This window comes from Actinokineospora baliensis, from assembly GCF_016907695.1.
Classification (GTDB): Bacteria; Actinomycetota; Actinomycetes; order Mycobacteriales; family Pseudonocardiaceae; genus Actinokineospora; species Actinokineospora baliensis.
Map to the genome: position 1 here is coordinate 4,771,297 of NZ_JAFBCK010000001.1, position 57,671 is coordinate 4,828,967.

Genomic DNA, 57,671 nt, shown 5'->3' on the forward strand with positions numbered 1-57,671 from the left:
ACGACACCCCCATGGAGGTCACGGCCTACGTCGCGCGGCAGGACTAGGCGTTGACCGATCCCTTGCCGCGGGAGGACTTCCTCGCTGCCCTGCGAGCCCTCTCCAGCCGCTACTGGGGAACGCACCCCTTCCACGAGCGCATGCACGCCGGGCACCTCACCCGCGACGAGTTGGGCACGTGGGCGGCGAACCGCTGGTACTACCAGAGCGTTCTACCGCGCAAGGACGCCGCGATCGTCAGCAACTGCCCCGTTCCCGAGGTCCGCAGGCTATGGCTGGAGCGGATCGTCTACCACGATGGCGCGGTCGAAGGCGAAGGCGGCCGAGAGGACTGGCTGCGGCTGTGTGAGGCCCTTGGCCTTACTCGCGAAGAGGTGCTCGACGAGCGGCACGTCGTACCCGGCGTGCGGTTCGCGGTCGACGCCTATGTGTGGTTCGCGCAGACGCAGCCCTGGGTCATGGCGGTCGCCGCGGGGCTCACGGAGATGTTCTCCGGGCACCTGATGCGCCGCCGGGTAACCGACGTCTTAGCGCACTACCCCTGGATCGAACCCGCGGCTCTCACCTACTTCACCACCCGGGTCGACGCCGTGTCCTCCGAGGGTAAGCAAGCGGTCGACCTGGTGCTCGCGCACTGCGAGACGCGGGCGGACCAAGACTCCGCCGTGGCCGCGCTGGCGTTCAAGTGCGATGTGCTCTGGTCCATGCTCAGTGCCATCGACCACGCCTGCCACGGAGCAGGGAAGCGGTGAGCGGGTGGGCGCCGCGGCTGCGGCGGGGAGCACGGCTGGGGTTCGACCCGGTACGGCGGGCCCCGGTCGTGCTCCACCCCGAAGACGTGCTGCTGCTCAACCCCACCGCCGCTGCCGTGATCGCCGCCTGCGACGGGGTGGCCACCGTGCCCGACATCCTGGCCCGGCTCGACGAGCGCTACACCGGCGTGCGCCCGGACGACGTGCTGACCCTGCTGCGCGGGCTGGTCACGCGCGGCGTGCTGCACCCCGAGGAGACCCGATGACCGCCCCACTGGGGATGCTGGCCGAGCTCACACACCGGTGCCCACTGCATTGCCCGTACTGCTCGAACCCGCTGGAGATGGTCCACCGCGACCGCGAACTGACCACCGGCCAATGGCGATCGATCCTCTCCCAAGCCCGCGAGCTCGGCGTACTCCAGGTGCATCTCTCCGGCGGCGAGCCTCTTGCCCGAAGAGACCTGTCCGAGCTCGTGAGCCACGCCTCAAGTCTGGGCTGCTACGTCAACCTCGTGACGAGCGGCCTAGGCCTGACCGAAGCGCGTATGGCCGACCTCGCCGCCCGCGGGATCGAGCACGTGCAGCTGTCCATCCAAGCCGCTGACCCGCAGCGCGCTGACATCATCGCCGGTACTCGCGCCGCCAAGCACAAGAAGGCCGCGGCCGCCGCTGTGCGCTCGGCAGGGCTACCGCTGACCGTCAACGCCGTCCTGCACCGGCGCAACCACGACCAGGTGGCGGCGATCATCGACTTGGCCGAAGAGTGGGGCGCGGACCGCCTTGAGCTCGCGAACACGCAGTTCTACGGGTGGGCACTGCGCAACCGGGCCGCACTCATGCCCACCCGCGCCCAACTCGATGCCGCCGAGCCGGTCGTACGGGCCGCTCGGCAGCGGCTCGCGGGGCGCATGGAGGTGATCTACGTGCTCGCCGACTACCAGGACCGCCTGCCGAAGCCATGCATGCACGGCTGGGGCGCCCGCCAGTTCACCGTCGCGCCCGATGGCACGGTGCTGCCGTGCCCGTCAGCGCACGTGATCTCCAGCCTGACCTTCGAGAACGCCACGCGGCGACCTCTCGCGGCCATTTGGTACGACTCGCCGTCGTTCAACGCCTATAGGGGCGAGGACTGGATGCGCGACCCGTGCCGCACCTGTGTTCGTCGCGAGGTCGACTTCGGCGGATGCCGCTGCCAGGCGTTCTTGCTGACCGGCGCGGCGGAGAACACTGACCCCGTGTGCTCGCTGTCGCCCCACCACGACGTCGTAGTAGGCGCGGTAGTTGAAGACCTTCCGTTCGTGATGCGCCGGTGAAGGTCATCGTCCTGGGCACCGCCGCGGGCGGCGGCCTACCCCAGTGGAACTGCGCCTGCGCCCAATGCTCCCGTGCCCGCTCAGGCGACCCCGCCGTGTCACCCCGCCGCCAGGACTGCCTCGCCATCAGCGCGACCGGCGAGAACTGGTTCCTGCTCAACGCATCCCCGGACCTGCGCGAACAGATCGCCGCCACCCCCGAACTCGCCCCAGGCCCAGGGCGACGCGAAACCCCCATCCGCGGCGCCCTGCTCACCGACGCCGAACTCGACCACACCCTCGGCCTCACCCTCCTCCGCGAAGGCCAACTGACCGTCTGGGCACCCCCACCAGTCCTGTCACACGCCGCAGTCCGGGGTCTCCTCGCCCACTACCACCACTGGACCTGGCACCCCGCCGAAACCACCTTCACCCTCGACGGCCTCACCTGCACCGTGTTCCCCCTGTCCGGCAAACGCCCCCGCTACGCCCAAACCGCCACCCCCGCCCCCAACTGGGTCGTGGCCTACCGCATCACCGACCCCACCACCGGCGGCACCCTCGTCTACGCCCCCTGCCTGGCCCACTGGCCCACCCCCTTCACCGAGTTCCTCGCTGGCGCCACCCACGCCCTCCTAGACGGCACCTTCCACTCACCCGACGAGATGGCCACCACCACCGCCCAAACCGACCAACGAGCCATGGGCCACCTCCCCATCGTGGAGTCGCTCCCGCTCCTGCCACCTGGGCCCACGCGCTGGTACTACACGCACCTGAACAACACCAACCCCGCCGTCGCCCACGACTCCTTGGCCCGAACCCAAATAGAGGCGTGTGGTGCTTCTGTTGCCGAGGACGGCACCCGCTTCGACCTGTGACCCCACGTGGCTGGCGTGTCCACACGCGGTATCGCCGCCTGTGTCCGCCGGTGATTCCGCACCATCGCTGTGGGCACGTGGAGAAAGTCCTCACCCGATGGCGCTCAGGCCAGTGGAGTGGACCATTTGAGAACGGTCGCACCGGGGCAGACCTTCACCGCGACCTCCACGATCCGCCCGTCTGCGAGCCAGACAGTCCGAGTCACCTGGGTGACGACGGTCGAACTCGAACCGGTCAAGCCAAGCGCAAGCTTCTCGCCGTCGGTGGCCAAGCGCGAGGTCACTTCCTCCAGTACCCGTTCCTGCGCCGACCCCAGCCGCTCTGCCGCTAGTTCGCGGGAGCCGCCGGTAGAAGTGGGGACCTTCAGTTCCGGCGTGGCCTCGACCACCTCGGCGGGGTAGTAGGAGCTGGTCAGATGCACTGGCGCGGCGTCACGGCTGACTACCCGCCTCCGGACAAAGACAGGACTGCCCGGCTCGACTTCTAGGCGGGCGGCAACGGCCTCATCCGCACTGACGGTGCCGAGTTCGACTATCTCGGAGGACTCGTTGTTGGACAGCGCTCGCCCGGTCGTCGCCCAGTTTCGGACCCTGGCGCTGGTCGCTGTGCTCGGGTCGGCGACCACGGTTCCACCACCGGTGGTGGCGCTGGTCAGCCCCTCTGCTTTGAGCGCCTTGTACGCCCGGCTCGCCGTCTGCTGGGCAACTCCGAACTCGGCCGTAACCTCCCGCAGGGTCGGTAGCCGCTGCCCCGGGGCCAGCTCACCCGACAGGATCTGACTGCGGAAATGAGCTGCGATGTCCGTATATCCCACCATGTCGTCTTCTCACGTCCCGTGTCTTGTTGTCGACGCCCCTCAGGGTAGACCAAGAACAACTTGCATCACTAGGGCATGTAGTCCAAACTGACTTTGGGTCACCTAAGGGTAGCTTACGGTGGAGCGTGAACTACGGATGCGTAGCTCACGCTCGCACTTCAGTGGAGTGGAGCCGAGATGAGCAGGGCGACGGGGTTGTCGGCGGGACCAGGCCAGCGTGTGTACGTGGTGCCGGAGGGGTTTCGGTTCTCGGATGAGGGCGACCGTCCTGCCCATCTTGAAGACGATGTACGGAGGGCAATCAGCATGACCGCAACAATGGAACCCGTCACTGTTCCGTGGGAGCAGATTGACCAGGCGGCCGCGTCGATTCGCGCGCACTCGCACAAGTATCCGAGTCTGGTGGTGGGCAGCTTGGGCGTCCACGCTGCTGGGGAGGGCCCGGGGCGGGTCGAGGTGTTCGTCCCGGCGCCGGATCAGCCGCAGGCGTGTGCGGAGCTGTTGGGGTGGTTGGACACGCTCGACCACGCGACGCTGGTGTTGTGCTACAGCGAGGACGACCCGCAGGCGCGGGCGTACGCGCATCTGTCGGACGGCACGGCGATCACGGTGATCGCTCCGTTGGACCCGATGCGGCTGCACGGAGTGGGTTCGGACCGGACCGGTGAGTGGGTGTTGCACTGGCTCCGCTGGCAAGCCGCAGAGACCGCGTGAAGTGGGGACGGGGAGCCTACGCGAAGGGGCGGTGCGAAGTCAGGGGCGGAAGAGGGTTGCTGTGGCGCCGGGGAGGCGATTGACTTCGGGGCTTGGGAAGGTTTCACCGGCCATTCCCCGGCTGCGGTAGAGAGCAACACCCGGTGTCCTGCTGCGCGCGTCCCTCCCAGGTCGTGTCCCGACGCCGATTCAGGGGTAGTGAGAATGCAGGTCAACGTGCTCGGACCGCTCCTCGTCACCTGCGACACCGCGAGCGCTGCGCCCAGTGCCACCAAACCGAAGCAGGTGTTGGCGTTGCTGGCGTTGCGGGCGAACACCGTCGTGTCGACCGGGAGGTTGATCGAGGAGCTGTGGGGCGGGCGGCCGCCTGCCAGCGCGGTTGTCACCGTGCAGACCTACGTTTTGCGTCTACGTCGGTTGCTTACACCCCTCTCGGACACTCCCATCCGCTCGATACTCACGACAGCGTCCGGCGGATATTCGTTGCGGCTGGAACATCTCGACCACGAGCGGTTCCGTCAACGTGCCGCGCTCGGGTCCGACGCGTTGGCCGAAGGTGACGCGGCCCGTGCCGCTTCCCTGTTGCACGGCGCACTAGCTCTGTGGCGCGGGCCAGCGCTGGCGGATGTCCGAGTTGGACGGTTGCTGGAGGGGCACGTCGCGACCCTGGAGCAAGAGCGGCTGAGCGTGGTTGAGCAGCGCATCGACGCGGATCTGCGGCTGGGGCGGCACCTGGGGATACTCGGCGAGCTGTCCAGCCTCACGAGAGACCTGCCGCTGCACGAGAACCTGCATGGCCAGTACATGCTCGCGCTCTACCGGGCCGGACGGCGCTACCAGGCGTTGGAAGTGTTCCACCGCCTCCGGCAAGCGTTGGTGGAGGAACTGGGCTTGTCGCCCACCGGGTGGGTTGAGCAGGTGCACCAGGCGATCTTGGCCTCAGACGAGGTGGGGCCGCCGGTGTTGGAGATCAACCGACGCTGAGTACGGCTTCCAGCAACAGGTCGTCGTCGGCCTCGGCGATGGTGCGCAGGTCGAGCAGGCAACGCCCGTGGTCGATCCTTCCGACTACGGGCGTTGACCCAATGCGGAGCAGGTGTGCGTAGGACTCCGGCAGGCTCACTGCGGCACTGGGAAGTTCTACACCTGGAGCGCCACCACCGCCGACCACCGCGGCGGAGTCCACCACAACAGCGTCAACACCTTGTCCGCGCAGCGAGTGCGCCAACCGCTCGGCTCGTCGCGTCAAACCGGACAGTTCGGCCTCCAACGCCGCCACCACCGGCGGGCGAGGGCCGCGCAATGTTGCGCCCAACGCGGCCAACGTGAGCTTGTCGACCCGAACCGCGCGCGCCGCTGGGTGTCTGCGCAACCGGTCGACCAGCGCGGCATCGCCGAGCAACAACCCGGCTTGCGGGCCACCGAGCAGCTTGTCCGCGCTCGCCGTCACGAGGTTCGCACCGGACCGCAACGCGCTCGCCGCGTCCGGCTCGTCCGGCAGCACCGGGTGCGGACCGAGCAGGCCCGACCCGATGTCCACCACCAACGGCGCCCCCAACCCCGCCAACTCGGCGACCGACGGCGCGCTGGTGAACCCCGTGACCTGGAAGTTCGACGGGTGGACCTTGAGCACGAAACCGGTGTCCCCGGTGATCGCCTCGGCGTAGTCGCGCACCGTGGTGCGATTCGTCGTGCCCACCCCGTGCAGCCGAGCCCCGGTGGCGCGCAGCAGGTCCGGGATGCGGAACCCGTCCCCGATCTCCACCAACTCGCCCCGGCTGACCACGATGTCGCGGCTGCCCGCCAACACGATCGCGCACAGCAGCAGCGCGGCCGCGTTGTTGTTCACCACGTGCACGTCCTGCGCATCGGGCACCGCCGCCCGCAACGAGTCAAGGGTGTCGAGCCCGCGCCGACGCCGAGCGCCTGTCGCCAGGTCGAACTCGACGTCCGTCGTGCCTGCGGCGGCCTGCACCGCGACTCGCGCGGCTGCCGACAGCGGGGCGCGGCCGAGGTTCGTGTGCACGATGACCCCGGTCGCGTTGAGGATCGGCCGCGGCCCCACCCGCAGGGCAGCCCGAGCGCGGTCGACGACGTCCTCCGGGGCGATGACCCCGTCCCGAACCTGTTGCTGCGCGGTGTGAACAGCCACCTTGACCGTGTCGCGGCCGAGTTCGGCGACCTCGGCACCCAACTCGGCGAGGACGGCGTCGGTGCGCGGCACTCGCCTGCGCGGGTCGGTCACGGCTCGACCCGGCGGAGGCGGACGGGAATCGAACCCGCCAGCGGCAGCACCTGCCGCTCGCCGGTGTTGAAGACCGAGCCGGCCACCAGGCCGGAGACGCCTCCCCGGGACACGACATGATCATGACACACCGTGACCGTGTCACACTCCTGGGTGTGACACACCGGCTGACGCAGTACGCGCACGGTGGCGGGTGCGCCTGCAAGATCCCCCCTGGCGAGCTGGAACGGGTCGTCGCCGGTCTGCACCGCACCCCGGTCGACCCGCACGGCGACCTGATCGTCGGCCTCGACACCGGTGACGACGCCGCCGTCGTCGGGATCGGCGCTGACCTGGCGCTGGTCGCGACCACGGACTTCTTCACCCCGGTCGTCGACGATCCCTACGACTGGGGGCGGATCGCGGCCGCCAACGCGCTCTCCGACGTCTACGCGATGGGCGGGCGGCCCGTCGTCGCCCTGAACCTGCTCGGCTGGCCGCGCGATGTGCTGCCGATGGAGTTGGCCGCCGAGGTCCTGCGGGGTGGCGTCGACGTGGCGGCCTCCGCAGGGTGCCATGTCGCGGGTGGGCACAGCGTCGACGACCCCGAACCCAAGTACGGGCTCGCCGTCACCGGTCTCGTCGACCCGCAACGCATCATGCGGAACTCCTCGGGCCGCGCAGGACTGCCTCTATCGCTGACCAAGCCTCTAGGCGTCGGCGTGCTCAACAACCGCCACAAGGCCACTGGCGAAGTGTTCCCGCACGCGATAGAGGTGATGACGACCCTCAACCGCGACGCAGCCACCGCGGCGCTCAACGCAGGCATTACGTGCGCGACCGACGTCACGGGATTCGGACTTCTAGGGCACCTACACAAGCTCGCTCGCGCTAGCGGCGTCACCGCCATCATCGACTCCGCCGCCGTCCCTTACCTCGACGGCGCCCGCGAGGCCTTACGCGACGGCTACGTCAGCGGCGGTACACAGCGCAATCTGGACTGGGTGGCCCCGCACGTCTCACTCGGTCCAGACTCCCTCTTACTCGCAGACGCGCAGACTTCCGGAGGATTGCTATTCGCAGGTGAGGTACCCGGTGCGACCGTGATCGGGGAGCTCGTCCCTCGCGATTGTCATACCGTCGTGGTGCGATAGGCGCTCCCGACAGAGGAGGACCCTGTGAGCCGACCCGACGTCGTGTCCGCCCAGGAGTGGCAGGACGCGCGCGACGCATTGATGGTGAAAGAGAAAGCGCTCACCCGCGAACTGGACGCGCTCGCCGCCGAACGCCGCCGCCTGCCCATGGTGAGGCTCGAGCAGGACTACCGCTTCACCGCGCCCGACGGCTCCACCGTCGACCTGCCCGGCCTGTTCGACGGCTACCGCCAGTTGGTCATCTACCACTTCATGCTCGCGGCCGGGAACGACCACATCTGCGGCGGCTGCGCGACCTTCACCGACAACATCCCCAGCCAGGTCCACCTCAACGCCCGCGACACCCGGCTCATCCTGATGTCCCCGGCGCCCCGCGACGAGATCGACGCCGTCCGCGACCGGTTCGGCTGGTCCACCCCCTGGTACTCCTGCCACGGCACGACCCTCACCGACGACTTCGGCATCGGCGGCGGCTTCGCCCTCTCGGTGCTGCTGCGCGACGGCGACGAGGTGTTCCGCACGTACGAGACCACCTCCCGCGGCGTCGACCGCCTCCGGCAGGACTTCAGCCTGCTCGACCTGACCCCCTACGGGCGCCAGGAGCAGTGGGAGGACTCCCCGGAGGGTTGGCCGCAGGACCCGACGATGTCCTGGCTGCGGCTCAAGGACGAGTACCGCTGAGCCGCCCGTGCACGTGATCGCGACAGCCGGACACGTCGACCACGGCAAGTCGACACTGGTCCGGCTGATCACGGGCATGGAACCCGACCGCTGGGAGGCCGAACGGCGCCGCGGCCTCACCATCGACCTCGGCTTCGCTTGGACGGACCTCCCACGCGTCGGCGAGGTCGCCTTCGTCGACGTCCCTGGGCATGAGCGGTTCGTGCCCAACATGCTCGCCGGGATCGGCTCGGTGCCCGCTGTGCTGTTCGTGGTGGCGGCGGATGCGCCCTGGATGCCGCAGGCCGAGGAACACCTGGCGGCGTTGGACGCGCTGCGGGTCTCGCACGGCCTGCTCGTGATCACCCGAGCCGACCTGGCGGACCCGGAGCCGATCCGGCGGACCGCGTTGGCCCGGATCGCGCGGACGTCGCTGGGCGTGGTGCCGTCGGTGGTGGCCAATGACGGGGTCGCGGGGGTGAAGTCCGCGATCGAGGATCTGGTGGCCGGGCTGCCGGAGCCTGATCCGGGCGGGGATGTGCGGCTGTGGGTCGATCGGTCGTTCACGGTCGCGGGAGCGGGCACGGTCGTCACCGGGACGCTGCAGGCGGGCACTGTGCGGCCTGGTGACGAGCTGCTGCTGCGCGGGTCGCCTGTGCGTGTTCGTGGGGTGCACGCGCTGGGGCGGTCGCGGGACCAGGTGTCGGCCGTGGCGCGGATCGGGGTCAACCTCCGCAGCGTGGACCGCTTTGAGGTTGAGCGGGGAGATGCCCTTCTTACGCCGGATGCGTGGTGGGCCGCGCACGTCGTGGACGTGGATGCGGCGGTCTTAGCCCGGCAAGTCGTCTTACACATCGGGTCCGCTGCCGTTCCTGCTCGTGCCCACGCCTTACGTGACGGCAGCAGGCTCTTTGTGTCGCGGCCCGTTCCCTTACGCGTGGGGGACCGCGTTCTGCTGCGCAACGGCCACGACATCGTGGGCGCGACGGTCTTGGACTTGGATCGCCTAGGCCGATCCCCGGTCTTCACTGGCGCACAACGCAAGGCCCTAGGGCGTCCCGCTCGCTTGATCGCGGGGGACTGCTACACCGACCAATGGGATTCGCTCGCCGCTCAAGCCAACGCCGCCCTGACCCAATGGCGCGCCGCCCACCCACTAGAACCAGGCCTACCGACCGAGACCCTGCGCCTCGCCTTACGACTCCCCAGCCCTGACCTAGTGGCGCCACTCATCACACCCCCAACGACCCTGCCCACCGCCGTAGTCGCCGTCCTAGAGGCCTTAGCCGAAGACTTCGCCACCAACCCCTTCGCCGCCCCAGACTCCGCCCGGCAACAGCAACTGGGAACCCGCGCCCTCGCAGCCGCCGTCCGGGCCGGCCACCTCCTCAAACTCCCCGACGGCATCCTCCTCCCGCCAGACGCCCCCCAACGCGCCGCCGAGATCCTGGCCCACCTCCCACAACCCTTCACCACCAGCCAAGCCCGCCAAGCCCTCAACACCAGCCGCCGAGTAGCCCTCCCACTACTGGCCTACCTCGACCACACCGGCACAACCCGCCGCCTCCCCGACAACACCCGCCAACTGCGGCAGTAGCCCAACCGACGCAACTACATCGGGCAAATACTGCCGCTTCAACGAAGTCGCTCCACGCGCCAGCGAAGTCCCGCTGTCAGACCGCCTCGCGCTCTATCGCGCGCACGCCGAGCTGCGCGCAGCCCATGCCTCGCTGGGGGCGTCCGTATGTGGTTGTTGAGCTGCGGTGGTAGCGGGTTTGGGTGTCGGTAGTGGGTGCCGCGGCGCGGCGTTGCGTGGAGGCGTCACAGCGTCGGCGGGCCAGGCAGATCGGTGCGGCGTTGTGGGTCTTGCCCTCAGCGCGTTTGCGGTCGTGGTAGGCCTGCTGGTCGGGTCGGCAAGGGTCGCGAACGAGGCCAGGAAGAGACGCTGGCGTAGGCGGCCAAGTGTCCGGAGCTGGCGACGTTCAAGACGTCACCGACCTCGAGCCAGGACGGCCGGGTGGCTGACCCGCGACCCGATGGCGTGTTCAGGGGCCAGGTGGATGCCGGTGAGTAGGCCGAGGATCCGGTTGGCTATACGGGTCTCGTTCGCCGCTGCGTGGGTCACCGGGTCGGGCATCGAGCGCAGGTACCCACGTTGCGACGAGACCGGTGCCTGTGTCTCTATCAGCGGTCCCTCGATGCCACCAGGTCCGGTGAGACCACCCCTGGATCGTGGGTTCGACAGGGGCGTGGTCATGCCGGGGCCTGGCGACCACACCTCCCTGGTCGGGCGCTGAAGATCCACATGTGGATAACTTCTGTCGCTGGGACGGGTGAAGTGCGGGAAGGGGAACTGGTTGATCAAGGGTGGTGGCTGCTCTAGCGTCAAGGTGCGTGACCACCGCACAGAGGCTGGACCTGTTGGCGCCCAGTGGGGCCAGAGTTGCCGTGACGTTGCCTGGGGTGGGGGCGGTGTCGGGGGTGGCGGCGGCGGTTCGGTTCGCTGGGGGGTCGTATGGGACTGGGTTCCAGATCGGGCCTCGGGGGTATCGGGCGTTCGCTGGGGAGTTCGTGGCGCCTGCTGACGTGACCGATCGGGTTGTGGTGCATGGGCGGGAGGTTGTGGTCGCCGAGGCGCGGGATGGGCAGTCGTCGGTGGCGGCGTTGGTGGGGGAGCACCACGAGCTGTTGACGGTGTATGCGGGGCCTGCGCCGGGGCGGGATCGGATCGTGGGGTTGTTCAGCTCGTTGCGGGTGACCGACTCCGCCGCGGGGATGGTGGTCACGCCGCGGCGGATGACGTTGTTGGACACCATGAGTGAGCACATCGTGTTGGCGGTTCGGGGGTTCGGGCAGGTGTCGATCCCGGGGCCCGCGCAGGTGCGCAACCACATCCCGGCGCACGCGGGGGCCAAGACCCGGCACGGGGAAGTGTGGAAGGTGCCGCTGGCGGGGGAGGGGCACATGTTCGTGATGGGGTTCCCGGCCGGGGTCGCGGAGGTCCAGTTGGCCGATGGGGCGACGCAGGAGCAGTTGGACTGGATGGATGGGATTGACGTGGCTTGGAGTGCGCGGTGAGCCCGATGACGGCGTTCCTGGTGATTACCTGGGTCGCGATCGTGCTGCTGTTCCTTGGGTTGGCCGCGGTGTTGCGCGAGGTTCGGTTGCTGCGCGCGATCGTCGGCCGCGACCAAGGCGGGTACGAGGCGCAGGCCGACATCGTGCTGGGCGAGAAGTTCGCGGGCCGGGTCGTACTCGCGGCCGACACAGGCTGCTCCCTGTGCCACGCGGTCGCCGACCGGTTGACCGACGCCGTGGTGCTGACGCACGAAGTGGCTTCGACGTGGGACATCGGGCTTGAAGTGGTGACCGACCGCGAAGCCTGGCGGGCGGTGTCGCACCTCGCGCCGCCGGTGCTGATGTTGGTGGGGTCGGACGGGCGGGTACAGCGGATCTCGCTGCCGGTGCGCGCCGAGCAGGTGGACGAGGTCCTCGACGAATGGGGGGTGCGCGGTGGCGCTCACGCTGGATCGGATACCTGACCACGAATCGGGCACCGGGCGCACGCGGGCGCTCAGCGGCCTCAAGACCACAGGCAGACGCCGCACGGTGCTGCGCGCCTTCGCCTTGGGCGCGCTGACCCTCGGCTCCGGCGTCCTGACCTTCCCACGCCGCGCCCGCGCCGAGGTCGGCCCCAACGCCCTCACCGGCTGGGACCGGACCGACTGCCGCGACGCCTACCCCGTCGGCTACGACGAGGACCCCGACACCAGCGGCGACCACGTCAACGCCTATGCCGCCTGCGTTGGCGGTGCCTGGCGCAGCAGCGACTTCTGCGAGGCGGGCTGGCACAAGTACGGCACCCACACCGAAGGCGACGTCCAGGTCGACCACACCGCGGTCTCCACCACGTGCGGCACCACCACGATGAAGAACGCGTGGCGCTGGACCACCCCCGACGGCAAGACCTACCGGTGCTCGGACGGCTTCAGCACCTACTGGGGTCCCGACCAGGCCGGGTACACCTACCTGACCATCTGCCGCACCCGGGTCTGACGTGCTCCGCTGGCACCCGGTCGTCCTGGCCCTCACCCTCACCGCCGCCACCGTGATCAGCATCCTGGTCACCGGCGACCACCGGGTGCCGTGGGTCTTTCTCGGCGCGACCGCGGGACTGGCCACCTCCGGCTCCACTTGAAGCCGCAACTCAGCCCACGTGCTGAGCTCGCCGGTCTGGCGAGGTTCTCCCGCGCTCGCGTTCCGTGTCGGCCTCCTACTCGGCGGCGCGGTCACCGCGACGGTCCTGGTTGTGGTCGGGTCACTGGTCCGGGCGCCGCTGCCCTGGTGGGCCCGCTGGGTGCTCGTCGGTGCGGTCCTGGTGCTGGTCGCCCTCAAGGAGTTGCGGGTGATCGACGTCCGGCTGCCGGAGAACCGACGGCTCGTTCCCGAAGGCGTGTTCCGGCTCGGCCGCCACCTCGGCCCCCTGCAGTTCGGCATCGAGATGGGCACCGGCGCCCGCACCTACCTCCCCAGCGGCCTGCCCTACATCGCTGCTACAGCCGTCCTGCTGACCGCATCCGTCCCCCAAGCCTTATTCGCCGGAGCTGCCTTCGGCTTTGGCCGAGCCCTCATGACCACAGCCACCCTCAACCACCCCGGCGACTGGGACGCCTTGTGGAGCAGGCACGCCCGCCTCACCGCCACCCTCCTCAGCGGCGCATTCCTCCTGGCTCTCGGCACCGCGCTGATCGCAACCGCCTGACCCGACACTGGCTCCCAGCATGCGGCCTGGACGGTGCCGAGCGGGCGCGATGAACGCGTTCAGGGAACAGGGTGCCGGGCAGAGCCCGCGTGACCGAGGCCGAGAAGACCTGCTGCGTTAAGTCGTGCCGTGATGAGGCCCGGTGCTTCGCACCGGATGGGCGGCGGTCGCTTCGCGCAGCCCGGTCGACCGCGTGCGGTCGGAGGTGTCGCGCGAGCGCTGTGAAGACGACAACCTAGCCGCCATCTGCAGCGCGGAGGTTAAGACCAGCACAGGCAGCCCGATCGCCTCGCGATCGGGCTGCCTTCGGTGATGCGTGCGGGCTGCTGATCACCCGACCCGGTAGGCGCGGATGACGGTTTGCTCGACCGAGTTCCCGTTGGCGTCCCGGGCGGTGATCCGCAATGACACGAAACCGGTGGTCGAAGGGTTCTTCACCAGGGCTAACCCTTCCCCGGTGCCGATGTGCAGGGTGGGGGCTTGCCGCCAGGTTCGGCCGTCGTCGGTGGAGTAGTCGGTGTGAAGGGTGGTCAGGCGCGATGTGGGCGCGCCTGGTGGGCGTTGGGTGGACAACCGGATCGGCAGGAACGTTCCGCGTCGGGCGGCGCCTTGGTCGTCGACCTCGGCGGCGGTTCGCACTACCAACACCGGTGGGGGAGTGGCCGATCCGGCGCCGGCCTCCTGGAAGGTCCAGGTGATGTCGGCGTGCGTTCCGAGGGTGGACCACGGGACGGCGCGGTCGACTGTGGTGCGGAGGGTGTAGCGGCCGGGGGTGTCGGGGATGGGGAACAACCCGACCCCGGGTTGGCCGCTGGTGCCTAAGACAGCGCCGTCCCTGGTCAGGACTGTGTCGCCGGTGGCTGCGGCTGCCAGGACGGTGGACTGGTCGGGGTCGCCGCCGGAGAGGGGGGCGGTTACTACCAGCAGACGACCGCCGAGCCGTGATATTCCGAATCCGACCTCTGGAGCGCCCAGGGACGGGCTCAGGGGTGCGCGATTCCAGTGCGACGCCGATCTACCCGGCTGGTAGATCTTGTAGGACACCGAGGACTCGCTGTCGGAGGTGTCCTCGGGGAACACCGCGAACACGTGCTGCCAGGTCGGTCCTGCCGTGTAGTACTCGGTTCGAGCACTCGGCACTGCCAGTTCGCGAACCTGCAGCGCGCCGGTGTTGGTCCCTGGCGCGTCCAGCAGTGCGTAGTCAGCCCGCAGCGACTTGGCGGGCGCACTCTGCGCGTAGTACCGAGCGTCCACCCGCGCGAGGTCTCGGGGACGTGCGGTGAATCTGCCGTCGGGGATCTTGCCCTGCTCGAGGAACGCCAGGTTGTAGCTGGAGCCTGGTGCGTCGAGGATCGTGCGGTAGGACAAGAGGAAGGTGTGGTCGGTGACCTTGCCCTGGGTCGGTACGACATAGACCTTCTGGCCCGGCCGGTAGAACCACACCAATGCCGACGTCCGCTCACCGGTCGGAGAACCGGACACCAGTGACAACTCGCCGCTCACCAGCGTGGTCTGAGTACCGTCAACGGTCGTTGACACCAGCCGACCGCCGGTGGCGTCCAGTGCGACTGACGACTCCCGATCCACGCCGATCCCGGTCCGGGCAAGCAGCGTCACGTCACCACTGTTCGCGACCTCCACCGCTTGGAAGTCGTACCGGCCCTTCGGCAGTCGGGCCACACCCGCACCGTTGACCACCCGAACACCGACAGCGGCGCCCGAGTCCACGTTCACGGCCTTCGCGACCACCGACGCCGATGTGCCCGTTCTCCCCTTGAGCGTCACCGCCACGGTGTAGCTCTCCGCCTCCAGCACCGCGGTCAGGGCTGTCCGCACCACAACGCCGCCCGCGGTACCGGTCAGTCGGCCACTTTGCCGTCCGGTCGCGCCAGCAGGGTCAGCGTGGACGGTTACCGCTGCCGTGCCGTGCGCGGGCACGACGACCTGCTGAGCTCCTGCGGTGAACACCGGGTTGTCGGTGCTCAGTGCCAAGGTGACGGCAGCATCGCCGTCATTGCGGTAGGTCACCGTCTTGCTCAACCGGCCGGATCCCCAAGGAACGAACCCGTACCCGATTCCGCCACCGACCACGTTGACCTGCTGCGCCACTGCGCGCGCCGCGTCCACCCGACCCGCGCCTTGCTCGAACGCGTCCGCCGTAGGCTTCGCGCTGCTCACCAGCGCCGACTTCAACCGGTCCGCCGCCCACCCGGGCTGCTTCTGCACCAACAACGCCGCAGTGCCCGCTACATGCGGTGCGGCCATAGAGGTCCCGGACAGGGCCGCGTAGTGCTCGTCCACCGGCGCCCAGTCGCCCGCCGGAGTGCCGACCACCCTCGCTGACACGATGTCACTACCGGGCGCCGCGATGTCCGGTTTCACCGCGTAGTCCCGTTTTCTCGGCTGCCGCGGCGAGAACGGGCTCGTAGTGTCGTCCTTGGTGACGCTACCGACCGCAAGAGCAGCGTCGGCAGCAGCGGGCGACGTGACTGAAGCCAGCGGATCGGGGTTGTCCAGGGCCCGGTCGTTGCCTGCGGCCGCTACGAAGAGAGTGCCGTGCTGTGCGGACAACGAGTTCACCGCACGCGACACCGGGTCCGTTCCGTCGGTGTAGGCGCCGCCGAAGCTCAGGTTCGCGACCCGGACTTTCGGCGCGATCCACTCAAGGCCCGCGATCACCGCGGAGTCCGAGCAACCTATCGCCGTGCACACCTTGCCGCTGACCAACTTCGCGTCCGGCGCCACACCCCTATAGCGCCCACTGGACGCCGCACCGGTTCCCGCGATGATCCCGGACACATGGGTACCGTGCCCGACCTGGTCGGCAGGTCCCGTGCCGGTGAAGTCACTTGCCTCCAGCACCTTGCCCGCCAAATCCGGATGGCTGCCGTCGATGCCGGTGTCCAACACGCCGACGGTCACACCCGCACCGGTGTACCCGCTCTCCCACGCTGTGGGCGCCCCGATTTGAGGCACACTCACGTCCAGCGTCGGTTTGGAGACTCCGTCCAACCAGACTGACGCGCGCGAGGAGGTGAACCACGCCCAGAAGCCCGGCGTGGGCGTAAGAGCAGCTCCGTCGACGCTAGGCAACGCACGCGTATCCGTCCCCGGTAGCGCAACCCGGGTAAGAGGGCCGGTATCGGTGACGATCACGGGAGCCGGTCTATCGCGCGGTAGGACTGTCAGGTCGAACAGACGCGGGTCTAGTCGACCGGCGTCGACCAAAGGCTGCGCGTCCGACGGCACGATTGTGTTGCCGTCGCGCAAGAACCCGACGTTCTCCCGTCCTGGTGTTGGTACTACCTGGACGATGAGCTCCCCGCGTGGTCCTGGCAGAACGCGGAACTGGTCACCGGTGACGAGGGTGAGCGTGTCACCCAGCGGTCGCGGTGTGGCGGCCCCGGCCCCGACTCCGGTGGTCGCCGATCCCAGCAGTGCTCCCGTAACCAGCCAGACCAGTACCCCGAACCGGCCCCTGTGACGCATGACGATCTCCATTCCCCTGGTTTGCGCCACAAGTGGTACCAGGGGGCGGCCGAACCGCGCGCGGATTCATCCACAGCCCCACCCAGACGGCCGTTTCCCGCCTGCGGGGCGGAGCTCTACGGGTAGTCGGTGCCGTCCTCGGCCATGTGCGCGTCACCCTCGCCGAGGATGCCCTCGTCCTGCGGCTGCGGCCGCTTGCTGATCAGCAGCTTGATCAGCTTGTTCAGGGTGCTCGAGCGCAGCAGCTGCAGGGAGCGGGAGACCGAGGGGCGCAGGGAGTCGGTGGCGGCGGTCGCGGTGGCGGAGGTGGTGACGACGGTGGTGGTCAGCAGGGCGAGCAGCAGGGTGGTGACGGTGACGACGGTGGCGACTGGGCGAGCCATGACGGTCCTTCCCGGGTGAGCGGCGCTTCGGTGCGAAGTGGTTGTGAACAGGTGATGACCGGGGTGCGGATCGGTGACGCCGCTTCGCCGCCGACCACTCGAACGAGATCGCGATCACTGCCGGTGCCCGGTGTGGGTGGCGCGCCGCGTGCATCAGATCTGACCGCCGAGCTGGGCGCGAGCTGCTCGTCAAGATCACGGCGAAGATCGCCGAGCACCGTGCGGGCAGGGGAGAATCCGCGGCGTCCGTCGATCTAGTGAGTCGATGCGGCAGCGGCGGGCACGCACTGTCGAGCGCGGACGCGGGAATGTCGGCCGCAAGGTCCGATCAGGTCAGGCGGTTCACCAGTTCGGTGAGCGCGGGACCCAGCGGGCGGTCGACGCGGACCGTGGCGTGCGGGTCGCCCCTGGTCTCGCCGAGGGTGATGATCACGACCGGCACGCCCCGACCGGCGGCCCGGCGGACGAACCGCAAACCGGACATCACCGTCAACGACGACCCCAGCACCAGCACAGCGGCCGCGGCATCGACCAGGTCGTTGCACTCCCGGACCCGACCGGGCGGGACGTTCTCGCCGAAGAACACGACGTCCGGCTTGAGCACGCCCCCGCAGGACCCGCAGTCGACCACGGTGAACTCGAGGATGGCCGCGTCGGCCAACTCGACGTCGCCGTCCGGGTGGATCACGTCCGAGGTCGCCACGAAGTCCGGGTTGGCCACCCGCAGTCGCTCGTCGAGCTCCACGCGCGGGGACTGCTCGCGGCACCGCAGGCAGATGACCCGGTCCAGGTTGCCGTGCAGGTCGATCACGCCTGGTGTGCCCGCGGCCTGGTGCAGGCCGTCGACGTTCTGGGTGATGACGCCGGTGACTAGCCCGGCCTGGTGCAGGGCGGTGACCGCGCGGTGCCCGTCGTTGGGGGCGGCCGCGGCGATGGTGTGCCAGCCGACGTGGCTGCGCGCCCAGTAGCGCTGCCTGGCGTAGGGGGCGCTGGTGAACTCGCCGAAGGTCATCGGGACGTGCTCACGCAGGGTTCCCGCGGCGCCCCGGTAGTCCGGGATGCCTGATTCGGTCGAGAGGCCCGCGCCGCTCAGGACCACGACCTGGCCGCGGCCGACGACGTCGGCGACCTCGTCGAGGCTGCTGGTGCGGGGGAGCGGGGCGCCGGTGGCCGTCCAGGTGAGGGTGGGACGGGTACGCAGCCTCGACATACCGGCAGTTTCCTGGGCGCCCATGCCGTGAGTCTACGGAGTTTCCCAGCCCAGAGCCGCAGCCTTAATCAGCATCCCGACAGCCGAAGTTTTAGATTAACTATGTGCTATCAAGATAATGGCTAGTGGGGTTGGAGGGGCGGGAAGCGGAGCGAAGGGTGGGGTGACGGCTGGGTGGGTGGTGAAGAGCGCCTAGGCGAGGGAGGGGAGGCCGGGGAGGAGTTTGTCGAGGGTCAGGGGGAGGTCGCGGACACGGACGCCGGTGGCGTGGTGGGCGGCGTTGACGATGGCCGCCGCGGTGCCGACGATGCCGATCTCGCCGATGCCCTTGACGCCGAGGGGGTTGACGTGGGGGTCGTGTTCGTCGATCCAGTGGGCTTCGACGTTGGTGGCGTCGGCGCAGGTGGCGATGTGGTACTCGGCGAAGTCGTGGTTGATGACGTGGCCGAAGCGGGGGTCCAGGGAGCTTGCCTCGTGTAGGGCCATGGACAGGCCCATGGTCATGCCGCCGACGAGTTGGGAGCGGGCTGTGCGGGGGTTGACGATGCGGCCCGCGGCGAAGACGCCGAGTAGGCGGGGGACGCGGATCTCCGCGCTATAGGCGTGCACGCGCACCTCAGCGAACTGGGCGCCGAACGCGTAGGTGGCGTAGTCCTCGTGAAACGGCGGCTTGGTGATGGACCCCTCTATCTCGTCGCCCTCCGCGGGGTCGGTGCCGAACTTCTCGCGGAACGCCTCCGCGGCGGTCAGGATCGCCGAGCCCCAGGTGGCTGTACCGGTGGAGCCGCCTGCCACGGACGCGCGCGGGTAGGCGGTGTCACCGATGCCTATGTCGATCTGGTCGAGCGGCACCTCTAGAGCATCGGCGGCGATCTGGGGCAGCACGGTCCACGCGCCCGTACCCAGGTCCGCGGCGGCTATCTCGACGACGTAGCGGCCTTGTGCGTAGCGGATGGCCGCGGTGGCTTGCATGGTGAAGGCCGGGAACACCGATGCCGCGACACCTGTGCCGACCAGCCAGTCACCGTCGCGGCGGGGTGCGCGGTCGGCCCAGCCGAACCGGTCGGCGCCGTGGCGCAGGCAGGCGACGAGGTTGCGGCTGGAGTACGGCTTGCCGCTGGCGGGGTCGACGTCGGGTTCGTTGTGGATGCGCAGGTCGATGGGGTCGACGCCGAGGGCCTCGGCGAGTTCGTCGATGGCGACCTCGGGGCCGAACATGCCGGGGCACTCGCCGGGGGCGCGCATCCAGGTCGGCACGGCGACGTCCAGGGCGACGACCCGGTGGCTGGTGGCGCGGTGCGCGGCCGCGTACATGGTTCGCGTGGGTGAGGCCGCGTTCTCGGTGAACTCGGTGATCTTGGCGGTTTGGTTGACGGCTGCCACTGCGATGCCGGTGAGGGTGCCGTGCTGGTCGGCGGCGAGGCGGGTGTGCTGGATGGTGGGTGGGCGGTAGCCGACGAGGGCGAACATCTGGGCGCGGGTGAGCGAGAGGCGGATGGGCCTGCCGGGGAGGGCGCGGGCGGCCAGCGCGGCCACGATGGCGGGCGGGTGTGGGTCGCCCTTGGCGCCGAACCCGCCGCCGACGTAGGGGCAGATGACGCGGACACTGTCGGGGTCCAGCCCGAAGACCTCGGCGATGGTGGTGCGCACGGCGTGGACGCCTTGGGTGGATTCCCAGAGGATCAGGGCGTCGCCTTGCCAGAGGGCGGTGGTGGCGTGCGGTTCCATCGGGTTGTTGTGGTTGGTGGCTGTTGTGTAGGTCTGGTCGATGGTGTGCGCCGCCTTGCGCATGGCGGAGTCGACATCGCCTGTCTTGGTGTCGGTGGGTTCACCAGTGCCGAGCCGGTCCGGCTTGTGCAGGTCGTGGCGGTCGGGTGTGAACGAGCTGTCGTGCTCATCCACGTGGTAGCTGAAGTGGACGAGGGATGCCGCGTGGTGGGCGATCTCGGAGGTCTCAGCGATGACCGCCCCGATGACCTGCCCGCGGTAGGCGACTTCGCCGTCTTGCAGCACGAACAGTTCGGCGTCGTCAACGCGGTTGAGCTTCTCCACCTGGCCCGGCGTGAGGACTGTGAGGACGCCGGGTAGCGCCAACGCCTCGGTGATGTCTATTTCGGTCACTTGACCACGCGCGATCGTGGCCTGCAGCAGAACGCAATACGCGGCGTTGTCCACGTCCGCCTCGGCGGCGTAGGTGGCGGTTCCGGTGACCTTGGCATACCCGTCGCGGCGGGGGATGTCCTGTCCTATAGAGCTCACTGCGACTCCTCGGCCAGCCTGCGCAGGATCGACACAACGGTGCGGATCAGCAGTGGGATCTTGAAGGCGTTGCCACCGTCGAGTCCGTCGAGGGCGCGAGCGTGGGTCAGCTCTTGTTCGGCCGCCAGGTGGTAGGTGGCATTGGTCGCGGGTTCGCCGATGAGGACCTGTTCGGCGTGGTGGGCCCGCCAGGGTTTGTGCGCGACCCCGCCGAAGGCGAGCCGGGCGTCGCTGATGATGCCGTCGGTGACGGTAAGAGCCGCAGCGACGGACACGAGGGCGAAGGCGAAGGATGCCCGGTCCCGGACCTTGTAGTAGCCGGATCGCTGAGCCACGGGGGAGTAGGGGAGTTCGATGAGCGTGATGAGGTCACCCTGCTCGAGGACGGTATCCCTAGTGGGGTCGTCTCCGGGGAGGCGGTGGAGGTCAGCGAAGGGGATGGTTCGTTCGCCCTGGGGGTTGAGGACGTGCACAGTGGCGTCGAGCGCCGTAAGAGCCACCGCCATGTCCGAGGGGTGGGTGGCGACGCAGTGGTCGGAGGCGCCGAGGATGGCGTGACCCCGGGTGAAGCCGCCTATAGCTGCGCAGCCCGAGCCTGGGCGTCGCTTGTTACACGGCGTGGTGGGGTCTTGGAAGTAGGCGCAGCGCGTGCGCTGGAGGGCGTTTCCCGCCGCAGTGGCCATGTTGCGCAGTTGGCCTGAGGCGCCGGACAGGAGCGCCTCGGCGAGCATGGGGTAGCGGGTCCGGACGCGGTAGTCGGCTGCGATGTCGCTGTTGCGGGCGGCGGCGCCGATGAGCAGGCCCATCTGGGAGTCCGTGATGTCGGCTGAGGTGACCCCGGTGACGTCGACGAGCAGGTCGGGGTGGGTGATGCCGAGCTTGAGGTGGTCGACGAGGTTGGTGCCGCCGCCGAGGAACGCGGCTGTAGGGCGCTCGGCGACCGTCTTGACCGCGGTGACGGCGTTGGCCGGGGTGCTGTACTCGAAGGGCCTCATGCGCGCGCCGCCTGCTCGACAGCGCTGATGATGGCGGTGTAGGCGCCGCACCGGCAGAGGTTCCCGCTCATTCGCTCCGCGATCTCCGCCCGCGTCAGCTCGGGCTCGGCCGCGACGTCGCCCGCGTAGCTGGGCCTGCCGTCGGCGAACTCGTCCAGCGCGCCCACAGCGGAGCAGATCTGGCCGGGTGTGCAGTAGCCGCACTGCAGGGCGTCGTTGTCGAGGAACGCCTGCTGGACCGGGTGCAGCCCATCCGCGGCGAGCCCTTGGGCGGTGACGATGTCCTTGCCGCCAACGGTGACGGCGAGGGTAAGACAGGACAAAACGCGCTTACCGTCGATCAGTACCGTGCAGGCGCCGCACTGGCCGTGGTCGCAGCCCTTCTTGGGGCTGGTGTTGCCCAGCGTTTCCCGCAGCAGGTCGAGCACGGTGGATCGGGTGTCGACCGCGAGGGCGTGCTCTTGGCCGTCGACGCGCAAGCCGACCTCGGCTCGATATCCGGACAACCCCACGGTGTACCCCTCTCGATCGCGACCACCCGCACCTACCGGTTTACCGCACCCGGTGCCGATCCACCTGGTATCACGATGCGTGAACGCCCTTCCCCCGATCGACCAGGCCATCAGGGTTGGTCAGTCACGGTAGGTATGTGCTCGGCCCGGGAAACTTTAGTTTCCTGTGGTAACTTCGGGGCCGAAGGAGGTGCGCCGTGCTCTTGGACACCAGCCTGCCGACGGGCCTGCGCGACGCGGGGATCTCTGTCGAAGCCCCGTGGTGGACGAATCGCCCGTTGCTCACCGGTGCCGGTCGGGCCGCGTTGCGCGCGGTGCACGAGAACAACATCGCCGCGGGGGCCGAGGTGATCACTGCGGCGACGTACCGGTGCGCGGAAGCCGATCTGCTCGGTCTCGGGCTGGCCCCGGGGTCGGGGACGGCGTGGATGGTGCACGCCGCCGTCGGTGTCGCGCGGGCCTCCGCGGGTACCTCGGTCCTGGTGGCGGGGTCTGTAGGCCCCGCGGATCCGGCGGGGCACGGCTGGTTGGTGACGGAGTTGGTCCGGTGTGGAGTGGACGTGGTGTTCGCCGAGTCCATGCCGTCCCGGGCTGAGGCGAGCGTTGTCTTGGAGCACGCGGTGAACGCCGGTGTTCCCACCTGGGTGAGTTTCCACTGCGAGGACAACGGAAGACTCCCGTCGGGTGAGTCCGTTGTGGACGCGGTGGTGGGCGCGTGGGAAGGCGGCGCCGCTCTGGTCGCGCTGAACTGCGGAACGCCTAAGACGGTCGAAGACGCGCTAAAGGCAGTGCGGGAGCGGTATGAAGGCCCTCTAGGTGCCTACCCGGACGTCGACGGTGACGGCCTGATGGACACGCTACTGCGGTGGCGTCTTGACTACGACCTGGCTCTCGTCGGGGGCTGCTGCGGTAGCACTACGGCGCACCTCAAGGCGCCAGCCACGCATTCGTAAGATCCCCGTTGAGCACCGGGTAGGGCTCCCAACCGCGGACAGCGGCGGAGTGGAACCAGTACTGGTGCGCGAAGAGCACCGGTATGACAGCCATGTCCCGTAGTACTTCCGCCTCGACGGCCCGGTATGCGGCGTTGGCCGTTGCCCGGTCGTCGGCGTCGCGGCCTTCGGCGAGTAGCCGGTCGACCCGGGGGCTGGCGTAGAAGCCCAGGTTCCAGCTGCCCTCGGGGCGGCTCTCGAACAGCGGCTGCAGGTAGGTGCGCGCGTTGTCGCCGTGCCAGTCCGGCTCCCATCCGGTGAACGCCAGGTCCCAGTCGCCGCGCACGGCAGGTTCGGCGGACGCGAAGTAGGTGGTGAACAGCTCGTTGATCGACACCGGCACTGGTTTCAAGGTGATCCCTGCGCGGGCGAGGGCCTCACGCATCTCGTGCACCGATTCCGGGTGGATGTCGCGATCGCGGTGCACCATCCGCAGCGTTAGGCCGTCGGGGTAGCCCGCGTCGGCCAGCAGCGACCGGGCGAGGTCAGGATCGCCGGTCGGTGCGCCCTCTGGCAGGGGCGCTATAGGCGTGTGCGCCGAGCACAGCGGCGGCAGGATCCGCCACGCGAGATCGCTGAGCCTAGGCCCGCCCCACACCCGCGACACGGCTTCGCGGTCCAACGCCGCCGACACCGCCCGCCTTACTCCCACCTTGCTCGTGGCGCGGTTCTCGTTGGGGCTCAGCATGTTCACGGCGAGGTAAGGGCTGAACAACCCGGCCGGGTGGATTTCCAGGCGCGGGTCACCGAACAGGCGTGGTAGCTCCACCGTCATCGGCTGGATGTCCCACAACATGTCTACCTCGCCGGAGTCGACCAGTCGGAACGACTCCTCCTCCGAGACCCCCATCCGCACCGAGATCCCGTCCAGGTAGGCCGCGCGCACCGGGTCGGTCGCCGGGTCCCAGGCCGGGTTGCGGCGGAGTTGGATCTCCTTGCCGGGGACGTAGGTCTCCACACGGTAGGGCCCGTTGGACCGCAGTCGGCGCACTACGTCGTCGCTGCCGGGTAGGAACCCGCAGTAGTCGATGGGTGCTGGTGTCGCGCTCGGCAGAGCCAGGATGTTGAGGAAGTCCACCGAGTGCCCCAGGGTGCGTAGGACAACGGTGTCGGTACCGATGACCTCTATGCCCTCCAGCGTTGTGCACTCGATGACCTTCGCGACCTCTGTGGGGTCCACCGACGCCAACCGGTCGCGCAGCTCTGCCAGGCCGCGGATGGTGCGGGCGAAGTAGGTCAACGACGGACTGGGCGCGTCGGGATGCGCCAAGCGCTTAAGGCCACGGGCGATGTCAGTGGCGGTCACGGGCCTGTGGTCGTCCCACCGCACCCCGGGCCGGATCGTGAACACATACTCCTGCCCGCTAGCGTCAAGACGGCCGTTCTCCCGCGTAGGCAACTCTGTCGCCATATCGGCCACGACGACGCCCGCGGCCTCTTGGTCTCGCCCGGCGCGGTAGGTCACCAACTGGCGGGTGTAAGCGCGCAGGATCCCCCTCGTCGCGGTGTGCACGGACAACGCGGGGTCGAGGTTGTCGGCGTCACCGGCGCCGACGAGGGTGAGCGTGCCGCCATAGCGCATCCAGGGGTCCTCTCGGGATCAACTCGAGCGCCGGGCACCGAACAGGCCCCGGTTGAGCACGGGCTTGGCCGTCTCCTGGAAGTCGATGTCCGGGTCCAGGTCGCGGATGGTGCCCTCGATGACCAGCAGCGACAGCAGCGGGAAGATCAACTCTGGGGCGGCGTGCACGCCGTGGCGGCGTTGCAGGTCGAACATCTCGGTGGCGAAGGCGATCAGGCTGAACTCACGGGCGGGTTGCCCGTGGCTGCGCACCACCAGGTCGGCCATCCTGGTGAGGAACCCGGGCAGATCGGCGTCCGGCCGGACCCCGGTGGAGCTGTCGACCACGATCTCGGCGCACCGGTCGCCCCGGCCGACGGCCATGTTGAGGAAGAACTCCGCGAACAGCCGCCGCAACCGGGGCGACAGCTGCACGCTGAACCCGGCGTCGAGCACCACGACCTCGCCGCCGCGGGTGAAGTACAGGTTGCCCGGGTGCAGGTCGCAGTGCACGAACCCGTCCACGAACAGCATGTGGTAGATCGCCCCCAGCGCCGACTCGGCGAACCGGCGCCGCAACGCGGGCGGGCACCCCTGCGCGGTACGCACGTCGAGGTCGGGGATGAACTCCATCGCCACGCACGCTGGCCCCGACAGCTCCGGGTACACCGCAGGCACCCAGACCCGCCGCACCGCGCCCAAGTCGTGGCGCAGCCGCACGAGGTTGTCGGCCTCACGGGGGAAGTCGAGCTGCGCGAGCACGGCCGAGCACATCTCGCCCACGACCTCGGTCACCGGCACACCGCGCAGCACCGGCAGCCGCGCCGCGAGCCCCGAGGCCCGCAGCATGATCCGCAGGTCTGCCTCGAGCACGGGACGGATCTCCGGGCGCAGCACTTTAAGCGCCACTTGGCGGCCTTGGCGGTCGGTGGCCCGGTAGACGCAGGCGACGCTGCCACCCGCGATGGGTTTGTAGTCGATGTCGGGCAGCAGCTCCGGCAGGTGCGGGCCATAGATCTCGTCCAGCAGTTGGCGGCTGCGCGCGGGGTCCAATGGCGGAACGGAGTCTTGCAGTACTTCGAGTTCCGCACACAAGGCCGGTGGGAGGACGTCCCGGCGCGTTCCGAGTACCTGGCCCGCCTTGATGAACGCGGGACCCAGCACCATCAGCAGACGGCTGACCTGCCGGTACAGGTACGGAGTACCTCGATCCCTGCCCCGGACAAGCAGACCAACGCAAGCAGGGACGAGCATGACGACCGCGGTGGCCAGTACCCGCAGCGCTCGGAGGACGTCGCGCATCAGCTCTCCCCGGGGTTAGAAGTGCTGGAATCCAGGTAGCTCCACCGCGCGCAGCTGCAGGGTGGCGTGGTCGCAGTACCAGATGAGGCTGCCGTCCCAGGTCAGGCCGGTCGGGTTGCCCCACACCCGCACCGACACCTGTTCTCGGCGCGCGGAGGTGTCGACGAGCGTGATCATGGAACCCTTGTGGTCGGAGTAGACGACGTAGCCGTCCGAGACCGCGACCCCCGACGGCGGGCGCCGCACCGGGACGCAGTCGATGAGGTGCAGGTCCGTCGGATCGCGCAGGTCGAGCACCTTGAGGTCCTGGTAGCCCAGCCACAGGCCGTCGCGGCACGCCTCCAGCCCGGTCAGCGCGTGCCCGGGGCGCGGGTTGGCCAGCTCACCGAGCACCGCGCCGGTCTCGGGGTCGAGCATCCGCAGGTCCCGGCGGTCGCCCACGACCTGCAGCAGGCACCCGTCGAGGGTGGTCAGGTCGGCGCGGATGTCGGTGCAGTCGATCTGCCCGGACGGCTCGCCGGTCACCGAGTCGATCGCGGTGATGCGGCCGGTGAACGACTCCGAGTACCACAGGTACTCCCCGCTCCAGGTCACCCCGCACAGCTCCAGCGCCTGCAGCGGCAGGTCCCGCACGATCCCGGCGAGGATGGTCACGACGACTCCCGGCGGCTGATCCCGCACTCGAGCTGCCAGTCGGTAGCGACCCTGACGCCCTCCGGGAGCACCACCTTGGCCTGCAGCACGTCCCCGTCGACCACGGGGGTGTGGCGCACCGGCCAGATCCACACACCCCAGTTGCAGCCGGGGTACGAGGGGAAGTTCGACAAGGTGACCCCGGGTGCCAAGGTCGCGGTGAACGACCCCATCACCGCGTGCAGGGTGCCCGGCCGGGTGATGCGCAGCTTGCGGGCCGTGGTGGACACCGCGTTCTCGGTGGACCCCAGGACGCTGTCGCCGATCGGGACCGCCGCGCTGAGCCGTGTTGGGAGGCGTTGGAAGAAGTGCAGGTGCGCGGCCGGTTCGACGTACTGCTGCACTGCGTCGAGCCGGTAGCCCAGGGAGTCGCCGCTCCACACGCCCCAGCCCTCGTCGTCGAACTCGATCGCGGTCAGTGTCGTAGTCAGTCGTTGAGGCACTACGCGCCCGCCTGGCGCCAACGCTCTCTTGGCGACCGCGGCGATGATTTCCGGCATCTCCTCTTCGGGACCGATGTTGCCCATCAGCTCCGAGACGATGACGTCGGCCTTGTGCGGTAGGTCGACGGTCCGGGCATCGCCATGGATGACGGTGAGCTTGCCGCTGAGGCCGTTGTCCTCCGCGATGCTCGCCGCGACCGCCGCGGTCACCGGATCGCCCTCTATGGCATAGACGTGCGACGCGCCGTGCTTGAGTGCCAGCATCCCCAACACGAGCAGCCCGGCACCGACGTCGATGACCACGTCACCGGGTCGCACCGCCCACGCGAGGGCGTCGTCGTAGGCGCGCAACCGGGTCCGGTCGCCGAGCATCGCCTGGTGCATCACCAGCGTGCGGGTGTCCATCCTGGCCTCCATCCCGGCCCACACACGCCTGAACCTCGCCCGGCCCAGGGGAGGGCCGGACGAGGTCAGGGGTGGGATCGGCTCAGACGTTGACGGCGGCGTGCTCGCCGACGATGGACTCGCGCATCACCAGCGACAGGCCGGTGATCCTGGCCTTCTCCACGTCACCGGTGGTCACCAGCGGCGTGCCCTGACCCGACAGGGCCAGGTTCGTGCCCGCGGGCTCCAGGTCGGCCAGGCGGCCGGACAGGTGCACCGGGTTGGTCGAGTACAGCACCTCGTTTGGCGTCACCAGGTCGAACTCGGCGTCGAAGTGCAGCTCCGCCGGGAACCGCACCCGCGACAGCGCCTCCTCGGTGCCCTCGCCGAGCGTGCCGCCGGATGGCTTGGGCCAGCTCGCCCGCAGCATGACCCGGCCACCGAGCTCCGCGCACTCGCCGACCAGCGCCACCCTGGCGATCTGGGCCAGCACGCCGCGGCCCTCGTCGTGCTTCTCCGGGCCGAACAGCAGGATCTCCATGCCCGCCGCCAGCGCGTGGCTGCCCTGCAGGTCCACCCGCACCGTGCGGCCACCGACCTCCAGGGTCAGCGTCGCCTCGGTCGAGGTCTGGATGATCATCGACGGGTCGACCAGCATCGACATGCACGCCGCCGGGCTGTCGGCGAAGAACACCGTCGGGGTGATCCCGATCGGCTGGTTGTCGTCGGTCGAGGGGTACCACGCCTCCGGCAGCGTCGTCCCCCGCACCACGTTCGGCGCCTGCACCAGCTCCATCGGCTGGTCGCCGCGCGGCACACCCAAGTAGCCGCCGGTCAGCGGCTTCTTGAACGGCGGGATCGCGTCCACCACGCCGTAGATGTCGATGACGTTGCGGTGCACCAGCCGCAGCGTGCTGGTCTCCAGGATGCCGAACCGCTGGATGTGGAACTCCGCCGGGAAGTTCTTGCCCGGCGCGATCTGCCGCACGTGCCCGGTGTTGGGCAGCAGCGGGTTGGACAGGATCTGGATCCGGTCGTTGAGCTCGTAGCTGAAGCCCTTGATGCCGACCTCGGGCGCGCTGATCAGCTCGGTGTCGAACACCGACCGCCCGCGCTCGTCGACCCGGTGCTCGAACCCGGGCATCGGCCACTTGTTCATCTGCACGAACCCGGACAGGTTGATCGTCTCGCGCCTGCCGTTGTAGTAGTCGTCGCCGTAGACGATCGTGGCGGCGGCGAGGATGTGCGGGCGGATCGGTTTCGGTGCGAGGTTGAGCGACTCGTAGGTTTCCCGTTCCACGGTTGGCCTCCAGTGAGACAGTGGTTGATCACCGGTGAGCTGGCTGCGCCTTGGCGGGAGCGCGTCCGCCGGGGGTGGACCGGGCTCCGGAGAGGAACACTATATATTTCCGAAGTAAGAGTCAATGCCTGATCGGGGGGTCTGGCTGTCCACAACGGCCTGTTCTGTCCACAGGTCTCGCTTGACCCCCTTGACGCGCAAGGGGAAGCGGTACGCTGGAAGTGGGTGGCCCCCTGGGTGGGCGGGGTCTGTTGTCCGCGGGGTCTGCTCGCCTTCGGCATTGCACTGGATCCGCGATTTGAGTGCAGGCTCGATGTGGTGGACCTGTTTTGCGTGGGGCCCCTACGACAGCCGTGGCAGGACCGCAAAGCAGGGGCCGAAAAGCATGGCCCTGCAGCGAGGCGACGCTACGACTGCCGTCCCCCCACACAAAACAGGTCCACCCCATCGAGCAGATGGCACCAGCGACTTCCGAGTGTCCAGTGGTTGGCAATGCGGCCGGGGCGGGCGGGAAGGCGGTGGGCTGGGGTAGCACCAGCGGCTTCCGAGTGTCCAGTGGCTGGGTTCGGTGGTCGGAGTCGGGTGGTTGGGCTGGCGGGGCTGGCTCGGTGGGTTGGGCTGGCACCGTTGCTTCCGGTGGAAGGGGCGGGTGGAGTGTCCGTTCGGGTCGGCCTGCGGGGTGTCGCGTGGGTGGGAGGGGGCTAGGTGGGGATGAGGGTGATGGCGTTGGCGGCGGTGTCTAGGGCTGGGGGGCAGGACTCGGGGGTGGGGGCGGTGATGGCGACCATGGCGTAGCGGCCCCAGACGTGGCCTTCTGGGGGTGGGGCGACGGTGGTGCCGGGGGTGGCTAGGGGGGTGGCTAGGAGGGTGTTGGGGGGTAGGGCGTCTGTGTCTATGCGGATTTCGGCGATGGTGGTGGGGGCGGGTGGGTAGAGGAAGCGGATGGCGGTGACGGAGGAGTGGGTGGGGGTGAAGGTGGGGGGTCGGCCGCAGGCAATGGCGGCGGCTATGCGGCCTGCGTCTATGCCGGTCGACTGCAGGCCCAGGTAGGGGATGAGGTCGCCGCCCAGGCGGCAGTTGACTTCGATGACCGACCAGCCGGTGGGGGTGCGGCGGAGTTCGGTGTGGGTCATGCCGGAGTCGAAGCCGAGGGCGTCGTGGGCGGCCGCGAGCAGGGCGTGGAGGTCGGGGTCGGTGAACAGGGGGTCGGAGCCGTCGACGATGTGGCCGGTTTCTTCGAAGTACGGGGGGAATCCGCTGGTTTTGCGGGCCAGGAACAGCGGGGTGACCACACCGTCCACAATGGCCGAGTCGACGCTGAACTCCGGGCCGTCTGCGTAGTCCTCGACCAGTACGCCGAGGTTGTAGTGGCGGGCTTGGTCGACGTGTTGGGCTCGGGTGTGGGCGTAGGCGGTGGGCAGGTCTGCGGGGGAGTCGACTTTGGTGACGCCCATGCTCGCGCCCAGTGCCCGTGGCTTGAGGATCACGGGGTAGCCGAGGCCGTCGGCGACCGCCAGGGCTTCCTCCACGGAGGCCACTGCGACGGATCGTGGTTGCGGCACACCGGCGGCGGCCAATGCCGTGCGTGTGCGGTGCTTGTCGCGGCAGCGGTCGATGACGTCCGGTGACACGCCGGGTAGCCCGAGGTGTTGGGCGACTGTGGCCGTGTTGGCCATCTTCAGCTCGTCCCAGCACAGGATGCCGTCGACGTTCCGTCCTGCCGCGACGTCGACGGCCGCTGCCAGAAGCGCTGCGCCGTCGCGGATGTCCACGGCCGTGCTGCCCACCACGTACGGCTTCTCCCACGTCGCCGGTTCGTGGTCGAGCAGCCACACGTCGGTGGTGTCGGCGATCGACCGCAGCAGGTAACCCCGGTGCGGCTCGTACCCGATGCCGACGAGGATCATCAACGGCCGCTCACTCATGGGTGGCCGCCACCGCCCCGTGGAAGACGAACCGCGCGTCTTCGGCTTCCTCGTCCGTCACATCGACCACCACGCGCTGACCGGGCACCACCTCGCCGAAGAGGATCTTTTCCGACAGTTGGTCTTCGATTTCGCGTTGGATGGTGCGGCGGAGTGGGCGGGCGCCGAGGACGGGGTCGAAGCCTCGTTTGGCGAGGAGTTTCTTGGCGCGGTCGGTGAGTTCGAGCGCCATGTCCTTGTTCCGCAGCTGTGTTTCGACGCGGCTGATCATGAGGTCGACCATGGTGATGATCTGCTGCTCGTTGAGCTGGTGGAAGACGATGATGTCGTCGATGCGGTTGAGGAACTCGGGGCGGAAGTGTTTCTTCAGCTCGTCGTTGACCTTGTTCTTCATCCGCTCATAGTTCGACCCGGTGTCGGTGCCGGAGGTGAACCCGAGGCCGACGGCTTTGGAGATGTCCTGGGTGCCGAGGTTGGAGGTGAAGATGATGACGGTGTTCTTGAAGTCCACCGTCCTGCCCTGCCCATCGGTCAGGCGGCCGTCTTCCAACACCTGGAGGAGGGTGTTGTAGACCTCTTGGTGGGCCTTCTCGATCTCATCGAACAACACCACACTGAACGGCTTGCGGCGGACCTTCTCCGTCAGCTGGCCGCCTTCCTCATACCCCACATACCCGGGGGGCGCGCCGAAGAGGCGGGAGGCGGTGTAGCGGTCGTGGAACTCGCCCATGTCGATCTGGATCAGGGCGTCGTCCTCGCCGAACAAGAAGTTCGCGAGCGCCTTCGACAGCTCGGTCTTACCCACACCCGACGGGCCGGCGAAAATGAAGGACCCGGAGGGGCGCTTGGGGTCTTTGAGGCCGGCGCGGGTGCGGCGGATCGCCTGCGAGACGGCCTTGACGGCGTCTTCCTGGCCGATGATCCGCTTGTGGAGCTCGTCCTCCATCCGCAGCAGCCGCGAGGTCTCCTCCTCGGTCAGCTTGAACACCGGGATCCCGGTCCAGTTCGCCAACACCTCGGCGATCTGCTCGTCATCGACCTCGGCGACGACGTCGAGGTCGCCGTCCTTCCACTGCTTCTCCCGCTCCGCCTTCTGCGACAGGAGTTGCTTCTCGTTGTCGCGCAGCTTCGCCGCCCGCTCGAAGTCCTGCGCGTCGATCGCGGACTCCTTCTCCCGGCGGACGTCGGCGATCTTCTCGTCGAACTCCCGCAGGTCCGGCGGCGCGGTCATCCGACGGATCCGCATCCGCGCCCCGGCCTCGTCGATGAGGTCGATGGCCTTGTCCGGGAGGAACCGGTCATTGATGTACCGGTCGGCGAGGGTGGCGGCGGCGACGAGGGCGGCGTCGGTGATCGTGACGCGGTGGTGCGCCTCGTACCGGTCGCGCAGGCCCTTGAGGATCTCGATGGTGTGCTCCAGGGACGGCTCACCGACCTGGATCGGCTGGAACCGGCGCTCCAGAGCGGGGTCCTTCTCCACGTACTTGCGGTACTCGTCGAGCGTGGTCGCGCCGATCGTCTGCAGCTCACCGCGGGCCAGCATCGGCTTGAGGATGGAGGCGGCGTCGATCGCGCCCTCCGCCGCCCCGGCGCCGACCAGGGTGTGGATCTCGTCGATGAACAGGATGATGTCCCCGCGGGTCTTGATCTCCTTCAGCACCTTCTTCAGGCGCTCCTCGAAATCACCCCTGTAGCGGGAACCGGCGACCAGCGACCCGAGGTCGAGGGTGTAGAGCTGCTTGTCCTTCAGCGTCTCCGGCACCTCGCCCTTCACCACCATCTGCGCCAAACCCTCAACCACCGCCGTCTTACCCACACCGGGCTCACCGATCAACACCGGGTTGTTCTTGGTGCGCCGCGACAGCACCTGCATCACCCGCTCGATCTCCTTCGTGCGCCCGATCACCGGATCCAACTTGCCCTCACGAGCAGACGCCGTCAGATTCCGACCAAACTGATCCAACACCAGCGACGACGACGGCGTCCCCTCACCACGCCCACCCGTCTCCGTCGACTCCTTACCACCCTGCGAATACCCCGACAGCAGCTGCAGGACCTGCTGACGCACACGATTCAAATCAGCACCAAGCTTCACCAACACCTGCGCCGCGACACCCTCACCCTCACGGATCAACCCCAAAAGGATGTGCTCCGTACCGATGTAGTTATGCCCCAACTGCAAAGCCTCACGCAACGACAGCTCCAACACCTTCTTCGCCCGAGGCGTAAAAGGAATATGCCCCGACGGCGCGTGCTGCCCCTGCCCGATGATCTCCTCAACCTGCTGCCGCACACCCTCCAGAGCAATACCCAACGACTCCAGAGCCTTCGCCGCGACACCCTCACCCTCATGAATCAACCCAAGCAAAATGTGCTCAGTGCCGATGTAGTTGTGGTTGAGCATCCTGGCCTCTTCCTGAGCCAGAACGACCACCCGCCTCGCGCGGTCGGTGAACCTCTCGAACATTCGCCACTCCCTGCGGGCAGCCGGGCCTGGGGCAGGCGCCTCCTGGGTACGACTATATAAACATGAAGTGACTTTGGGAAGGCTCAGTCCAGGCCGAGCATCCGGATGCACCGACCGGCCGCCGCCAGGTCGCCGGAGACCCGCACGGCGCCGGTGGCGATCATCTCCGCCGGGCTGGTCAGCCTGGCCCCCACCCGGATGAAGGTGTCCGCGTCGCAGGACACGGTCATGTCCGGCTCCGGGGAGGCGCCGCGGGCGAAGCGCACGTCGCCGTCGCGGACCTCGATGACGAAGTCCTGCCCGCCCACCTCGAACTGGTAGGTGTCGTCGACCTCGGGGACCGCCTCGCGCACCACCATCGACTGCACCGCCAGGAATCCCCACTCGGCCCTGGTCGTGCCGCCGCTGTCGTCCTCCCGCAGGAACCCCAGACCCCAGCGCGCCAGCGCCAGCAGCGGCTGGCGCAACTGCTCGCCCAGTTCGGTGAGCCGGTAGCGCTGCGCGCGGCCATCGCCGGGGATCGCGACCTGCTCGACCACCCCGTGCTCGGCCAGCGTGCGCAGCCGCTCGGAGAGCAGGTTCGGGCCGATCCCGGGCATGTTCTCCAGCAGGGCGGTGAACCGGGCGGGCCCGATCAGCAACTCCCGGACGACCAGCATCGTCCACCGCTCGCCGAGCACCCCCAACCCCACCGCAAGCCCACAGCCCCGCCCGTAGTCCTGCTTGATGGCCATGTAGCCCCTCGTCTGGGATCCGTTGTGGTACAAGGGTGTGGTTCTCAACGAGCTTATAAGGCGCGCGCAGCCCCGTCGAGCGGGCGCGCGCCGTTTCGCCCGGTACATCACCAGATCACGGCCGATGACACCCTGATGGAGGACGCGGATGAGCGTGAGCGCGCTGCGAGCGGACAAGCACGAGGAATGGCGGCTCTCGGCGGTGGGCTGGGTGCGCCACCGGGCCAACTTCGCCGACGCCGCGGTGCCCAGCGCCCGCCGCATGGTCGAGTTGGCGCAGGCCAGGCCGGGTCAGCGCGCGCTCGACTTGGCCTGCGGCGTCGGGGTTCCCGCGCACCAACTGGCCGAGGCGGTCGGTCCCACCGGGTACGTGCTGGGACTCGACATCGTCGCGGAGATGGTCGACGGGGCCCGCGCGTGGGCGGCGTCGCGTGGACTGACCACAGTGGACTTCAGGACCATCACCGACGAGCACGATCTGGGCATTGAGCCGGGCAGTTTCGATCTCGGCACGTGCCGGGCGGGATTGCAGTACATGGTCGAACCCGGTGCGGCGCTGCGGTCGATGCACACCGCGCTGCGGCCGGGGGCGCGCATGGTGTCGATGACCGTCGGCTCCCCGCAGCGGTGCACCTCGCTGCGGATCCTCGAGGAGGTGGTGGCCAGGCACATCGAGATGCCCACCCTGATCCCGGAAGCGGACAAGGATGTCCCCGGCACCGTCGCCCTCTCCGACCCCGCCGACCTCGAAGCGCTCTACCGCGACGCCGGGTTCACCGACGTCACCACCGAGGTCGCCGACCACCCGATCGTCGGCGCCGACTCCGCCGAAGAGTACTGGGACGTCTGCGAGAACAGCGCTGGGCCGTTCATCCTGCTGCTGCGCTCGATCGGCGACCGGCTGCGCGCCGACATCCGCGACGACGCGATCGCCACCCTGCGCGCCCAGTTCCCGGACGGGCCCGTGGTGATGACCGGGGAAACCCTGATCACCACCGGGACCCGCTGAACCGTCCCCGGTGGACTCGCCGCGCGGCGGGTCCACCGGGGAGTACGGCGCTCAGTCCAGGTCCCCGACCATGAGGTTGCCCACGGCGTTGGGGTCGTCGCTGAGGTAGAACTCGCGGATCGCCGCGGCGTACTCGTCGCGCTGCACCGAGCCGTCGTGGTCGGTGTCGAGCGCGTCGAACATCCGCCGGGTCTCCTGCTCGGAGATCCCGGACCTGGTCTGCGCGGCGATCATCTCCTCCACGCTGAGCTGGCCGCTGTTGTCCTTGTCCGCCAGGTCGAATACCGCCAGCGCGAACGGCAGTGCCACCTTGTCCACGAACTCCGGGCGCTCCATCGCCGCGTTCCACTCGGTCTTGCTGACCGTGCCGTCGGCGTCGGCGTCGGTGGCCGCGGTGATGTCGGCCCACAGCTGCTCGGCGAGCCCGTTGATCCGGGTCGCCTCGTCGGTCTGCGGGGCCACGTCGAAGGTCTGCCGCCAGATCTCGGCCATCGCGGTGATGTCGTTGCGCTGCAGCACGCCGTCGCGGTCCACGTCGAAGCGCTCGAATGCCTTCTCGTACTTGCGCTGCTGGAGCTGGGTCGCCATCGCACACTCTCCTGTCGGGTCGATCCCACCCGGCGCACGGTCCGGGCGAGCTTGGGTGGTCTAGCTCGGGCGGACGCCGAAGAACCAGGCGCCGGGAGAATCGGGGTCGTCGGAGGTGAAGGCGTCGCGCACGACCGCGACGAACTCGCCGCGGTCGATCCGGCCGTCGCCGTCGGCGTCGATCTTGGTGAACGCGTCGAGCGCGATGTCCCTGGTGAGCCCGGAGGCCAGGTAGACCGCGACGTACTCCTCGGTGCTGATGGAGTCGTCGGCGTCGGCGTCGAGCACCCGGAAGACGGTGTCGGCGATGGGGGCCACGGTCGCTGCGAAGAACGCCTCGTCGTCGACGAGTTCGTCGCGCATGATCCGCACGCATTCCTCGGCCCGGATCGCGGTGACGTCGTCGTCGTGCCGCCGCAGGTGCGCCCACCAGGCGTCGAGCGCGGCATGGATGGTGGTCCAGTGCGGGGACCCGGCGGGCAGCCGCAGCGCGCCGCAGGTGCTCTCGGCGTGTGCGGCGAAGTCGTCTGCCGAGAGGGAGCCGTCGCCGCCGACGTCGAAGATCTCGAACATCGCCTCGAGGTTGCGCTGCTTCTGGCTGGTCACGTGGGGTCCTCCGGGTCGTGGACGTGCGGCCTTGCCGTGGACAGGTGGGTGGGGGTGGTGCCGCAGCAGCCGCCGAGGACCTCGACCCGGTGCTCCGTGCGCCAGCGGCCGAGCAGGGCGCCGAAGTCGGTGGCCGACAACGCGGCGGGCAGGTGCCGGTCGACGGGCCCGTCGGTGCCGGTGCGGTCCTCGATGTTGGGGTACGCGCCGACCGGGCCCGCGCAGGCCTCGCGCAGCACCGGCAGGCAGGCCTCGGTGTCGGCGGGGGTGGTGCAGTTGACCAGCACGGTGTCCGCGCCTGCCCGCTCGACCTCCTGCGCGGCGGGGCCGAGGTCCTCGCCGGAGAGCAGCCGGGCGCCGTCGCGGCAGACGAACGACACCCAGGCGCGGGCACCGGCGGCCAGCGCCGCCTCCAGCGCGATCCTGGCTTCCCGCAGGGTGTTCATGGTTTCCACGAGCACCAGGTCGACCCGGGCGCGCACCAGCGCGGCGGCGAGCCTGCGGTGTTCGGCCCGCAGCACCTCGTCCGGGGGTACCAGATCGGGGCGGTAGCAGTCGGCCACCGGGGCGAGCGACCCGGCGACCAGCGCGGTGCGGCCGGTGTCGGTGCGCGCGGCCCTGGCCAGGCCGACGGCGGTGTCGACGACGGTGGCCTGGTCGGTGCCCAGCCCGCGCAGCGTGCGGTCGTGGCAGCGGAAGGTGTTGGCGGTGACCACATCAGCGCCCGCGCGCAGGTGCGCGGCGTGGATGCCGCGCAGCACCCGCTGGTGGTCGGGGTCGAGCAGGGCGCGGGTGGTCCACCACGGCGCGCACACCGCGATGCCCGCCCGCTGCAGTTCGGTGGCGACCGCCCCGTCCAGCAGGACCGGGGTCGCGGGCGTGGCGGCGGCGGTCATGTCAGCTCGGCGTCGTGGCGCGGATGACCAGGGTGCGGCTGGGCAGCCGGATCACCCCGTCGGGGTCGCGGAACTCGGTGACCGAGCGGGCGATGGCGGCCCACGTGTCCGGGTCGTCGGCGTTGCCGAAGCGCTCCTCGATCATGGCGAGCAGGCCGGGCGGTGAGCAGGTGCGGTAGAACTCGACGTACTCGGCGGTGTCGGTGAGCCAGAACGGGGCGATGGCCTCGGTGATCTCGACGTCGGTGAACCCGGCCGCGCGCAGTTCGAGCTCGGTGCGCTCGGCGTCGGACATGCTGTACGGGCTGGGTTCGCCCGGTGGCGGGGTCGGCAGCGCCAACCGCTCGGCCAGCACCCGGAAGCCGCGGGAGATCATCGGCGCGCCTGCGGGCTCGCCCCACACCGACGCCGCCAGGGTGCCTCCCGGGCGCAGGACCGCGGCGACCGCGCGGAACGCGGCGATGTGGTCGACGGCGAACATCAGCCCCCACCGGCTCAGCACCGCGTCGTAGCCGCCTTCGGGCAGGTCGAGCGATTCCACGTCGCCCTGGCGGACCTCCACCGGCGCGTCGGCCTCGCCGAGTTCGTCGGCGGCGCGCGCGGTGGCGATGGCGACCATCTCCTCGGCGAGGTCGATGGCGGTGACCCGCCCGGTGGGGCCGACGACCCTGGCGACCCGCAGCGCGGGCTCGCCGATACCGGTGCCGATGTCGAGCACCCGCTGCCCCGGCCGCAGACCCGCTTCGGCGATGAGCCGGGCGCTGATGGCGGCACCGCCGCGCTCGAACTTGTCCTGCCAGGTGAGCCAGCCACCGCTCATCGCGTTCCAGTTGGCCCGCTGGGTGGCTTTGAACCGGCCGGGTTCGAACTCGGTGGTGGTCACCTGGATAGCTCCGCTCCTCGTGTGTCGATCACGAAATCGTTCGGTGGCGCACTCGGTCGGGTTGTTCTCAGGTCGGGTCGGTCTCAGGTCGCGGCGGCCGGAATCCGCTGGGCGGTGCCGGAATGGACGTGCGGTTTCGCCGGGATTTCGCCCGCGCGGTGAGAAAGCCGGTCCCCGACCCGCCGGAAATGATGTTACTCCGGCCGCATCCGCCCGCAAGTCACCAGATCAAGCGCGTTATCCACCCGATCAGCCGAATGCGCGCTACCCACGGTGGGCGATCTGTTCGGGTGTTGTGCTCCATCGCTCACCCGGATTCCACCAACCACAGGTTGGACAGGTCGAACCAGCGGTCCACGGTCGGCATGGCGATGGCGTTGCGCACCCGGGCGCCGCGCAGGTGCGGGATGGTCGGGGCGTGCACCAGCACCGGCACGATCGCCGCGTCGCGCATGATCGCCGCGTCCACCTCGTGCCACGCCGCGCCGGCCGCCTCGGGCTCGGTGATCGACAGCGCCTCATCGATCATCCGGTCCACCTCGGGGTTGCTGTAGCAGCCGTAGTTCCCGGTGCCGTGCACGGCGTTGGTCTGGAACATCGGCTGCAGGAAGGCGCGGCCGTTGTCGCCGAACCAGTCCGGTGTCCACGCGGCGACGGCGATGTCCCAGGTCCCGGCGCGGGCGTTGGCGGGGTTCTGCAGGTGCGGGTAGTGCTCGGCGTGCCCAAGGCCGACCATGCGCAGGGTGATGCCGATCTTGCCGAGGTCGATGGCCAACTGCTGGGCGACCTCGGGGTTGGCGTCCATGTCCCGGTGCACCACGGTCAGTTCGAGGCCGTCGCCGTAGCCCGCCTCGACCAGCAGCGCGCGGGCGCGTTCGGGGTCGCCCGCGTCGCCGGGCGTGGGGTAGGGGTCGTAGTCGCGGTAGCCGTAGTTGCCCGGCGGGATGGCGGTGTGCGCGGTCCACATGACGGTGCCCGCGGCCAGGTCGTCGAAGATCTTGATCATCGCCGTCTTGTTGACCGCGTAGGCGATGGCCTGGCGCACCTTGAGCTTGGTGACCGCGCCGCCCGCGTTCGGGCTGACCATGTTGAACGCCAGGTACGGGTTGACCGCGTAGCCGAGGTTGTCCGCCGGGTCGTCGGGGTTGATGTCGTAGGGCTCGGTGACCGGCGACGCCCACGACAGGTCGGCGGCCCCGGAGCGGATCTCGCGGCCCACGTCGGCGGGGGTGGCGGCGCGGTCCATGGTCACGTGCACGCCGTCGAGGTGCTGGCAGCGGACCGGGTCGGCGGCCTTGTCCCACGCCGGGTTGGGCTCCATGTGCAGCATCTCGCCGTGCACGTACTCGGTCAGCCGGTACGGGCCGCACGAGCGCACGCCGCGGCGGAACTCGTCGCTGTCGGGCAGGAACGCGTCGTATTCGACCGGCGCGGGCGAGGTGAACGCGGTGGCGAGGATGTGGATGAAGTCGGTCGCCGGGCGAAGCAACCGAAATCGCAGGGTGCGCTCGTCGAGTGCGGTGATGCCCGTGATCTCGTGTGCATTCTGGAATGCGGCCAGATCGGCGGGCGTCGGGTCCTGGGGTGTCGCCGCGGTGTACGCGTCGCAGAATTCCTGCATTCCAACCAGGGTGCTGGTGAAATAGTGAATCGCGCCGCTGCGCAGCACCGGGTTGGCCATCCGCTTGAAGCCGCGCACGAAATCGGTGGCTGTGACCTCTCGCTCCGGGTTGGTGTCCCAGCGGACCCCGGGGCGCAGGCGGACGGTGTAGGTGAGGCCGTCGGCGCTGACACCGCCATTGGTCGCGGTGGGGATCTCGACGGCGACATCGGCGACCGGGTTGAGGTCGCGCCAGTCACGCAGGCCCTTGATCGGCGGGTAGGCGAACAGCTGCCGGGTGAACAACCGGATGATCTGCCCGGAGAGCATGAAGAACGAGCTGGCCGGGTCGACGTGGTCCATGCTGCCGGGGCCGTAGAGCCGCAGCACACCGCCGCGGCGCGGGAGGTCGTTCATCAGCGCACCTCGCTAAGGGGGCTTCCAGTGCTTTCGGGGCGGGGCGACGGAAGGGACGCGGCGACTGCGGTGAGGTCGGGCAGGCCGCCGAGCGCGGTGAGCACGGCGACACCGGGCGGCGCCGGGGGAGCGCAGTACCGCAGGGGGATCACGGTCGCCGCGGACAATGCGTGCTCTTGAGCGGCTATCAGCGCGGGAACCGAGCGAGCTGGGTCGTCCATGGCGGCGAGCGCGGAATGCGCCAGCGCGGTGCCCGCGGGGTCGCCCAGCAGCAGCGGGAGCAGGAACACGCGCGCGTTGTCGTGCGCCCAATCGGGAAACCAGGTGGCGAGCAGCAGGTCCCAGCCCGAGTGGTCGCCGGTCAAGGCTCGCTGGTGCTGCTCGTGCGTCATCGGTCGCGAGTGGACAGTCATGCCCGCCGCGGTCAACCCCGCCGTCACCCGGGCCGCGCAGCCCGCGTCGGTGTCCAAGTGCGCCAAGGTCAGTGACAACGGCGCGGGCAGAGCACCGCGGGACCTGGTACTGCCCGGCTGGTGACCGTCGTTGCCCGGCGGGATGATCGTGTCGGCGATGCGGTCGAGGGTGCCGGCGATGGCGAGCCTGGCGGTGTGGTCGCCGAGCGGGCCGCCGGTGTTGGCGGTCAGGTACTGCACGCCCTGCAGGGCAACACGTGGCTCGCCCTCGGCGGTCAGGTCGATGTCGGCGGCGGTATCACCGGGGTCCACCGTGACCAGCTCGGCGGACCTGCCGCGAACCGGATCGGACTCGGGGCGCCAGAACGGGTTCGGCTCGAACCGCAGGACACCGTCGACCACCCCGGCCAGCCGGTACGGACCCGTGGACCGCAACGCCGCGCGGGCCTCGGCACTGTCGGGCAGGAACGCGTCGTACTCGATCGGGACCGGCGACGCGCACGGCAGCGCGAGGATGTCGATCAGGTCCGGCGCCGGGTGGTCCAGCTCGATGACCAGTGTCCGCTCGTCCAGCGCCAGCACCCCGGCGATGTCGTGGGTGTTGGCGTGCTCGGCCAGGTCCGCCGCGGTGCGCAGCGACGACGGGTGACCGTCGCGGTAGGCGGCCATGCCGCGGATCGTGGACAGGAAGTACGGCAGCGCGGTCGAGGTGTGGAACGGCGTGCACAGCCGCTTGAGGCCACGCACCACATCGCGTGTGGTGACCGGGCGGTCGACGTCCCAGCGGGCGTCCGGGCGCAGGTGGATCACGTACGAGGTGCCGCGCGCCCCGAGCCCCGCGTTGTAGATCGACGGGACCGCGGTGGCCAGGTCCGGCACCGGGGCCACCGACTGCCAACTGCCCGGGGCGGCGTCGGAGCGGTAGGTGAACAGCTGCCGGGTGTGCAGCCGGGTCAGCGCCGCCAGCGGGTGGCGGTGCGCGGCGACCGGTTCGGGCAGGTCGGTACCCGCCCGCAGGCGCAGGTGTCCCATGGTGGTCCTCACGACATCCGCTCGGCGAGCCGACCCATGACCTCGACGGCCCGGTCGATCTCGGCGTGGTCGTTGAACAGGTGCGTGCACAGCCGCGCCGCGTAGTGCTGGTGCGGCGAGCCCTCGACGTCGAACTCGGTCCAGCGGGTCCAGATCCGGTGCTCGGACTCCAGCCGGGAGACGAACTCGGCGATCTTCTTGACGTTCCACGCGTCGGCCGGGTCGCGCAGCGGGTGGAAAGCGATCAGCGGGGACCGCAGCCGCTCGTCGGCGCCGGGGGAGTACATCGCCGCCGTGCCGAACCGCTCGGTCAACCGGGCCCTGGCATGCTCGGCGAGCTCGAACACCCGGCGCTCGATGCGGTCGCGGCCGATCTCGTCCCACAGCTCGCACGCCCTCGCCAGCGCCGCGCCCCTGGCGATGCTGGCGCTGCCCGCGCTCTGCAGGAAATCGCCGATGTTGCAACTCTCCACCGACGTCGTGCTGCGCGGCGGCGGCGTGCCCTGCATCGGGTACCACGTGGAGATGATCGGCCAGAACGTCGGCAGCGGCAGCGGGTTGTGCTCGGCGTGGACCTTGTTGCGCACGTACAGCAACCCGGTGCCCAGCGGCCCGCACTGGAACTTCGACCCGGAGCAGGAGATGAAGTCCGCGCCCAGCGCCCGGAAGTCGCAGTCGAGCATCCCGGCCATCAGCGCGCCGTCGATCACCGTGGTCAACCCGTGCCGGTGCGCCAGCTCGCACAGCGCCCTGATCGGCAGCATCGTGCCGGTGAACAGGGTGATCCCGGCGAAGGCCAGCACCTTGGTGCGCGGGGTGATCGCGGCCTCGAACCGGGCGATCACCTCCTCAGCTCGCACGTCGTGCCCGGTGGGCAGGGTGATGGTGTTGACCACCACGCCGTGCCGGTGCCGCAGCAGGTTCAGGTTCGACAGCACCGAGTAGCACTCGTGGCTGGTGGTCACGACCTCGTCGCCCGCGCGCAGGTCGAGCCCGTGGATCACCCTGGCCATGCCCTCGGTGGCGTTGTGCGTGATGACCATCTCGTCCTGGTCGACCCCGTACGCCTTGGCGATCGTCGCCCGGTGCTCGGGGTAGAGGCCGGGCGGGTAGACGTCGAGCAGCCCGCCGGTCCACTCCCGGGTGACCCGGTCCACCGCGTCCAGGACCTCGTGCGGCATCGCGCCCACCGTGCCGGTGTTGAGGTGCACCGCGTCGGGGGGGAGGGCGAACAGGGAGCGGATCTCGTCCCACGAGCGGGCGCGCAGGCCCGCCTCCATCACGTCCACTGGGTTGTGTCCCCTTCTAGGCCGATCAACCGACGATGTCGCGCAAGTCGAGCGCGCGGGCCCGCTTGCCGGGGAAGTCGCAGTACCACAACAGGTTCCCGTCCCAGGTCATCCCGGTCGGGTTCCCCTCCACCACAACGGAACCGAGCTCGGCACCGGTGGTCGGGTCGGTCGCGCGGACGCGGCGCTCGACGTAGTCGCCGTGCACGACGACCCCGTCGGCGTAGGTCAGGCCGGACGGTTCGGTGCCGCCGACGGGGTGTTCGACGAGCACGGCCATGGTGGCGTAGTCGCGCAGCTGCAGCACTGTGGGACCGCGCAGCACCATCCAGATGCCGTCCGGGGAGTGCTCGATCCCGGTGAGCCTGCCGTTGGCGGGCGGCACCTCCCGCCGCTCTACCTGCTCACCGGTCTCCCGGTCGACGAGGATGAGCCGCTTCGGGCGGAAACCCACCTGGCACAACAGGTTCCCGTCGAAGGCGAGATCGGCGCGCACCGACTTGCAGTGCAGAGTCCGCACGACCGAACCGTCGGCGGGGTCGAGGGCGTAGATCTCGCCGGCGGGCTGGTCCGAGTGCCACAGGTGGGTGCCGTCCCAGGTGAGCCCGCACGGGTAGTCCCCTGGCAGCGGGAGGGTGCGGCGGACCGTCGGCGTCACCACCGCACCGTCACCACCGCCACTGCCGACTCCCCAGCGTCATCCGGGCACGATTACTTCAGGAACATAGCACGACAATCGGTTCCTTGGTCATATCAGGCGGAACTGCTATACAAGCCAGGAGTGGCGTTTCGGGAGTGAGGGGTGAGTCGGATGTCGGAACAGGTCATCGACCAGGTCGGCGAGTACTACGACGACATCGGCGAACTCGTCGAGCTGGTCGGCGGCAACCTGCACGTCGGCTACTGGGAGTCCGATGAGGACCGCACTCCGTTCCTGGAAGCCATGCAGCGCCTCACCTTCGAGGTCGGCGCCCGCCTCGAGCTCACCAGGGGCCAGCACCTGCTCGACGTCGGCTGCGGCGTCGGCGAACCCGCGGTGCGCCTGGCCCAGCGGTACGCGGTGGCGATCACCGGGATCACCGTCAGCCACTGGCAGGTCGCCGAGTCCGCCCGCCGCGTCATCGCCGCCGGACTGCGCGGGCACGTCCACACCCGCTACGCCGACGCCGCCGACCAGCCCTTCCCCGACGCCGCCTTCGACGCGGCACTGGCCTTCGACTCACTGCCCAGCGCCCAGGACAAGTCCCGCTGGCTCGCCGAGGTCCACCGCGTCCTACGCCCCGGCGGCCGGTTCGTGTTCACCGAGTACCCCCGCACCGCCGACCTCACCGACGACGAACGCGCGATCCTCACCGCCAACACCATCCACACCCCACCGGCCACCCTCGCCGAGTCCACCGCCCTGGCCGAAGCCGCCGGGTTCCGCATCCTGGCCGCCGAAGACTGGAGCGACCGAGTCCGCCGCACCTACGACGAGTTCTTCGCCGCCCTCACCACCCAAGGCCCCGCCCTGGCCGAGGAGTACGGCGCCGATCGAATCGCCATGTTCACCACCGGCATCACCACCATGTTCTCCCTCTGCCAAGCCAAGATCGGCTACCACGTCATCACCTGCACCAAGCCCGCCTGAGGGCTCTTCTGGGCCCACCCAGCACTACCCTTCCTCGCTCGGCCCGGCCACCACTCCCGGCCTATCCGCAACCTGTCCCAGTTGTCCCCGGCCTTTCCACAACCCACCCAGGCATCCCCAGGCCATCCGCACCTACTCGACCGCCCCCAGGCCTGGCCACCACCGCCTAGCCGTCCTGGCCTGTCCACAACCCACCGAGCTGTCCCGGCGTCCATTCACAACCTGCTTGGCCAGCCCTGTCTGTCGACTGCCCAACTCCCTGGGGCTGTCCGCAGCCCGTCCCACGCTATCCACAACCCACCCAGGTCTCCCCAGGCTCATCCACGACCCGCTCACCCGTCCCGAGCCTGCCCACAACCTGCCCAGGCATCTTTGGCCCATCCACAACCGGCCCAGTTGTCCCCGGCCTATCGACCGCCCAGCCCTCCTCGGCTGTCCAGCGGCTCCGGGCGCACCACAGCCCGCCCGGCCGTCCCACGCCCTTCCACAACCTGCTCAGCCGTCCCGGGCCTTGTCCACAACCCGCTCGGCCATCCCTGGCTCATCCACAAGCGGCCCAGCCCTCCCCGGCCTGTCCACAACCCGTACAGCGCTCCCCAGCCACCGATCGACAGCCCTTTCCGCTGTTCTCCGCCGGTAGGCTGGATTCGGGGGCTGCTCAGTTCGCCCGGCCGAACGCTCAGACCTCGAAGCGGCGGCGGGGCACCATCGGCAGGGCGTCGACGGGCATGGTCAGGGCCACCTTCGGTCGCGGGGTGTGTCCCGGCACCGGTTCCAGGCGCCAGCGGGCCGCGATGGAGGCGAGGGTCAAGGTCATCTCGGTGAGGGCGAACGGCTCGCCGATGCAGGTGTGGTTGCCGGTGCCGAACGGGATGTAGGCGCCGCGGGGGAGGGCCTTGGCGTTGTCGATCGACCAGCGGTCCGGGTCGAACCGGCTGGGGTCGTGGTGCAGGGCGGGGTTGTGGTTGAGCGCGTGCGGGCTGTACATGATCGCCGCGTTCGCTGGGATCGCGTAGCCGCCGATGGTGGTCTCGCGGGTGGTGGTGCGGCTCAACGCCCATCCCTGGGTGCGCAGGCGCAGGGTTTCGCTGATCACCTGCTTGGTGTAGGTCAGGCTGGCCAGGTCGACGTAGGCCGCGGCGCGCCCGGCCAGCACCCGGTCGGCCTCCGCGCACAGCTTGGCCTCCACCTCGGGGTGCGCGGCGACCTCGTGGCAGGCCCAGGCCAGCGTGTTGGCGATGCTCTCGGCGCCCGCGATGAAGATCGTCATGACCTCGTCGTGCAGCTGCGCGTCCGACATCCCCCCGTCCTCGGCCAGCACCAGGATCGACAGCAGGTCACCCCGGTCGACCGGGGCCGCCCGGTAGGTCGCGATCACGCCGTCGATGACCCCGCGCAGGTACCGCTCGGCCGCCCGGTAGCGGCGGTTGGCGGGCACCGGCAGCCTGGCCAGCAGGCCGGTCGGGTCCATCACCCGCAGGTACAGGCCGTTGAGCACGGTGGCGGTCGCCTCGCGGAACAGGTCGGCGTCGACACCGGTGTCGGCGGCGAACATCGCCCTGGTCAGGTTGGTCAGCGCCAGGTCGGCCAACTCCCGGTGCACCTCCACGCGCTCCCCGTCGCGCCAGCCGCCGAAGCGCCGCTGGGCCTCCTCGGTGATCAGCGCCGCGTATCCCACGATCCGGGAGTGGCTGAACGCGGGCTGCATCAGCGCCCGCTGCCTGCGGTGCAGATCCCCGTCGGAGATGCCGAGGCCGTTGCCGAACATCGCCCGGAACCGCTCGGTGATCGGACCGCCCTTGCCGAAGGTGTCCGGGTCGCGCAGCGCGGTCCTGATCAGCGCGGGGTCGTTGATCACGTACACCGTCTGCCTGCCGAGCCGGATCCCGATCACCGGGTCGGTGTCCTGCAGCGAGAGCAGGAACTCGCGGGGCGCGCGCTTCATCAGAAGGGCGTGGCCGAGCACCGGGACCGCGCCGGGGGCGATGGCGGGGGTCAGCACGTCCGTCACGGTCACCGCGACACCTCCGGGGAAGGGGATTAACTCCTATAATGTATAGCGCTGAGGTCAATCCCGACCCCGGTCGGGTGCTGGCGTTCTTCCCGGTGTCCCGTCCTTCCAATGGGGCAGCAGTTACTACCAATGGGTGGTTTTCGGTGTTACTATCTGGATCAAGTTGCCGGTCGTGACCGGCTAGGTGAGCCAGGGGAACGAGATGGCGGGCAAGCGCGACTACGGGCAGTTCTGCGGGTTGGCCGCCGGGCTGAACATCATCGGCGAGCGGTGGACCCTGTTGCTGGTCCGCGAGCTGCTGGTGAGCGCGCTGCGGTTCAACGAACTGCTCGACAACCTGCCCGGCATCGGCCCCAACCTGCTCGCCGAGCGGCTGCGCACCCTCGCCGAGCACGGCCTGGTCGAGCAGCTCGCGGTACCCGGTGACGGCCGCGCCAAGCAGTACCGGCTCACGGAACGTGGCCAGCAGTTGCGCGGCCCGGTGCTCGGGCTGGCCCGATGGGGCATGCAGTTCCTCTCCGTCGACGACCGCGACGGCGGTGAGGTGCGGGCGGAGTGGGGGATCATCGCGGTGCAGGCCATGGTCGACACCGGCCGGGTGCCCGAGGTGGACGAGACCTACGAGTTCCGCGTCGGCGACGAGACCTTCGGCGTTTTCGTCGTGGGCGGCGCAGTGCGGTTCGTGCCGGGCCCGGCTGACGCGCAGGTCGTGGTCTCCAGCGACCCGGACACGTTCATCCAGATCGGGGCGGGGATGGTGAGCCCGTTCGACGCGCTCGCCGCCGGGCAGATCAAGCTCGAAGGGCCGCCGGGATCGATTCGCCGGTGCACCAAGATGCTCGGCCTGACGTGAGGTTCGATCACTTCGAAAAGTGATAGCCTGATGGTGTGGTCGATCTGCGCGTGGTGGCCGAGGAGTACCTGAGCCGCCGGTTCCCGCGTGCCGACCCGACGTACCGGCGTCCGGTGTTGCGGCTGGATGCGGAGTTCTGCCGCAGGGTGGCGCGGCATCACGACCAGGCGCCCGCGTTCGGCGCGGGGACAGAAGGTGCGTACCGGGCGTTGTGGGAGGAAGACCTCCAGCAGTACCAGGCGATTCGTGACGCGGGTGTGGTCGTGCGGCCGTGGCGTGCGGCGGGGCAGCCGTATCCGGATTCGCGGACGTTGATCGACCAAGTGGGTCGCACCGGTGTGCTGTGGCTGTACTTGACCCGCTCGGGGCATGGCTGTGCGGACACTGACGGGCATCCGATGCGTCAGCCGTCCGGGGTGGTTGAGGACGGGGAATCGTTGTGCCACAACGACATCCTGCGAGTGGTGCACGACCTGTTCGGTCACGTCGCGTTGCGCGCCGGGTTCGGTCCGCGCGGCGAGTTCACCGCCACCGGAGGGCACCTGCGGCTGTACCCGGAACGTGCGTCGCCCGCGTTGTTCACCGAGCAGATCGGGCAGATCTGCTGGTACTTCTACGGAGACCACCTCGCAACCGGGCCGAGGCGTTACCCGGAACAGAAGGTCTTCCTTTACCCGCAGGCGGTTCTGGACGAGTTCCGCGGCCTGCTCCAACCCGCGCGCTGACCGGTCGTGGCGCTAGACTGCCCGGCGAGTCCGCGAGCACAGGGAGAAGCCAGGTGAGCGACGACAACGCGGTGACCATGTGGCCCAAGGGCGCGAGCGAGGAGTACATCGCCGCCCGCGTCGAACTCGACCGCCTCGAACACGCCCTGCACGCCGAGGTCCACCGCCTCGCCGCGCTGCGCCGCGACCTGCCGCCGGGCCCGGTCCTCGACGAGTACGTGTTCGAGGAGGGACCGCTCGACCTGGGCCTGCCGTCGCCGATCACCGAGACCAGCCTGCGCGCGCTGTTCGGCGACCACGACCTGCTCGTTGTCTACCACATGATGTACCACCCGGGTGAGGACGAGGTCTGCCCGATGTGCTCCCTGTGGGTCGACGGCTTCCACGGCGTCTCCCGGCACATCCTGCAGCACGCGGCGTTCGCCGTGATCGCCAAAGCCCCGATCGCCGAGATCCGCGGCTGGGCCCGCCGCCGCGGCTGGGACGGCCTGCGCCTGCTGTCAAGCTTCGACAACTCCTTCAACACCGACACCGGCGCCGAAACCGACACCGGCGACCAACTCCCCATGGTCAGCGTCTTCCGCCGCGAAGGCGACCAGGTCCGCCACTTCTACACCCAACGAGCCAACTTCATGGACAACGCCGAGGGCGGCTTCGACCAGCTCAACCCCATCTGGCACCTCCTGGACATAACCCCCACCGGCCGCGGCGACTGGTACGCCGCCAACACCTACGCGGGCCGCCTCCGCGGCAACCTCGCCCCGTAGTTTCTTCTGGTCAGGCTAGTGAGGCCCAGTCGAGTGTCGTGGGTCGTTGCCCGCCGGTCGTGAGCAGGTCGTGCAGGGCGCGGCGGACGACGTCGAGGGGGAGCAGGGCGTGCGCGGGGAACTCAGTGGCGTTGCCCATGAAGTCGAAGGTCAGGTCGTGCTGGTCTGAGGGCTGATCGCTGCCTGTGGTGGTGACCCACAGACCGGTGTGCTCGTGGCCGCTGTAGGAGAGCAGAGCTCGGTCGTGGTCGATTCCCAGGCCGATCTCAGGCGCCGTGTCGGTGGTGTCGCCATCGACATAGAGCTGCGCCAGCAGGCGTGCCCGGTACTGGAGCGAGTCCCGGTGCAGCCGCTCGACGAAGGCATCCACGCCGTCCACGGTGGCCAGGACGATCCCGTCGGCATCGTCGGTGGGGGAGTAGTGGGCCACCAACGTCATGGGGTCGCCTTTCCCTGGTAGGTCTTGTGGAAGCCACCGGCGCCGTGAACGGTGAGAGTGTAGCCGCGGGGCAGGATGGCGGGGACCATTCTGTCGCAGGACCAGGGGCCCCGGTCGCAGGGGACATGATTGATCACCAGGGTGGCCGCGGTTATCCCGCTGAGTCTCATATGGATGGCCAGCTTCATCTCGACGTCCGGTGCGCGCAGCGGGACTCGACTGCCTGGTTGGGAGCGGAAGAAGTCCACGGCGGCGCTGTACTTGTCGTCCTTGCCGCTGGCCTCAGCGTGGACGACACCGTCCTCGGCGACCCATCGACCGTGGGTCTTGGGGGTCGGCATCCCGGGCTCGCGCTGGTCAGCGGCGACGATGTTGGCGGGCAGCTCCGCGCGGACCTGGTTGACCCAGTCCGTGGAAGCCGATGCGACGGGCCTGTCTGGGGTGGTCTTGGCCGAAGCCGGTCCAGCGGTGTGGTGCTGGGCGATACCGTGAAGGCGTTCAGTGAGCTGATCGAGCAGGTCATCGAGGTCCCGGAGATGGTGCTCGGCATTGCCCAGCGCGTGGTTGATCGCTCTGGCTCGTGCGTTGTCACCCAGGATGCGTTCGACGTCGATCAGAACCCTGGTCACGTTGTTGGCCAACGCAACTACCGAGGCATGGACGCGGTCGACCGCGTCGCCGAGCGTGGCTAGGCGGGCAGCGTGCTCGCTGATCACCGCACTTCTCCAGGAGGTGCGCGCTAGCTGTAGTCGGCTAGGGCGGTGCGGAGGGTGGGGGGTGGGTGGACTGGTTCCATCCCGGTGGGGGTTCGGCGCATGCAGGCTATGGTTTGGCTGCCTGTGGCGATTGTGGTGTTGTCGCGGGTGAAGGTGAAGGTCATGGTGATTCTGTTGGCGGCTTGAGCCGACAGGCGCATGGCTACTTCGATGTGGTCGAAGGCGTAGCACTCGGTGTAGTAGTTCATGGCGCAGGACACTGTGACCAGGGCCAGGTCGCCGGTGCGGAGGGCATCGATGACATCCGGGGCGTGGTCGGCTAGGAAGTGTTCTCGGCAGTGGCCTTGCCAGTGCAGGTAGTTGGTGAAGTAGACGTTGCCTACCAGGTTGGTTTCGTCGAAGGTGACGCGGTGGTGGTAGAGGTAGGCGCGGGTCACGCGGGTCCTCCTGGTACCGCGATGGCTATGGCGTGGCCGTCGATGAGGAAGCTGGCTACTCGGGCGGGGGTGCCGTCGAGGGTGACGCAGGTTCCGTCGACCGCGAGGATTCTTGGGGTGCCGGTGATGCCGACGCGGCGGATGGCGTTGGCTCGGGTGCGGGATTCGTGTTCGCTCTCGCCTGTTTTGTCGCACAGGGAGTCGGCGAGGGGGTCGTTGTCGCCGAGGCCTCCTATGGCGATCCAGGCTGTATCTGTGGTGCGCAGGCGTAGTTGGCCGTCGACTAGTAAGGAGCGGATCTCCACGTGGTCGGCGATGCCGCATTCGATGAGTCTGCGGCTGAGCAGGGGGCCGATGAGGGCCACCGGCAGGGGAGCCGACCAGGGGCGTGGGCCGACGGCCCGTAGCCGCAGGTTGTCCCATCGGGCGATGTAGTCGCCGCTGGGTGCGATGACGTCCACGGTGTAGGCGAACTCGTCGGCTGTGTGCCGCAGTTCCCGCGCGCGAACGTAGGCCGGACCCCGGTGATGCCGCCAGACCGTGACAGCGCCCGCGCCGGTCGGCAGGCAGGCCCGGTGCGGCAGGCACGCGAGCAGTACGTGGATGCTGGCGTCCAGCAGGCCCGGGTCTCCCAAGAGCAGCCGCTGCCCGTGGATCCCGGCGAACCAGTCGGAGCCGGACGTGTCGATCCACGCCCCGACTTCGAACGCCGACAGGTAGTCGTAGCCGAGCAGCCGTGCGAAGCGTCCTGAGTGGAAGAACAACGGCCCGTACAACGGGTGCGGGCCATCAACCACAGGCGGCTGACCCGGTGCTTCCGGAGCAGGCGCCTCGGCGGCGGGGGCGACCGTCACCGTGAGGCGGGCGAGGTCGAACCGGTCGCTGTCGTCGGTGAGGCGGGCGTGGACCTGGTCGCCGTCGGCCAGGGTGGCGATGCGAATCTTGCGGACGTCGTCGCCGGTGATGGGGGCGGTGAGGTCGAGGTCGTGGAAGGCCCAGCCGGAGCGGTCGCCGGTCGTGGCGTGCACGGTCTGCGCGACCGCCTCCAGCCCGACCACGGCGGGCAGCACCGCGACGCCGTCGATGCTGTGCTCGGTCAGGTACGGGTCGTCGCTCGGGGTGAGCGTCGTATCGGCGATGACCTCCACGCCCGGGGTGATGGTCCTGGTTTCCTCGAGGAACCGCAGCAGCGGCACCTCCGGCTGGGTCAGCGCCAACGTCCCCGGGTCCGGGAATCGCCCGCTGATCATCACCGTGGTCGGCATGTCCGAGCAGGTCAGCGCGTCGAGCAGGGCCTCCGCGCCCGCGGTGGGGGAGATGGGGACGACACCGCGCGCGGCGAGCCCGTCCACGACCCCCATCCGCGCACCCATCCCCACCGCCGACCACAGCGACCACTCGACGCAGTGCGCGCGGCAGTCGGGGTGCTCGGCGGCCCACTCGGCGAGCATGTGCCGGAGCCAGTCGTTGGCCACGCAGTACTCCGACTGACCCGCCAGCCCCACACGGCCGATGATCGATCCATAGGCGACCACCAACCGCAGGTCATTCCCAGCGGCGGCCAGCAAGGTGCGCAGGCCGTCGACCTTCGGTGACAGCACCCGACGCAGCGTCGACCCACTGACCGCCGACATCAGCCGGGGTTCGTTCACCGCGGCACCGTGCAGCACCCCGCGCACCGGGCCGAGTTCGCGGCCCGCGGCCAGGATGCCCCGGGCTGCGCGCGGGTCGGTAATGTCAGCGGAGTGGTAGTGCGCCTGGACCTTGCGCCGCGCCGCAGCGAGCCCGTCGACAACGCCTGGGTCGGTCGGGGGGCGGCGGCCGGTGAACAGTAGGACGCAGCCGCTGTGTTGGGCGAGTGCGATCGCAGTGTGTGCGGTGATTCCGGTGACTCCGCCGGTGACCACACAGACCTCGCCTGTGCCTATAGGCAGCGGCCCGTCTGCGCGCACGGGATGCAGCGCCGTCTCAAGATGCTCGACTGTGCCATCAGCGCGTACTCGCAGTTGCTGATGCCCACTGCCAGCGATCAGAGCCGGGTCGACATCGGTGACGCCAGGGGGAACCGCGATGACAGTCGTCGCAACCTCAGTGAGCTCGGACTGCGCACTACGCCCCACCGCCGCCGCAGCGGGATGACCGTGGTGGACCACCACAACCACCGCGGGCTTCCTCTGCCCGATCTCATTCAGCAGCGCAGCGACCTCATCCGCGCTAGCCTCCGGCGGCAGGTACGCCGCGATGCCACTACGGCCAGGAGCGCTCACCAGCGCTTTCCGCATCCAATGGTCCTCCGGAGCCCACCACGTCCACTCGACCGGCCCCGCCGCGCGGCGCGGCACCCCAGGGACCCAGTGGTGGGTGAACGGCCGCACCCAATCCTCAACCCCGCGCAGTCCGGTCTCAGAGTGCGCGTCGGCGAACTCCAGCTCCGCGAGCACCTCAGCGGTCTCCCCAACGGTCGCGTCGGCGAACGCGGGAAACGCCTGCGGTGTCTTGCGACCCAGCTCAGCAGCCACCTGCGTGACCAGCGTGACGATCCGCAGCGAGCTCAGGTGCAGGTCCCGCGACAGCGACGTGTCGTCGGTGATCCCCGCCAACTCCAGCTCACACTCGTCGGCCAGCCGAGTCCGCAGCGCCAACAGCGGATCCGCCCCGGTCGTCGCCACGCTCACGGGCGCGGGTTCTCTGTGGACACCACGAGGGGTGATGTCGCCCTCGGCCTCGCACGGGCTGCGCAGGAACGACATGGGCGTGCCCGGCGGCAGACACCGGTCCGAGCGGCGGGCGAACCACGCCGCCCCCGACACCGCGCCAGAGGCGATGAGCGTGGCCGTGGCGATGGCGTGCGTGCGGTCCGACCCACCGCAGTCGAGCGTCACCACCGGGACCTCAGGGGCGCAGTCAGCTGCCAGGCCACTCAACGTGCGACCGGGCCCGACCTCGACCAACAACCCCACCCGCGCGGCGAGATCGGTGACAGCATCGCGGAAGCGGACAGGCTCGGTCAGCTGCGCCAGCAACACCTCGCCCAAGTCGGCGTCGGCCAATGGCCCGCCGGTGACCGTGGAGGTCACGGGCTTGCGTGGGCGGTGGAACTCGACCCCGGCCAGCACGGCCCGCATCGGCTCGCGGGCGGCCAGCATCGCGGGGCTGTGGAAGGCGTGGGACACGGTCAACGCGGTCGCGCCGATCCCGGCGGCCGACGCCCGGTCCATGACCGTGGTGATCTCGTCGACCGGGCCGCCGACCGAGGTCCTACGAGGCCCGTTGTCGCAGGCCAGCACCACCGAGGTCCCCGCAGTGAGCGCGGCGACCTCCGAGGCGGCCACATCCAGTGCGGCCATTGTCGTGGCGGGGCTCCCGTAGTCGGCCATCACCCGGCCGCGCGCGGCAGCCAACTCCAGCGCGGCAGCTGGCTCGAGCGCGCCCGCCCAGACGAGAGCGGAGATCTCACCGAGGCTGTGCCCAACCGCGCCGACCGCGTCGCACCCCAGGTGGTCCAGCCAGGCCAGGCCCGCCAGCGACTGGCGCACGATGGCCGGTTGGGCCGCTGCGGTGTCGGTGTCACCGGCGCGGATCGCCGAGGGCGCCGCCGGGATGCCGAACTCCTCGGCCCACGCGGACAGGTCCGGGCGAACCGGGGCGGCCTGGCCGGGGAAGAGCAGGCCCACCTCCGGCGCCGGACCCCTGGCCAGGGTGAACCCCGCCTTCGCGGCCACGGTCAGCGTCCCGTCCCAGCTGTCCAACCGGGTCGCCGCGGCCACCGCGGCCGCGGCGAGTTCGGTGGGCCGGGACGCGACCAACGCGCACCGCACGGGAGCGCCGGTTCCGCTGCTGGCTGCAACGTCGTGGAGTTCGGCAGCGCTCAGACCGGCGAACCAGTCGGAGAGTGACCGCAGCAGGCTGGCCAGCTCGGCCGCGCTGTCCGCGCCGAGAAGCACGATGTCGTACCGCGGTGGCGGGAAGGCCACCGGCTCGACCGCGGCCATCGTCGGAGCGTCGCTGCCGACGACGACGTGGGAGTTGATGCCCCCGAACCCGAGCGCCGACACCGACGCCATGCGGGTCGCGACCTCCCACGGCTCCGGTGCGGTCAGCGTCCGCAGCGGGGTAGCGGGGGAGCACAGCACGGGGTGCGGATCGACGCACCCTGTCGTCGTCGGCAGCACCCCCGACCGGACCGCCATGATCGCCTTGATCAGCCCGGCGACACCCGCGGCGGCCTTGGTGTGCCCGATGTTCGCTTTGACCGACCCCAGCGCCGCCCGCGGACCGCCAGCCCCGCGCAACCCGGCCAGCGCGGTCAACTCCGCCTCGTCGCCGACCGACGTCCCCGTGCCGTGCCCCTCGACCAGGTCCACAGCGGACGGTGCCACGCCCGCCATCCGGTACGCGAGGTCCATCGCCCGCCGTTGCCCGGTCGCCGACGGTCGGGTCAACCCACCGGCACCGTCGGCGGACATGCCCCAGCCCGCCAACTCGGCGTGCACCCGCATACCCCGGCGCCGGGCTTCGTCCACAGTGGTCAGCAGCAGGACGCCGCAACCCTCGCCGGGCAGGAACCCGGTCGGGTCTGCGTCGTAGACCCGCATCTCGTCGACGCCCAGCACCCCGACCCGCGCGAACCCGACCAGCTCCAGCGGATCGATGCTCAGGTCCACCCCGCCGGCCAGCGCGAACCGCAGCTCACCGGCGGCGACCGCGCGGGCGGCGTGGATCACCGCCAGAAGGCTCGACGAACACGCACCGTCCACTGTGTACCCGCCGCCGCGCAGGTCGAAGTGGTTGCCGACCCGGCCCGCGATGGTGTTCGCCAGCGCACCCGCCAGGGTCTCATCGGTCGGCTCCGGGAACCGGCCCTTGACCTCGGCCTCCAGTTCCGCCAGCACCACCGCGGCGAGTTCATCGGGCACAGAACTCTTGCGCAGCGCGGCAGCGGCGGCCCGTGCCATGAACGGCCACCGGGTGCGCAACTGCGCGGCACGGCTGAACTCCCCGCCCAACGAGTTGCCCAGCACCACGCCGACCGACTCGCGCGGCAACGAATCGCCGTCCGGGACGCCCGCGTCGGCCAACGCCTCGGCCGCGGTCTGCAGCGCCAGCCAGTGCGTGTGGTCGACCGCGCGGTGCACCCCGACCGGCACGCGGAACGCCGACCGGTCGAACTCCCAGTCCCGCAGCACCCCGGCGTGGGTCACGTACGTGCGGTCCGGATCGCCGCGTTCCCCCAGGTACGCCGGGGACAACCGGGTCGCGGGGATCCGGCGGAACGCCCGCCGACCGGTCAGCACGGCCTGCCACAGCTCGTTCGGTGTGTGCGCGTCGGGGTAGTGGCAGGCCAAGCCGACGACGGCGACCTTTGGACCGCTCACGCCGGTACCCGACCGCGCGCGCGGGCCACCAGCAGGACACCGCCGCGCAACAGGCAGGTGATCACGAGGGCGAAGAACAGGCCGAAGACGATCCCGAACGACACCAGCACTCCGTAGACCGCGGCCGTGGTGAGGCCGAAGATGACCTGGCCGCGGCGGCTGGTCGGGGTGGAGCCGGGGTCGGTGATCATGTAGTTGGTGAACAGGATGAACGCCACGCCCGTCATCGGCAGCAGCGCGCCGACCAACGCGTGGTCGAGCAGCAGCCACCGCACCAGCGCCTGCAGCACGAACCCGCCCACCCACGCCATGATCAGCGGGACCTTCTTGGTCAGCCCGGCGTTGAGCATCGTGCCCAGCATCAGGATGCCCACCGGGATCAGCCACGACAGCGCGCCGTGCAGCCAGTTCGTGAAGTGGTACGGCGGAGCGATGCCCACCCAGCCGAACACCACCAGCGTGACCGCGATGCCGGTGTTCGACGGGTTGAGCACGTGCCGGAGCCTGCCCTTGATCCGCAGCCGCACCACGTACTTGCTGGCGTTGCTGACCACGACCGCGAACAGGTACGGCCAGAGCGTGGCGTTGCCGTAGAGGAGCATCGCGCACGCCAAAGCCCCGATGTGGGCGGGCAAGAGGAACACGGCCAACGCGCGCAGGCTCCCGGCGTACTCCGGGGTGCGGTCGTGCGCCCAGGCGTCCAGGGCCTCCAGGCCGAGAGCGGAGGCGTAGCCGACCAGCAAGCACACGATCGGCGTGATCGGCGCCTGCTCGAACCCGAACAGCAGGTGGCCGAGGATGGTGAACGCCGTGATCGACATGGCGAACCGCTGCAGCGCCAACACCCTCGGGTCGCGCTTGGGCTTGTCCGCCACCGGGGTCGGCTCGGCGACGCCGAGGGGGTGGACACCGTTGGGGTGGACCAGCGTGGACTTGGTGATGTCGGTGGTCATCGGGTCGCCACCTCTCCGTTGGGCCGCAGCACGATCCGGTGGTGCCCCTCGGTCAGCTCGACCGGGGCGCGGTGCAGGCCAGCGGCGTCTCGCCAGGTCACCTCACCGGTGACCGATCCGCCCTGCGGCAGCGCGACGTGCAGTTGGGCACCGGAGGCGCCCGCGTGCCCGTTGGCCGGGTACAGCTGGGACTTCTGCGCCGGTACCCCCGCGGTGGCGGGGACCTCGACCTGGGCACCGATCGCCGGGGCGCCGCTGGGGAAGACGAACTCGAGGTCGGCGGCCGGTGGCGCACCGGTCGCGGTGTTGAGCAGCAGCGTCGAGTCGGCGAACTGGTTGGCCACCACCATGTCCAGCAGCCCGTCGCCGTTGACGTCACCGAGGGCGAACCCCCGCGAGGGCGCCGGTTGGGTCATCGTCAACTTCCCGGCGAGGTCGACGTAGCGGTCGCCCGGGCCGTCGACCCAGAACCGGTTGGCGTCGCGGGTGCCGGACAGGTCGTCGCCCGGCCCGAAGTTCGGCCAGGACACCGGGTGCTTGAGCAACTCGGCGTTGCCCATGGCCAACTCCTGCAGCAGCGCCCACCGGTCCCGGCCGCTCTCACCGAGGACGAACCCGGTGGCCTGGGTGAGCTCGTCGGTGCCGTCGTTGTTGAAGTCGCCCGCCTTGATGTCCCACGACCAGCCGCTGTGCGCGATGCCCCTGCGTTGGCTGTGCTCGGTGTAGGGGGCTGTGCCCGCGCGCAAGTCTTCGACCGTCCCGTCGGGGGTGAACAGGAGGTTGCTCTCGTGCAGGGCGTAATCCTCGGTGATGTTGCTGACCACGATGTCGGGAAGACCGGTGCCGTTGGGATAGGTGTAGGTCACGCCCATGCCCTTGAACGAGTCGCGGCCGAGCACCTCCGACTTCGGCGTGACCATGTCGCGCGCCCCGTCGGCCACGGTGAACCGGACCTTGCCCGGCGTGGACCTGTTGACCAGCAACGTGTCCGGGCCGAAGTCGTTGGCCAGGTACATCGAGGGCAACCCGTCGCCGGTCAGGTCCTGCATGCCCACCGCGAGCACCCACCCGCGCAGCGCGTCGGCGGGCAGGTCGGCGCTGACGTCGGTGATCCGCGGCTTCTC

The 57,671-nt window shown here is 69.5% G+C and carries 53 protein-coding genes, 1 tRNA gene and 2 pseudogenes (2 of these 56 only partly in view); 21 read left to right on the plus strand and 35 right to left on the minus strand.

Translation table 11 applies throughout. The annotated features are described in order from the left end of the window. The 5 genes in view from pqqA to pqqB are tightly spaced (at most 3 nt apart) and all read left to right on the plus strand, a layout consistent with a single transcriptional unit that may run on beyond the window. Positions 1-47: the 3' portion of a pyrroloquinoline quinone precursor peptide PqqA gene (gene pqqA, locus JOD54_RS21810; protein WP_204452597.1), read on the plus strand. 46 nt of this gene lie to the left of the window's left edge; only the last 47 of its 93 coding nucleotides appear in the window; its start codon lies beyond the left edge, outside the window; the stop codon is at positions 45-47. Between the two features lie 3 nt (positions 48-50). Continuing rightward, positions 51-752, plus strand: a complete 702-nt coding sequence (gene pqqC, locus JOD54_RS21815) for a pyrroloquinoline-quinone synthase PqqC (RefSeq protein WP_204452599.1) — start codon at positions 51-53, stop codon at positions 750-752. Then, positions 749-1,018 (plus strand): pyrroloquinoline quinone biosynthesis peptide chaperone PqqD, encoded by a 270-nt coding sequence (gene pqqD / locus JOD54_RS21820; RefSeq protein WP_204452602.1) that lies wholly within the window; start codon positions 749-751, stop codon positions 1,016-1,018. The genes pqqC and pqqD overlap by 4 nt, the downstream gene beginning before the upstream one ends. Next, the gene (gene pqqE / locus JOD54_RS21825) at positions 1,015-2,067 is read left to right on the plus strand and encodes a pyrroloquinoline quinone biosynthesis protein PqqE (protein ID WP_204452604.1); all 1,053 of its coding nucleotides are present in this window, start codon (positions 1,015-1,017) and stop codon (positions 2,065-2,067) included. The genes pqqD and pqqE overlap by 4 nt, the downstream gene beginning before the upstream one ends. Beyond that, the gene (gene pqqB / locus JOD54_RS21830) at positions 2,064-2,924 is read left to right on the plus strand and encodes a pyrroloquinoline quinone biosynthesis protein PqqB (RefSeq protein ID WP_204452607.1); all 861 of its coding nucleotides are present in this window, start codon (positions 2,064-2,066) and stop codon (positions 2,922-2,924) included. The genes pqqE and pqqB overlap by 4 nt, the downstream gene beginning before the upstream one ends. 104 nt (positions 2,925-3,028) lie before the next feature. On the opposite strand, the gene JOD54_RS21835 is transcribed toward pqqB, so the two are convergent. Then, on the minus strand, positions 3,029-3,550 hold the full coding sequence (locus JOD54_RS21835; RefSeq protein ID WP_307860204.1) for a UTRA domain-containing protein: 522 nt from the start codon (positions 3,548-3,550) through the stop codon (positions 3,029-3,031). 6 nt (positions 3,551-3,556) lie between these two features. After that, positions 3,557-3,742 (minus strand): annotated as a pseudogene (locus JOD54_RS36055) (GntR family transcriptional regulator); the annotation flags it as partial. Positions 3,743-4,144: 402 nt separating this feature from the next. Between JOD54_RS36055 and JOD54_RS21840 the strand changes: the two are divergent. Next, a complete protein-coding gene (locus JOD54_RS21840; protein WP_204452612.1) occupies positions 4,145-4,456 on the plus strand; it encodes a hypothetical protein in 312 nt (103 codons plus the stop codon). Between the two features lie 204 nt (positions 4,457-4,660). Continuing rightward, positions 4,661-5,440: an AfsR/SARP family transcriptional regulator gene (locus tag JOD54_RS21845; protein WP_204452614.1), complete on the plus strand. Its 780-nt coding sequence runs from the start codon at positions 4,661-4,663 to the stop codon at positions 5,438-5,440. Here JOD54_RS21845 and selA read toward each other — a convergent pair. Beyond that, a complete protein-coding gene (selA, locus tag JOD54_RS21850) occupies positions 5,427-6,701 on the minus strand; it encodes an L-seryl-tRNA(Sec) selenium transferase (protein ID WP_204452616.1) in 1,275 nt (424 codons plus the stop codon). The two genes, JOD54_RS21845 and selA, sit on opposite strands and share 14 nt — an antisense overlap. Before the next feature lie 12 nt (positions 6,702-6,713). Further along, a tRNA-Sec gene (locus JOD54_RS21855) sits at positions 6,714-6,805 on the minus strand. A gap of 18 nt (positions 6,806-6,823) precedes the next feature. Between JOD54_RS21855 and selD the strand changes: the two genes are divergently transcribed. Genes selD through JOD54_RS21870 form a run of 3 tightly spaced genes read left to right on the plus strand, consistent with a single transcriptional unit; the run spans position 6,824 to position 10,091 of the window. Continuing rightward, complete coding sequence (selD, locus tag JOD54_RS21860) at positions 6,824-7,834, plus strand: selenide, water dikinase SelD (RefSeq protein ID WP_239573463.1); 1,011 nt, start codon at positions 6,824-6,826, stop codon at positions 7,832-7,834. 24 nt (positions 7,835-7,858) lie between these two features. After that, positions 7,859-8,515, plus strand: coding sequence for a DUF899 domain-containing protein (locus JOD54_RS21865; protein WP_204452621.1), 657 nt, complete (start codon positions 7,859-7,861; stop codon positions 8,513-8,515). Positions 8,516-8,522: 7 nt separating this feature from the next. After that, complete coding sequence (locus JOD54_RS21870; RefSeq protein ID WP_204452624.1) at positions 8,523-10,091, plus strand: selenocysteine-specific translation elongation factor; 1,569 nt, start codon at positions 8,523-8,525, stop codon at positions 10,089-10,091. 223 nt (positions 10,092-10,314) lie between these two features. Here JOD54_RS21870 and JOD54_RS21875 read toward each other — a convergent pair. Together JOD54_RS21875 and JOD54_RS21880 are read right to left on the minus strand one after the other, a co-directional pair. Further along, a pseudogene (locus JOD54_RS21875) lies at positions 10,315-10,451 on the minus strand (IS110 family transposase); the annotation flags it as partial. A 33-nt stretch (positions 10,452-10,484) separates the two neighbouring features. Beyond that, positions 10,485-10,631 carry a hypothetical protein gene (locus JOD54_RS21880; protein ID WP_204452627.1) on the minus strand — a complete coding sequence of 49 codons (147 nt, stop codon included), beginning with the start codon at positions 10,629-10,631 and terminating at the stop codon, positions 10,485-10,487. 449 nt (positions 10,632-11,080) lie between these two features. On the opposite strand from JOD54_RS21880, the gene JOD54_RS21885 reads away from it, so the two are divergent. From JOD54_RS21885 to JOD54_RS21905, 5 genes are read left to right on the plus strand one after another with little or no spacing between them, the layout of a single operon-like run. Then, positions 11,081-11,572, plus strand: coding sequence for a hypothetical protein (locus tag JOD54_RS21885; RefSeq protein ID WP_239573464.1), 492 nt, complete (start codon positions 11,081-11,083; stop codon positions 11,570-11,572). A 5-nt stretch (positions 11,573-11,577) separates the two neighbouring features. After that, the gene (locus JOD54_RS21890) at positions 11,578-12,036 is read left to right on the plus strand and encodes a hypothetical protein (protein ID WP_239574941.1); all 459 of its coding nucleotides are present in this window, start codon (positions 11,578-11,580) and stop codon (positions 12,034-12,036) included. Further along, positions 12,008-12,550 carry a hypothetical protein gene (locus JOD54_RS21895; protein ID WP_204452630.1) on the plus strand — a complete coding sequence of 181 codons (543 nt, stop codon included), beginning with the start codon at positions 12,008-12,010 and terminating at the stop codon, positions 12,548-12,550. Before JOD54_RS21890 ends, JOD54_RS21895 begins: the two co-directional genes overlap by 29 nt. Position 12,551: 1 nt before the next feature. Next, positions 12,552-12,692 carry a hypothetical protein gene (locus tag JOD54_RS21900; RefSeq protein ID WP_204452631.1) on the plus strand — a complete coding sequence of 47 codons (141 nt, stop codon included), beginning with the start codon at positions 12,552-12,554 and terminating at the stop codon, positions 12,690-12,692. Between the two features lie 18 nt (positions 12,693-12,710). Next, positions 12,711-13,256 carry a hypothetical protein gene (locus JOD54_RS21905; RefSeq protein ID WP_307860205.1) on the plus strand — a complete coding sequence of 182 codons (546 nt, stop codon included), beginning with the start codon at positions 12,711-12,713 and terminating at the stop codon, positions 13,254-13,256. 330 nt (positions 13,257-13,586) lie between these two features. Here JOD54_RS21905 and JOD54_RS21910 read toward each other — a convergent pair whose 3' ends face one another. From JOD54_RS21910 to JOD54_RS21935, 6 genes are all read right to left on the minus strand, one after another. Next, a complete protein-coding gene (locus JOD54_RS21910) occupies positions 13,587-16,178 on the minus strand; it encodes a S8 family serine peptidase (protein ID WP_307860206.1) in 2,592 nt (863 codons plus the stop codon). Positions 16,179-16,861: 683 nt separating this feature from the next. Beyond that, on the minus strand, positions 16,862-17,128 hold the full coding sequence (locus JOD54_RS21915) for a hypothetical protein (RefSeq protein WP_204452633.1): 267 nt from the start codon (positions 17,126-17,128) through the stop codon (positions 16,862-16,864). A gap of 328 nt (positions 17,129-17,456) precedes the next feature. Beyond that, positions 17,457-18,329, minus strand: a complete 873-nt coding sequence (locus tag JOD54_RS21920) for an NAD-dependent protein deacetylase (protein ID WP_204456443.1) — start codon at positions 18,327-18,329, stop codon at positions 17,457-17,459. A gap of 201 nt (positions 18,330-18,530) precedes the next feature. After that, on the minus strand, positions 18,531-20,597 hold the full coding sequence (locus JOD54_RS21925) for a xanthine dehydrogenase family protein molybdopterin-binding subunit (RefSeq protein ID WP_204452634.1): 2,067 nt from the start codon (positions 20,595-20,597) through the stop codon (positions 18,531-18,533). Further along, positions 20,594-21,592, minus strand: a complete 999-nt coding sequence (locus JOD54_RS21930) for an FAD binding domain-containing protein (RefSeq protein WP_204452635.1) — start codon at positions 21,590-21,592, stop codon at positions 20,594-20,596. Before JOD54_RS21930 ends, JOD54_RS21925 begins: the two co-directional genes overlap by 4 nt. After that, a complete protein-coding gene (locus tag JOD54_RS21935; RefSeq protein WP_239573465.1) occupies positions 21,589-22,098 on the minus strand; it encodes a (2Fe-2S)-binding protein in 510 nt (169 codons plus the stop codon). Before JOD54_RS21935 ends, JOD54_RS21930 begins: the two co-directional genes overlap by 4 nt. Before the next feature lie 203 nt (positions 22,099-22,301). On the opposite strand from JOD54_RS21935, the gene JOD54_RS21940 reads away from it, so the two are divergent. Further along, on the plus strand, positions 22,302-23,057 hold the full coding sequence (locus JOD54_RS21940) for a homocysteine S-methyltransferase family protein (protein WP_204452637.1): 756 nt from the start codon (positions 22,302-22,304) through the stop codon (positions 23,055-23,057). On the opposite strand, the gene JOD54_RS21945 is transcribed toward JOD54_RS21940, so the two are convergent. The 8 genes from JOD54_RS21945 to JOD54_RS21980 all read right to left on the minus strand — a co-directional run bounded on the left by JOD54_RS21945 (position 23,032) and on the right by JOD54_RS21980 (position 33,905). Further along, positions 23,032-24,678: an ABC transporter substrate-binding protein gene (locus JOD54_RS21945; RefSeq protein WP_204452638.1), complete on the minus strand. Its 1,647-nt coding sequence runs from the start codon at positions 24,676-24,678 to the stop codon at positions 23,032-23,034. The two genes, JOD54_RS21940 and JOD54_RS21945, sit on opposite strands and share 26 nt — an antisense overlap. 18 nt (positions 24,679-24,696) lie before the next feature. Then, positions 24,697-25,959 carry an ABC1 kinase family protein gene (locus tag JOD54_RS21950; protein ID WP_204452639.1) on the minus strand — a complete coding sequence of 421 codons (1,263 nt, stop codon included), beginning with the start codon at positions 25,957-25,959 and terminating at the stop codon, positions 24,697-24,699. A gap of 15 nt (positions 25,960-25,974) precedes the next feature. Continuing rightward, the gene (locus tag JOD54_RS21955) at positions 25,975-26,613 is read right to left on the minus strand and encodes an NHL repeat-containing protein (protein WP_204452640.1); all 639 of its coding nucleotides are present in this window, start codon (positions 26,611-26,613) and stop codon (positions 25,975-25,977) included. Continuing rightward, positions 26,610-27,500, minus strand: coding sequence for a class I SAM-dependent methyltransferase (locus JOD54_RS21960; protein ID WP_204452641.1), 891 nt, complete (start codon positions 27,498-27,500; stop codon positions 26,610-26,612). The genes JOD54_RS21955 and JOD54_RS21960 overlap by 4 nt, the downstream gene beginning before the upstream one ends. A gap of 82 nt (positions 27,501-27,582) precedes the next feature. Then, complete coding sequence (locus JOD54_RS21965) at positions 27,583-28,779, minus strand: DUF6004 family protein (RefSeq protein WP_204452643.1); 1,197 nt, start codon at positions 28,777-28,779, stop codon at positions 27,583-27,585. Positions 28,780-29,480: 701 nt separating this feature from the next. Beyond that, positions 29,481-30,704 (minus strand): ATP-grasp domain-containing protein, encoded by a 1,224-nt coding sequence (locus JOD54_RS35200; protein ID WP_204452646.1) that lies wholly within the window; start codon positions 30,702-30,704, stop codon positions 29,481-29,483. Then, positions 30,697-33,171: an ATP-dependent Clp protease ATP-binding subunit gene (locus tag JOD54_RS21975; protein ID WP_239574947.1), complete on the minus strand. Its 2,475-nt coding sequence runs from the start codon at positions 33,169-33,171 to the stop codon at positions 30,697-30,699. Before JOD54_RS21975 ends, JOD54_RS35200 begins: the two co-directional genes overlap by 8 nt. A gap of 83 nt (positions 33,172-33,254) precedes the next feature. Further along, a complete protein-coding gene (locus JOD54_RS21980; protein ID WP_204452648.1) occupies positions 33,255-33,905 on the minus strand; it encodes a winged helix-turn-helix transcriptional regulator in 651 nt (216 codons plus the stop codon). A gap of 148 nt (positions 33,906-34,053) precedes the next feature. Between JOD54_RS21980 and JOD54_RS21985 the strand changes: the two genes are divergently transcribed. Next, on the plus strand, positions 34,054-34,914 hold the full coding sequence (locus tag JOD54_RS21985) for a class I SAM-dependent methyltransferase (protein ID WP_204452650.1): 861 nt from the start codon (positions 34,054-34,056) through the stop codon (positions 34,912-34,914). 51 nt (positions 34,915-34,965) lie between these two features. On the opposite strand, the gene JOD54_RS21990 is transcribed toward JOD54_RS21985, so the two are convergent. The 8 genes from JOD54_RS21990 to JOD54_RS22025 all read right to left on the minus strand — a co-directional run bounded on the left by JOD54_RS21990 (position 34,966) and on the right by JOD54_RS22025 (position 43,296). Further along, complete coding sequence (locus tag JOD54_RS21990) at positions 34,966-35,502, minus strand: EF-hand domain-containing protein (RefSeq protein WP_204452652.1); 537 nt, start codon at positions 35,500-35,502, stop codon at positions 34,966-34,968. A 60-nt stretch (positions 35,503-35,562) separates the two neighbouring features. Beyond that, entirely contained in the window at positions 35,563-36,108 is a 546-nt protein-coding gene (locus JOD54_RS35710) for an EF-hand domain-containing protein (protein WP_204452655.1), read from the minus strand. Continuing rightward, on the minus strand, positions 36,105-37,004 hold the full coding sequence (locus JOD54_RS22000; RefSeq protein WP_204452657.1) for a homocysteine S-methyltransferase family protein: 900 nt from the start codon (positions 37,002-37,004) through the stop codon (positions 36,105-36,107). Before JOD54_RS22000 ends, JOD54_RS35710 begins: the two co-directional genes overlap by 4 nt. Before the next feature lies 1 nt (position 37,005). Then, a complete protein-coding gene (locus tag JOD54_RS22005) occupies positions 37,006-37,887 on the minus strand; it encodes a class I SAM-dependent methyltransferase (protein ID WP_204452659.1) in 882 nt (293 codons plus the stop codon). Positions 37,888-38,194: 307 nt separating this feature from the next. Continuing rightward, entirely contained in the window at positions 38,195-39,904 is a 1,710-nt protein-coding gene (locus tag JOD54_RS22010; protein WP_239573466.1) for an ABC transporter substrate-binding protein, read from the minus strand. Continuing rightward, a complete protein-coding gene (locus JOD54_RS22015) occupies positions 39,904-41,349 on the minus strand; it encodes an ABC transporter substrate-binding protein (RefSeq protein WP_204452661.1) in 1,446 nt (481 codons plus the stop codon). Before JOD54_RS22015 ends, JOD54_RS22010 begins: the two co-directional genes overlap by 1 nt. A gap of 8 nt (positions 41,350-41,357) precedes the next feature. Continuing rightward, on the minus strand, positions 41,358-42,629 hold the full coding sequence (locus tag JOD54_RS22020) for an aminotransferase class V-fold PLP-dependent enzyme (protein ID WP_204456447.1): 1,272 nt from the start codon (positions 42,627-42,629) through the stop codon (positions 41,358-41,360). 34 nt (positions 42,630-42,663) lie between these two features. Then, positions 42,664-43,296, minus strand: coding sequence for an NHL repeat-containing protein (locus JOD54_RS22025; RefSeq protein ID WP_307860207.1), 633 nt, complete (start codon positions 43,294-43,296; stop codon positions 42,664-42,666). A 153-nt stretch (positions 43,297-43,449) separates the two neighbouring features. Here JOD54_RS22025 and JOD54_RS22030 point away from each other — a divergent pair, with 153 nt between their 5' ends. Continuing rightward, positions 43,450-44,268: an SAM-dependent methyltransferase gene (locus tag JOD54_RS22030; RefSeq protein WP_204452666.1), complete on the plus strand. Its 819-nt coding sequence runs from the start codon at positions 43,450-43,452 to the stop codon at positions 44,266-44,268. 679 nt (positions 44,269-44,947) lie between these two features. On the opposite strand, the gene JOD54_RS22035 is transcribed toward JOD54_RS22030, so the two are convergent. After that, the gene (locus JOD54_RS22035) at positions 44,948-46,285 is read right to left on the minus strand and encodes a cytochrome P450 (protein WP_204452668.1); all 1,338 of its coding nucleotides are present in this window, start codon (positions 46,283-46,285) and stop codon (positions 44,948-44,950) included. Positions 46,286-46,466: 181 nt separating this feature from the next. On the opposite strand from JOD54_RS22035, the gene JOD54_RS22040 reads away from it, so the two are divergent. From JOD54_RS22040 to JOD54_RS22050, 3 genes are read left to right on the plus strand one after another with little or no spacing between them, the layout of a single operon-like run. Continuing rightward, positions 46,467-47,135, plus strand: a complete 669-nt coding sequence (locus JOD54_RS22040; protein WP_307860208.1) for a winged helix-turn-helix transcriptional regulator — start codon at positions 46,467-46,469, stop codon at positions 47,133-47,135. 35 nt (positions 47,136-47,170) lie between these two features. Then, a complete protein-coding gene (locus JOD54_RS22045) occupies positions 47,171-47,860 on the plus strand; it encodes a crotonobetainyl-CoA--carnitine CoA-transferase (RefSeq protein ID WP_204452671.1) in 690 nt (229 codons plus the stop codon). Positions 47,861-47,913: 53 nt separating this feature from the next. Further along, on the plus strand, positions 47,914-48,627 hold the full coding sequence (locus tag JOD54_RS22050; RefSeq protein ID WP_204452673.1) for a DUF899 family protein: 714 nt from the start codon (positions 47,914-47,916) through the stop codon (positions 48,625-48,627). Between the two features lie 10 nt (positions 48,628-48,637). Here the strand turns inward: JOD54_RS22050 and JOD54_RS22055 are convergent, their stop codons facing one another. The 6 genes in view from JOD54_RS22055 to JOD54_RS22080 are tightly spaced (at most 23 nt apart) and all read right to left on the minus strand, a layout consistent with a single transcriptional unit that may run on beyond the window. Continuing rightward, positions 48,638-49,066, minus strand: a complete 429-nt coding sequence (locus JOD54_RS22055; protein WP_204452675.1) for an Imm1 family immunity protein — start codon at positions 49,064-49,066, stop codon at positions 48,638-48,640. After that, a complete protein-coding gene (locus JOD54_RS35205) occupies positions 49,063-49,782 on the minus strand; it encodes a DddA-like double-stranded DNA deaminase toxin (RefSeq protein WP_204452677.1) in 720 nt (239 codons plus the stop codon). Before JOD54_RS35205 ends, JOD54_RS22055 begins: the two co-directional genes overlap by 4 nt. A gap of 23 nt (positions 49,783-49,805) precedes the next feature. Next, on the minus strand, positions 49,806-50,219 hold the full coding sequence (locus tag JOD54_RS22065) for an acyl-CoA thioesterase (protein WP_204452680.1): 414 nt from the start codon (positions 50,217-50,219) through the stop codon (positions 49,806-49,808). After that, entirely contained in the window at positions 50,216-55,594 is a 5,379-nt protein-coding gene (locus JOD54_RS22070) for a type I polyketide synthase (RefSeq protein WP_204452682.1), read from the minus strand. Before JOD54_RS22070 ends, JOD54_RS22065 begins: the two co-directional genes overlap by 4 nt. Next, positions 55,591-56,547 (minus strand): RnfABCDGE type electron transport complex subunit D, encoded by a 957-nt coding sequence (locus tag JOD54_RS22075; protein WP_204452685.1) that lies wholly within the window; start codon positions 56,545-56,547, stop codon positions 55,591-55,593. Before JOD54_RS22075 ends, JOD54_RS22070 begins: the two co-directional genes overlap by 4 nt. After that, positions 56,544-57,671, minus strand: the 3' portion of a protein-coding gene (locus tag JOD54_RS22080; RefSeq protein ID WP_204452688.1) for an FG-GAP repeat domain-containing protein. 768 nt of this gene lie beyond the right edge of the window; the window shows 1,128 of its 1,896 coding nt (coding positions 769-1,896); its start codon lies beyond the right edge, outside the window; it ends in the stop codon at positions 56,544-56,546. The genes JOD54_RS22075 and JOD54_RS22080 overlap by 4 nt, the downstream gene beginning before the upstream one ends.

Coding starts and splice junctions, on each gene's coding strand:
- pqqE (WP_204452604.1), top strand. CDS start 1,015: ATGACCGCCCCACTGGGGATGCTGGCCGAGCTCACACACCGGTGCCCA.
- JOD54_RS21845 (WP_204452614.1), top strand. CDS start 4,661: ATGCAGGTCAACGTGCTCGGACCGCTCCTCGTCACCTGCGACACCGCG.
- selD (WP_239573463.1), top strand. CDS start 6,824: ATGACACACCGTGACCGTGTCACACTCCTGGGTGTGACACACCGGCTG.
- JOD54_RS21880 (WP_204452627.1), bottom strand. CDS start 10,631: ATGCCCGACCCGGTGACCCACGCAGCGGCGAACGAGACCCGTATAGCC.
- JOD54_RS21890 (WP_239574941.1), top strand. CDS start 11,578: ATGACGGCGTTCCTGGTGATTACCTGGGTCGCGATCGTGCTGCTGTTC.
- JOD54_RS21915 (WP_204452633.1), bottom strand. CDS start 17,128: ATGGCTCGCCCAGTCGCCACCGTCGTCACCGTCACCACCCTGCTGCTC.
- JOD54_RS21930 (WP_204452635.1), bottom strand. CDS start 21,592: ATGAGGCCCTTCGAGTACAGCACCCCGGCCAACGCCGTCACCGCGGTC.
- JOD54_RS21945 (WP_204452638.1), bottom strand. CDS start 24,678: ATGCGCTATGGCGGCACGCTCACCCTCGTCGGCGCCGGTGACGCCGAC.
- JOD54_RS21950 (WP_204452639.1), bottom strand. CDS start 25,959: ATGCGCGACGTCCTCCGAGCGCTGCGGGTACTGGCCACCGCGGTCGTC.
- JOD54_RS21960 (WP_204452641.1), bottom strand. CDS start 27,500: ATGGACACCCGCACGCTGGTGATGCACCAGGCGATGCTCGGCGACCGG.
- JOD54_RS35200 (WP_204452646.1), bottom strand. CDS start 30,704: ATGAGTGAGCGGCCGTTGATGATCCTCGTCGGCATCGGGTACGAGCCG.
- JOD54_RS21975 (WP_239574947.1), bottom strand. CDS start 33,171: ATGTTCGAGAGGTTCACCGACCGCGCGAGGCGGGTGGTCGTTCTGGCT.
- JOD54_RS21980 (WP_204452648.1), bottom strand. CDS start 33,905: ATGGCCATCAAGCAGGACTACGGGCGGGGCTGTGGGCTTGCGGTGGGG.
- JOD54_RS21985 (WP_204452650.1), top strand. CDS start 34,054: ATGAGCGTGAGCGCGCTGCGAGCGGACAAGCACGAGGAATGGCGGCTC.
- JOD54_RS21990 (WP_204452652.1), bottom strand. CDS start 35,502: ATGGCGACCCAGCTCCAGCAGCGCAAGTACGAGAAGGCATTCGAGCGC.
- JOD54_RS22000 (WP_204452657.1), bottom strand. CDS start 37,004: ATGACCGCCGCCGCCACGCCCGCGACCCCGGTCCTGCTGGACGGGGCG.
- JOD54_RS22010 (WP_239573466.1), bottom strand. CDS start 39,904: ATGAACGACCTCCCGCGCCGCGGCGGTGTGCTGCGGCTCTACGGCCCC.
- JOD54_RS22015 (WP_204452661.1), bottom strand. CDS start 41,349: ATGGGACACCTGCGCCTGCGGGCGGGTACCGACCTGCCCGAACCGGTC.
- JOD54_RS22020 (WP_204456447.1), bottom strand. CDS start 42,629: ATGGAGGCGGGCCTGCGCGCCCGCTCGTGGGACGAGATCCGCTCCCTG.
- JOD54_RS22030 (WP_204452666.1), top strand. CDS start 43,450: ATGTCGGAACAGGTCATCGACCAGGTCGGCGAGTACTACGACGACATC.
- JOD54_RS22055 (WP_204452675.1), bottom strand. CDS start 49,066: ATGACGTTGGTGGCCCACTACTCCCCCACCGACGATGCCGACGGGATC.
- JOD54_RS22075 (WP_204452685.1), bottom strand. CDS start 56,547: ATGACCACCGACATCACCAAGTCCACGCTGGTCCACCCCAACGGTGTC.